Source organism: Actinorectispora metalli, assembly GCF_056323685.1.
Map to the genome: position 1 here is coordinate 3,964,310 of NZ_JBREYE010000001.1, position 57,671 is coordinate 4,021,980.

At 70.0% G+C, this 57,671-nt stretch carries 42 protein-coding genes and 1 pseudogene (1 of these 43 cut by a window edge); 20 read left to right on the plus strand and 23 right to left on the minus strand.

Annotation, left to right across the window (positions count from 1 at the left end; genetic code table 11):
• Positions 1-31: 31 nt before the first annotated feature.
• From ACU6XJ_RS18700 to ACU6XJ_RS18710, 3 genes are all read right to left on the minus strand, one after another.
• The gene (locus tag ACU6XJ_RS18700) at positions 32-1,711 is read right to left on the minus strand and encodes a DEAD/DEAH box helicase (RefSeq protein WP_476313059.1); all 1,680 of its coding nucleotides are present in this window, start codon (positions 1,709-1,711) and stop codon (positions 32-34) included.
• Between the two features lie 223 nt (positions 1,712-1,934).
• Positions 1,935-2,903, minus strand: a complete 969-nt coding sequence (locus ACU6XJ_RS18705) for a serine protein kinase RIO (protein ID WP_476313062.1) — start codon at positions 2,901-2,903, stop codon at positions 1,935-1,937.
• A gap of 267 nt (positions 2,904-3,170) precedes the next feature.
• Positions 3,171-4,313 (minus strand): class I SAM-dependent methyltransferase, encoded by a 1,143-nt coding sequence (locus tag ACU6XJ_RS18710; protein ID WP_476313064.1) that lies wholly within the window; start codon positions 4,311-4,313, stop codon positions 3,171-3,173.
• 381 nt (positions 4,314-4,694) lie between these two features.
• Between ACU6XJ_RS18710 and ACU6XJ_RS18715 the strand changes: the two genes are divergently transcribed.
• From ACU6XJ_RS18715 to ACU6XJ_RS18735, 5 genes are all read left to right on the plus strand, one after another.
• Positions 4,695-7,994 carry a LamG domain-containing protein gene (locus ACU6XJ_RS18715; protein ID WP_476313067.1) on the plus strand — a complete coding sequence of 1,100 codons (3,300 nt, stop codon included), beginning with the start codon at positions 4,695-4,697 and terminating at the stop codon, positions 7,992-7,994.
• 127 nt (positions 7,995-8,121) lie between these two features.
• Positions 8,122-14,673 (plus strand): polymorphic toxin-type HINT domain-containing protein, encoded by a 6,552-nt coding sequence (locus tag ACU6XJ_RS18720; protein WP_476313070.1) that lies wholly within the window; start codon positions 8,122-8,124, stop codon positions 14,671-14,673.
• A 4-nt stretch (positions 14,674-14,677) separates the two neighbouring features.
• Entirely contained in the window at positions 14,678-15,085 is a 408-nt protein-coding gene (locus ACU6XJ_RS18725; protein ID WP_476313073.1) for a barstar family protein, read from the plus strand.
• Between the two features lie 27 nt (positions 15,086-15,112).
• On the plus strand, positions 15,113-15,610 hold the full coding sequence (locus tag ACU6XJ_RS18730) for an SUKH-3 domain-containing protein (protein ID WP_476313076.1): 498 nt from the start codon (positions 15,113-15,115) through the stop codon (positions 15,608-15,610).
• Between the two features lie 211 nt (positions 15,611-15,821).
• Complete coding sequence (locus ACU6XJ_RS18735; protein WP_476313079.1) at positions 15,822-16,154, plus strand: FHA domain-containing protein; 333 nt, start codon at positions 15,822-15,824, stop codon at positions 16,152-16,154.
• Here the strand turns inward: ACU6XJ_RS18735 and yaaA are convergent.
• Entirely contained in the window at positions 16,145-16,891 is a 747-nt protein-coding gene (yaaA, locus tag ACU6XJ_RS18740) for a peroxide stress protein YaaA (RefSeq protein WP_476313082.1), read from the minus strand. The two genes, ACU6XJ_RS18735 and yaaA, sit on opposite strands and share 10 nt — an antisense overlap.
• A 105-nt stretch (positions 16,892-16,996) precedes the next feature.
• On the opposite strand from yaaA, the gene ACU6XJ_RS18745 reads away from it, so the two are divergent.
• Positions 16,997-17,956, plus strand: a complete 960-nt coding sequence (locus ACU6XJ_RS18745) for a phosphotransferase family protein (RefSeq protein ID WP_476313085.1) — start codon at positions 16,997-16,999, stop codon at positions 17,954-17,956.
• Between the two features lie 4 nt (positions 17,957-17,960).
• On the opposite strand, the gene ACU6XJ_RS18750 is transcribed toward ACU6XJ_RS18745, so the two are convergent.
• On the minus strand, positions 17,961-18,347 hold the full coding sequence (locus ACU6XJ_RS18750; RefSeq protein ID WP_476313087.1) for a VOC family protein: 387 nt from the start codon (positions 18,345-18,347) through the stop codon (positions 17,961-17,963).
• A 178-nt stretch (positions 18,348-18,525) separates the two neighbouring features.
• On the opposite strand from ACU6XJ_RS18750, the gene ACU6XJ_RS18755 reads away from it, so the two are divergent.
• The gene (locus ACU6XJ_RS18755; protein WP_476313089.1) at positions 18,526-20,274 is read left to right on the plus strand and encodes a proline--tRNA ligase; all 1,749 of its coding nucleotides are present in this window, start codon (positions 18,526-18,528) and stop codon (positions 20,272-20,274) included.
• 195 nt (positions 20,275-20,469) lie between these two features.
• Here the strand turns inward: ACU6XJ_RS18755 and ACU6XJ_RS18760 are convergent.
• The 4 genes and pseudogenes from ACU6XJ_RS18760 to ACU6XJ_RS18775 all read right to left on the minus strand — a co-directional run bounded on the left by ACU6XJ_RS18760 (position 20,470) and on the right by ACU6XJ_RS18775 (position 24,268).
• Positions 20,470-21,478: pseudogene (locus tag ACU6XJ_RS18760) on the minus strand (TerC/Alx family metal homeostasis membrane protein).
• Between the two features lie 267 nt (positions 21,479-21,745).
• Complete coding sequence (locus ACU6XJ_RS18765; protein WP_476313091.1) at positions 21,746-22,972, minus strand: RNA polymerase sigma factor; 1,227 nt, start codon at positions 22,970-22,972, stop codon at positions 21,746-21,748.
• A gap of 54 nt (positions 22,973-23,026) precedes the next feature.
• The gene (locus ACU6XJ_RS18770) at positions 23,027-23,464 is read right to left on the minus strand and encodes a YciI family protein (protein WP_476313093.1); all 438 of its coding nucleotides are present in this window, start codon (positions 23,462-23,464) and stop codon (positions 23,027-23,029) included.
• 114 nt (positions 23,465-23,578) lie between these two features.
• Complete coding sequence (locus ACU6XJ_RS18775) at positions 23,579-24,268, minus strand: HAD family hydrolase (RefSeq protein WP_476313095.1); 690 nt, start codon at positions 24,266-24,268, stop codon at positions 23,579-23,581.
• 123 nt (positions 24,269-24,391) lie between these two features.
• Between ACU6XJ_RS18775 and ACU6XJ_RS18780 the strand changes: the two genes are divergently transcribed.
• From ACU6XJ_RS18780 to ACU6XJ_RS18790, 3 genes are all read left to right on the plus strand, one after another.
• The gene (locus tag ACU6XJ_RS18780; protein ID WP_476313097.1) at positions 24,392-24,898 is read left to right on the plus strand and encodes a hemerythrin domain-containing protein; all 507 of its coding nucleotides are present in this window, start codon (positions 24,392-24,394) and stop codon (positions 24,896-24,898) included.
• Positions 24,899-25,019: 121 nt separating this feature from the next.
• Complete coding sequence (locus ACU6XJ_RS18785; RefSeq protein ID WP_476313099.1) at positions 25,020-26,381, plus strand: type I glutamate--ammonia ligase; 1,362 nt, start codon at positions 25,020-25,022, stop codon at positions 26,379-26,381.
• Positions 26,381-27,472: an amidohydrolase family protein gene (locus ACU6XJ_RS18790; protein WP_476313102.1), complete on the plus strand. Its 1,092-nt coding sequence runs from the start codon at positions 26,381-26,383 to the stop codon at positions 27,470-27,472. The genes ACU6XJ_RS18785 and ACU6XJ_RS18790 overlap by 1 nt, the downstream gene beginning before the upstream one ends.
• 9 nt (positions 27,473-27,481) lie before the next feature.
• Here ACU6XJ_RS18790 and ACU6XJ_RS18795 read toward each other — a convergent pair whose 3' ends face one another.
• Genes ACU6XJ_RS18795 through ACU6XJ_RS18810 form a run of 4 tightly spaced genes read right to left on the minus strand, consistent with a single transcriptional unit; the run spans position 27,482 to position 36,185 of the window.
• Positions 27,482-28,321 carry a DUF8017 domain-containing protein gene (locus tag ACU6XJ_RS18795; RefSeq protein ID WP_476313104.1) on the minus strand — a complete coding sequence of 280 codons (840 nt, stop codon included), beginning with the start codon at positions 28,319-28,321 and terminating at the stop codon, positions 27,482-27,484.
• 43 nt (positions 28,322-28,364) lie between these two features.
• Positions 28,365-29,186 carry a DUF8017 domain-containing protein gene (locus tag ACU6XJ_RS18800; protein WP_476313107.1) on the minus strand — a complete coding sequence of 274 codons (822 nt, stop codon included), beginning with the start codon at positions 29,184-29,186 and terminating at the stop codon, positions 28,365-28,367.
• Between the two features lie 19 nt (positions 29,187-29,205).
• Positions 29,206-30,459 carry an MFS transporter gene (locus ACU6XJ_RS18805; RefSeq protein WP_476313110.1) on the minus strand — a complete coding sequence of 418 codons (1,254 nt, stop codon included), beginning with the start codon at positions 30,457-30,459 and terminating at the stop codon, positions 29,206-29,208.
• A gap of 17 nt (positions 30,460-30,476) precedes the next feature.
• The gene (locus tag ACU6XJ_RS18810) at positions 30,477-36,185 is read right to left on the minus strand and encodes a WD40 domain-containing protein (protein ID WP_476313112.1); all 5,709 of its coding nucleotides are present in this window, start codon (positions 36,183-36,185) and stop codon (positions 30,477-30,479) included.
• Between the two features lie 90 nt (positions 36,186-36,275).
• Here ACU6XJ_RS18810 and ACU6XJ_RS18815 point away from each other — a divergent pair, with 90 nt between their 5' ends.
• Positions 36,276-37,496, plus strand: coding sequence for an ArsB/NhaD family transporter (locus tag ACU6XJ_RS18815; protein WP_476313115.1), 1,221 nt, complete (start codon positions 36,276-36,278; stop codon positions 37,494-37,496).
• Here ACU6XJ_RS18815 and ACU6XJ_RS18820 read toward each other — a convergent pair.
• The 8 genes from ACU6XJ_RS18820 to ACU6XJ_RS18855 form a co-directional block, all read right to left on the minus strand.
• Positions 37,493-38,458: an RDD family protein gene (locus ACU6XJ_RS18820; RefSeq protein WP_476313118.1), complete on the minus strand. Its 966-nt coding sequence runs from the start codon at positions 38,456-38,458 to the stop codon at positions 37,493-37,495. The two genes, ACU6XJ_RS18815 and ACU6XJ_RS18820, sit on opposite strands and share 4 nt — an antisense overlap.
• A 135-nt stretch (positions 38,459-38,593) precedes the next feature.
• Positions 38,594-40,684 (minus strand): hypothetical protein, encoded by a 2,091-nt coding sequence (locus ACU6XJ_RS18825; RefSeq protein WP_476313121.1) that lies wholly within the window; start codon positions 40,682-40,684, stop codon positions 38,594-38,596.
• Positions 40,685-40,865: 181 nt separating this feature from the next.
• Positions 40,866-41,711 (minus strand): inositol monophosphatase family protein, encoded by an 846-nt coding sequence (locus ACU6XJ_RS18830; protein WP_476313123.1) that lies wholly within the window; start codon positions 41,709-41,711, stop codon positions 40,866-40,868.
• Between the two features lie 11 nt (positions 41,712-41,722).
• Positions 41,723-42,376, minus strand: a complete 654-nt coding sequence (locus ACU6XJ_RS18835) for a hypothetical protein (RefSeq protein ID WP_476313126.1) — start codon at positions 42,374-42,376, stop codon at positions 41,723-41,725.
• Between the two features lies 1 nt (position 42,377).
• Positions 42,378-43,274 carry a hypothetical protein gene (locus ACU6XJ_RS18840; RefSeq protein ID WP_476313128.1) on the minus strand — a complete coding sequence of 299 codons (897 nt, stop codon included), beginning with the start codon at positions 43,272-43,274 and terminating at the stop codon, positions 42,378-42,380.
• 71 nt (positions 43,275-43,345) lie between these two features.
• On the minus strand, positions 43,346-43,885 hold the full coding sequence (locus ACU6XJ_RS18845; protein ID WP_476313130.1) for a hypothetical protein: 540 nt from the start codon (positions 43,883-43,885) through the stop codon (positions 43,346-43,348).
• Positions 43,878-45,707 (minus strand): hypothetical protein, encoded by a 1,830-nt coding sequence (locus ACU6XJ_RS18850; RefSeq protein ID WP_476313133.1) that lies wholly within the window; start codon positions 45,705-45,707, stop codon positions 43,878-43,880. The genes ACU6XJ_RS18845 and ACU6XJ_RS18850 overlap by 8 nt, the downstream gene beginning before the upstream one ends.
• Positions 45,708-45,782: 75 nt before the next feature.
• Complete coding sequence (locus ACU6XJ_RS18855; RefSeq protein WP_476313136.1) at positions 45,783-46,190, minus strand: secondary thiamine-phosphate synthase enzyme YjbQ; 408 nt, start codon at positions 46,188-46,190, stop codon at positions 45,783-45,785.
• 136 nt (positions 46,191-46,326) lie between these two features.
• Here ACU6XJ_RS18855 and ACU6XJ_RS18860 point away from each other — a divergent pair, with 136 nt between their 5' ends.
• On the plus strand, positions 46,327-47,004 hold the full coding sequence (locus ACU6XJ_RS18860; RefSeq protein WP_476313138.1) for a hypothetical protein: 678 nt from the start codon (positions 46,327-46,329) through the stop codon (positions 47,002-47,004).
• A 567-nt stretch (positions 47,005-47,571) separates the two neighbouring features.
• Here the strand turns inward: ACU6XJ_RS18860 and ACU6XJ_RS18865 are convergent.
• A complete protein-coding gene (locus ACU6XJ_RS18865) occupies positions 47,572-48,030 on the minus strand; it encodes a ferritin-like domain-containing protein (protein WP_476313140.1) in 459 nt (152 codons plus the stop codon).
• Positions 48,027-48,503, minus strand: a complete 477-nt coding sequence (locus tag ACU6XJ_RS18870) for a hypothetical protein (protein ID WP_476313143.1) — start codon at positions 48,501-48,503, stop codon at positions 48,027-48,029. The genes ACU6XJ_RS18865 and ACU6XJ_RS18870 overlap by 4 nt, the downstream gene beginning before the upstream one ends.
• A 187-nt stretch (positions 48,504-48,690) precedes the next feature.
• Between ACU6XJ_RS18870 and rimP the strand changes: the two genes are divergently transcribed.
• The 8 genes from rimP to ACU6XJ_RS18910 form a co-directional block, all read left to right on the plus strand.
• The gene (gene rimP / locus ACU6XJ_RS18875) at positions 48,691-49,251 is read left to right on the plus strand and encodes a ribosome maturation factor RimP (RefSeq protein WP_476314088.1); all 561 of its coding nucleotides are present in this window, start codon (positions 48,691-48,693) and stop codon (positions 49,249-49,251) included.
• Complete coding sequence (nusA, locus tag ACU6XJ_RS18880) at positions 49,248-50,276, plus strand: transcription termination factor NusA (protein ID WP_476313145.1); 1,029 nt, start codon at positions 49,248-49,250, stop codon at positions 50,274-50,276. The genes rimP and nusA overlap by 4 nt, the downstream gene beginning before the upstream one ends.
• A 126-nt stretch (positions 50,277-50,402) precedes the next feature.
• A complete protein-coding gene (locus tag ACU6XJ_RS18885; protein WP_476314090.1) occupies positions 50,403-50,657 on the plus strand; it encodes a DUF448 domain-containing protein in 255 nt (84 codons plus the stop codon).
• A 79-nt stretch (positions 50,658-50,736) separates the two neighbouring features.
• Positions 50,737-53,781, plus strand: coding sequence for a translation initiation factor IF-2 (gene infB / locus ACU6XJ_RS18890; RefSeq protein WP_476313148.1), 3,045 nt, complete (start codon positions 50,737-50,739; stop codon positions 53,779-53,781).
• An 89-nt stretch (positions 53,782-53,870) separates the two neighbouring features.
• The gene (locus ACU6XJ_RS18895) at positions 53,871-54,167 is read left to right on the plus strand and encodes a DUF503 domain-containing protein (protein WP_476313151.1); all 297 of its coding nucleotides are present in this window, start codon (positions 53,871-53,873) and stop codon (positions 54,165-54,167) included.
• Between the two features lie 87 nt (positions 54,168-54,254).
• Positions 54,255-54,692: a 30S ribosome-binding factor RbfA gene (gene rbfA, locus ACU6XJ_RS18900; RefSeq protein ID WP_476313154.1), complete on the plus strand. Its 438-nt coding sequence runs from the start codon at positions 54,255-54,257 to the stop codon at positions 54,690-54,692.
• Positions 54,693-54,783: 91 nt separating this feature from the next.
• Complete coding sequence (locus tag ACU6XJ_RS18905; RefSeq protein WP_476313156.1) at positions 54,784-55,797, plus strand: DHH family phosphoesterase; 1,014 nt, start codon at positions 54,784-54,786, stop codon at positions 55,795-55,797.
• Between the two features lie 319 nt (positions 55,798-56,116).
• Positions 56,117-57,671 carry the 5' portion of a M28 family peptidase gene (locus ACU6XJ_RS18910; RefSeq protein WP_476313158.1) on the plus strand. It continues 608 nt past the right edge of the window, so the window shows 1,555 of its 2,163 coding nt (coding positions 1-1,555); the start codon lies at positions 56,117-56,119; its stop codon lies beyond the right edge, outside the window.

Below are 57,671 nucleotides of genomic sequence, written 5' to 3' on the forward strand. Positions count from 1 at the left end.
GTTGGCCTCACCGCGTTGGTACAAGGATTCGTCAGCGGCTCGTGCTGCGGCCGAAGCGGCTTTGGGTCCGGTTGCCGCCGCCGGTGCGGGTCGGGCGTCCCGCGCGCTGGTCGCCGAAGGACTGCTCGCCGCGGCGGCGCTGGCCACCCTCCCCGGTGCGGGGCTGGTAGCGGCGCTCGCCGTCGCGCTGCGGTGCGTCCTGCCTGCGGCCGCGGCCCGCGTACTCCGGTGCCCGCTCGGACCGGCCGAACTCGCCGGAACGCTCGGTCCGGCCGCGGTCGGCGGACTCGGGCGCCCGGCCGCGGCGCTCGCCACGGTCCTCGACGCGAGCGTAGGAGCCCTCCCGCCTGGCACCGCCTGTGCGACCCTGCCGGACGTTCTCCTCGGCCCGGCGCTCGGAGCGGTTCCCACCGCGCGGAGCGGCGTCACGACGGCGCTCGGGACGGGCGCCCCGGTCGCGGCCACCGCCGCGCGGGCCGCGCCGTTCCGGTCGGTCGACCGGCGGAGCCGCGGGAGTCAGCGTGAGCGGGGTCAGCTCGCCGATCAGCTGCGTCAGGTGCTCATCGCCCGGCTTGACCTGCTTCACGTAGGGCTCGATGCCCGCCAGTTCGGTCAGCTTCCGCACCGACTTGCGCTGATCGGGCAGCACCAGCGTGAACACGGTGCCCTTCTCGCCCGCTCGCGCGGTGCGGCCCGCGCGGTGCAGGTAAGCCTTGTGGTCGGCGGGCGGGTCGACGTGCACGACGAGCCCGACATCGTCGACGTGGATGCCGCGGGCCGCGACGTCGGTGGCCACCAGGACCGGCACCCGCCCGTCCCGGAAGTCGGCCAGCGTGCGGTTGCGCGCGCCCTGGGTCTTGTCGCCGTGCAGCGAGCCCGCGGGCACACCTGCGTCGGCAAGCCGCCCGGCGAGGCGGTCCGCACCGCGCTTGGTGCGGACGAACATGATGGTGCGGGCCGCGCGGTTGCCGATCTCGTTGAGCACCGCGAACTTGGTGCCGCCGGAGACGTACAGCAGGTGGTGCTCCATCGTGGACACCCCGGCCGAGTCCGGCACCACCGAGTGCGTCACCGGGTTGTGCAGGTACTGCCGCACGACCGCGTCCACGTCGCCGTCCAGCGTCGCGGAGAACAGCAGCCGCTGCCCGTCGGCGGGCGTGACATCGAGCAGTTCGCGGACCTGCGGCAGGAAGCCCATATCGGCCATCTGGTCGGCCTCGTCCAACGCGGTGATCATGACGTCGCCCAGCGAGCAGGTGCGCGACCGGAGGTGGTCGATCAGCCTGCCGGGCGTGGCGATGACGATGTCCACGCCGCGCTTGAGCTCGGCGATCTGCCGCGACATGGAGGTGCCGCCCACGATGGGCCGAACCCGCAGGCCGATGGCCTGCGCGTAGGGCCGCATCACGTCGCTGACCTGCATGGCCAGCTCGCGGGTCGGTACCAGGATGAGGCCAAGGGGCATGTTCGCCGCGGCGCGCTCGTCACGCAGCCGGGTGAGCATGGCCAGCCCGAAGGCCAGCGTCTTGCCGGAGCCGGTCTGGGCGCGGCCGAGGACGTCCCGGCCCTTGATCGCATCCGGCAGCGTGGCCGCCTGGATCGGGAAGGGCGCGGCGATCCCCGCGCGAGTGAGGGCGCCGGTCAGCGCCCTGGGCAGGCCGAGCTCGTGAAAAGAAGGCAGCGTGGACTCTGCGGAAATGTCTGAAGACACGTAAAAACAAACCTCTCGGACGTGGCACGTCGCGAGGAGGTGACCGCAGAAGCCTGCGGCAGTGTCACAAGGACGGGCCCGGCGCGGGGTTGCGCCGTGGATGCTGAACGTCGTTACCGGGCGGGCGCCCGGCTCGGTTTGCCGGGCGCACCGGACTCTGGAGAGGCCCGGCACTCGAACGAGTCTACATCGTTCAGGTGTTCGAGCCCGACCGGCCTGTCCGTTACGTCAGCCCCGCCTCCTCCCGGAGCTGCTCCACCAACTCCACCGGATCACCTGTTTTCGCAGGTAGACCCCGTGCCGCGAACCAGCCTGCGATGTTGCGCACATCGCGCGTGAGGAACTGCGCGCCCTGCGGGTTGGCCACCAGATCCACCACCTGTGGGAGGTCGATCAACACGATACGGCCGCGGTGCACCAACAGGTTGAACGCGGAGAGATCACCGTGGGTGAGCCCGTTGCGGGCCAGCAGCATCAACGCGTCCACCACCTGCCCCCACAGCTCCGCCACCTCATCGGGTTCGGGCCGAAGCTGCGCCAGCCGAGGCGCGGCCTGCCCGTCGGCGTCGCCGACGAACTCCAGCAGCAACTCGGTGCCCACCCGCTGGGCCGGATACGGCACCGGAGCCCCCAGCGCCCACAGCCGCCCGAGCGCGCCGAACTCGGCGATCGCCCATTGCTCGGCGAGCAGGTTGCGCCCGAAGGCGGTCCGCCCCGCCATGGCCCGCATCTCCCGGGACCGCCGCACCCGGCGCCCCTCCAGATACCCGGCGTCCCGGTGGAACATCCGGTGATCACCGCTGCGATACCGCTTGGCCGCCAGCAGACAGGACCGGTCGGTGCCGGGCAGCAGCCGCCGCACAAGGTGCACATCGGCCTCCTTGCCCGTCTTGACCACCCCCAACTCCTCGTCGACGGCGGCCAACTCGGTGATCAGCCACGACGGCCGCGGCCGCGGCCCCTGATCTCCATCGCCCCAGTTGGTCCACCGATCACCGATCTCGGGCGTGTCCGAGGAGTGCAGCGTGTCTTCACGCCGCAGCGCCAACAGCCTGCGCTCCTCCTCGGTCAACCGCCCCCGCCGCGCGGGCTCATCGTCAAATCGCTGCCGACGCCGACGGCCTCCGCCGCCGCGCTTGCTGCCGAAGTCGTTAAAAGCCTGGTCATCCCAGGAAAAGTCGTGCTCGCGCACTGTTGGGGTTCTCCTTGCAGAGTGGCTGGAAGCCCCACACAGCCGCACCACGAAGCGCCGCGCCTGATCAGCGCGGTGAAGAAAGCGAAGTTCGCGTCAGCGGCGAGCGAGTGAGGCTGCGGGACGGGCGCACACCACGCCCCGGACAACGGGCTTGTACATGTCCCACCTCCCCACTCCGCCGACCCAAAGGCCGACGAGCTGATCGTCGCGCCTACTCTCCCGACCGTCGCGAATCGCGGCAACCTATTTTTCGCCCGCGGCGGGTCAGCCGCCCACGCGGACGATGTAGGTGTAGCTGATCCACTCCGGGCCCGCGAGCTGGTCTTCATCCGCGCGCACGATCTCGGCACCGCAGTGCTGGAACAGCGAGCGGACCAGGTCGGTGTGCAGCCCGTACATGTTGATCAGCTCGGCGCTGTCCACCTGAGCGGGTGCGCCTTCCTCCGCCGGGGTCGGCTCTGCGTCGGCGCTCTCCTCCGAGACGACGACCCCGACGACCGGCTCGGAGGCGTGCTCATCGGTCGACCGCTCGGTCACCTCGACGGTGGTTTTGCTTGTCCGGCTGCCCTGCTGGGCGAACCAGGTGACCAACTCGTGCACCAAGTCCAGCTCCAGCTGATAGCGCCCTGCCGCGGCGGGCGCGGTGACGGCCAGTTCCAGCTCGACCGAGGCGCCAGGCGCCAGTTCCGGCAACTCGGTGCGGCCGTCGTCGTTGATCTCGATCCGGCCGTCGCGGCACCAGTGGTTGCCCAGCTTCACCGTGGGCCCCGTGGGCCAGGCGTGCCTGCTGCGGTTGGTGACCCGCACTCGGATCGTGGCGTTCTCCCCGGCGGTGAGGGCATTGAGCGGGGTGAGCAGGTCCAGCCGGGCGCGGTAGGCCTTCTTCGGCAGCTCCTCGGCGGGACGCAGGTGGCTTGGCACCTGGAAGTACAGGATGCCGCCGGGCCGCACCACCCGCTGCAATTCCAGCAGGCAGCGCAGCGAGATCGCGGGCGGCGCGTGCTGCAACACGATCAGGCTGACCGCGCTGTCGAAGGAGTCGTCGGGGAAGGGCAGCGTGCTGCCGTCGTAGGCGACGAAGCTCGCCCGGTCGGGGTTGTGGTTGAGCCGGTCCGCCTGCTCGATCATGGACTCGGCGATGTCCACGCCCACCACCTCGGTGGCGTGCTCGGCCAGGCCCTGGGTCAGGCGGCCGACGCCGCAACCGAAGTCCAGTACCCGCTCGCCCAGCGCGGACCCGGCGCTGTCCAGGTGGGCGACCACCCTGGCGATCTCGGTCCGGCCGGTGGCGAAGAACTCGTCCAAGTCCCAGCGGCCGTCCTTGCGGCTCGGATCGCTCAGGATCGCCCAGAGCGGATCTTGCTTGCCGAGTTGGTCCCAGTTCGAGACCAGGTTGTCCAGACGCACGGGGTCCCCACCTGCCTGCCTGCAGCTCCACTTTGGGGCGTCAATCTCGCATACCGCCGAGCGGCCGGGACAGCCGGGGTGGATAGCGTCCCGCGGAAAGAAAACTGGCGAAGATCCGCAAGCGCCGCTAATCTGGAAATGCGATTACGTGCAATGCTATCAATTTATGAAATTGCGAATCGCGACCATTGTCTATCTGCTGGACGCGCATTTCCGTTAACTCCAGATTCGTGTGATCTGTATCACCTTGTCCTGCTATTGAGCTGCGAGAATCGGTCAGCGACGCTTACGCCCGGTTACCGCTATGACGCCTGGTCGAGGGCCCAGTGCGCAGGGTGATCCACTGACGAAAGTCAGTCGAGGGGCTTTGGGGATTTCTTGATGCGATGGCGCATGTCCGCGGCATGCCTGCTGGTGACCGCGATCTGCATGACTTCCACCGTGCCGCTCGGCGCGCGGCAGGCCGAGCCTGCCGCTCCCGCCGAACTCGCCGACCAGAGCGCGGCTTCGGCGGCGGCGCGCAAACACCAGCGACCGGTGCGAGTCGGCTCACTCACCACCGAGACCTCCGAGGTGCACGCCAACCCGGATGGCACTTTCACCCTGACCCAGGGCCTGCTGCCGCAACGCGTCCGCCGAGACGGTGGCTGGCGGCCTGTCGACCTGACCCTGCGCAAGCGGCCCGACGGGGCGATCGCCCCGGCCGCGGGGCCGGTCGATCTGCGGCTGTCCACCGGCGGCAGCGGCCCCTTCGCAGTGCTGGCCATGGATGGCAAGGAAGCGGGCCTGACCTGGCCGGGCAGGCTTCCCGAGCCGGTGCTCGACGGCGACTCGGCGACCTACCACGAGGTGCTCCCGGAGGTCGACCTGGTGGTGCGGGCGACGCCGCGCGGCTTCAGCGAGGTGCTCGTCGTCAAGAGCAAACGGGCCGCCAGCAACCCCGCGCTCGCCAAGGTGGCCTTCGGCACCCACGCCAAGGGCGCGAAGATCGAGCAGGACGCCGACCGCAACTGGCGGATCACCGACGCCGCGGGCAAGGTCATGATCACCCCGGTGGCCACCAGGATGTGGGACTCCGCCGACGGCGGCACCGCCGCTCGGCCCGGGGAACGCAGCCGCCGCGCCGAGATGGGCGTCGAGGCGACAGACCGCGCCGTGGCCGTGACCCCGGACGCCCGGTTCCTCGCCGACCCGGCCACCACCTTCCCGGTCTACCTCGATCCCGAGTATCCGACGAACAGCGGCCGCAACCACCACGTCGTGGTGCAGAACGGATTCCCGGGCGCGGCCAACTACGACCAGACCGCGGGCGACCTCGGTGACCTGAAGGCCGGGCTGACCAACGCGGACTCTTCCGGCGTTTCCAGGTCCTTCGTGGAAATGCTGATCACTGGCTTGGCGGGCAAATACGTGCACAGCGCGACCATGCGCTCCAAGGTGATCCACTCGCACTCCTGCGGTGGCGGTGCCACCCAGCTCTGGCGCACGGGCGGCATCGGACCCGGCACCAAGTGGAACGCCCAGCCCGCCTGGCTGTCCCACCTCGGCGACATCTCGAAGTCCAACAACGCCAGGCACTGCCCGTCCGACGGCGGTGCCGACGTGGTCATCACCAACGCGGTCCGGGACGCGGTGAACGCCGGACAGCCCGCCATGACCTTCGGCTACCGCGCCGCCAACGAGACCGTCTTGGACCAGTGGCGCCGCTTCGACCTCAACCCGATCATGGAAGCCACCTACAACTCGGTGCCCAACGCGCCGACGGAACTGGGCATGCAGGGCGGCCTGGTGTCGTGCGTCAACGGCCCCGACCGACCGGTGATCCCCACTCGCACGCCGCGGTTGCGCGGTCGGGTGTCCGACCCCGACGGCGGCCACCTGGGCTTCGCCGACTTCTCCCTGGTGCGCAAGCACGACAACGGCAGCACCACGCCGATCAAGCAGTACCAGGTGCGCGACGTGCCGTCCGGCTCGATGGCCGAGACGACCGTGCCCGGCGGCGACATCACCGACGACGGCCTGCACGAGTGGTCGCTGTCGGCCAGTGACGGCCAACTGCGCTCGCCCTGGGTCGGCAACTGCGAGTTCACCATCGACACCACCGTGCCCGGTGTGCCCGCGGTGTCGTCGGCGGAATACCCGCACGACACCCCCGCGGGCGGTCTCGGCCAGACCGGCACGTTCGAGTTCAAGGCCAACGGCACCTCGGACGTGGCGTACTACCTGTACTCCTTCACCCAGGACGAGACCGACGACCCGCAGCACCGAGTGGACGCGGGCGGCATCGGCGGCAACGCCACCGTGCGGTGGACCCCGCACCTGGAGGGCCCGCAGACACTGTTCCTGCGCTCCGTGGACCGGGCGGGCAACCGCTCGCCGATCCACCGGCACCGCGCTTTCGTCAAAGCCGGACCGTCCGGGCCGATCGCGCACTGGAAGCTCAACGGCGACCTCATCGACGCCAGCGGCAACGGCAGGCACCTGACGCCGTACTCCGGGTCAAGCCAGATCGTGTTCGGCGACGGCTACCAGGGCGGGGCGGCGGTGCTCGACGGCATCGACGACGGGCCCGCCCGCGACCCGCTGCTGGACACGTCGGCGAGCTTCTCGATCGCGGCGTGGGTGAAGCTGGACCGCAAGAACGGCCGGTTCACCGCGCTGAGCCAGGACGGGCACCGCAACAGCGGCTTCTACCTCCGGTACTCCCACCAGGACGACCGCTGGTCGTTCGCGATGACGGCCGCCGACACCGACAACGCCGCGGTGACCAGGGTTTTGTCGCAGCAGGCGCCCGCGGCGGGCGTGTGGGCGCATCTCACCGGCACCTACGACGCCGCGAGCCAGAAGTTGGCGCTGTACGTCAACGGCGCCAAGCAGGGTGAGGCCTCGATCCGGAACTGGAAGGCCCCCGGCCATTTCGTGATCGGCCGGGCTCGCTGGAATGGTGCCTTCACCGACTTCTTCCCCGGTGCCGTGGACGAGGTCCGCTCCTACAGCCGGGTTCTCGTCGACAAGGAGGTCGCCGCCATCGCCACCACGGCGGACCGGCGCGCCGACTACCGGTTCGAGGAAGGCGCCGGGACAGCCGCGGCCGACCTGGTGACCGGGCGCGGCGCCGCGCTGAAGCCGGGGGTGACCTGGCTGGAGGAGGACTCCCGCTCGGTGCGCCTGCCCGGTGCGGCCAACGCCACCGAGGGCTTCGTCTCGGCGCCCGCACCGGCGATCCGCACCGACCAGTCGTACACGGTGGCCGCCTGGGTCCGCCACGATCAACTGGACGCCTACACCAGGGCCGCGGTGAGCCTGGGGCACGAGAGGTTCGCCCCGTTCGCCCTCGGCTACCGGGCGTCGGATCGGAAGTGGGAGATGCTCGTCTCCTGTTCGCCGACCGAGCCCTGCATCAAAGCCGCCTTGAGCACGGAGGAGGCCGTCGCCGGTGAATGGGTGCACCTGACCGGTGTGCACAACGCGGCGACCCGCGAAATCCGGCTCTACGTCAACGGAAGGCTTTCCGGAAAAGCCGAGGGCGTCACCGGATGGCACAGCGGTGGCGAACTGCTCATCGGGAAGAAGATCTGGGAAGGCAACCACTGGAACCCCTGGCACGGCGCGATTGACGACGTGCGGGTGTATTCCGGGGTGCTGGCGGATGCGGATATTCGCACTATCGCGACTCGCTGATCGGTAGTGGCCTGCCCGGCGGGGTGCCGGGCAGGCGAATCTCTGTCGTTACTTGTCTGGTTTTCCCGCACCCGAGGGGGTCGCGATGCGAGGGCGTCGCAGAGTTGTCAGAACGCTGGGTTTTGCGATGGTGGCGGCGGTTGCCGTTTCGATGGTGCAGGCGGGAGCGGCGCCTGCCGCCACCGGTGTGCGGGCTCAGCTTCCGGAGATCCAGAAGGCCAAGTCCGTGCCGGGCGGGAAGGTGCCGGTTCGGGGACTGCCGCCCAATGAGGCCGCGGAGCGGGCGCTGAAGGGCGCTCCGCAGGTCGCGCCGGTGCGGGCGGGTTCCGCGGAGGCTGAACTGTCCCGCGACACCCGCAAGGTGGGCGAGTTGCCGGTCGCCGTCGGCGACGCCGAAGGCAGGCCGGGCGCGAAGGTCCGGGTGGAGACCTTCGACCGGGCCGCGGCCGAGAAGGCGGGGGTGGCCGGGTTGGTCCGGCTGACCGACCTCGGGGGCGCCGCGGACCGGACGGTGTCGGTGCGGCTGGACGCGGCGGCGCTGGGCGTCGCGGACGCCTCCCGGGTGCGGTTCGTGCAGCTGCCATCCTGCGCGGTGTCCACTCCGGACAGCTCATGGTGCCGGGTGGCCAAGTCGGTGCCGGGTGACGGCAACACCGCGCGGGTGGCTATGACGGCGCCGACGCGCAGCGCGCGGTCGATCGGCGGCCAGTCCGTGGTGCTCGCGGCGGTGGCGGACGGGTCGGGCTCCGGCGGCAGCTACAAGGAGACGCCGCTGGCGCCGACCGGGTCCTGGGCGGGCGGCGGCTCCAGCGGGGCGTTCGGCTACACCTACTCCTTGCGCACCCCGCCCTCCCTGGGCGGGCCCGCGCCCGTGCTGTCACTGGGCTACTCCTCGTCCAACGTGGACGGACGCACCAGTGCGACCAACAACCAGGCCTCGGTGGTCGGCGACGGCTGGGACCTGGCGGGGACCGGCTTCCTGGAGCGGCGGTACAAGCCGTGCGCCGAGGACCTCGGCGGCAACCAGGGACAGACCAAGACCGGTGACCTGTGCTGGGCGACCGACAACGCGACGCTGTCGCTGGCGGGCGTGTCCACCGAACTCGTCCGGGACACCGCGACCGGCGTGTGGCGGCCCAAGAACGACGACGGCTCCCGCATCGAGAAGCTGACCGGCGCGGCCAACGGCGACGACAACGGCGAGCACTGGAAGGTCACCCGCACCGACGGCACCCAGTTCTTCCTCGGCCTCAACCGCCTCCCGGGCTGGGCCGACGGCAAGCCGGTCACCAACTCCACTTGGACGGCCCCGGTCTTCGGCAACCACGGCGGCGAGCCCTGCAACAGGGCCGAATACGCTGCCTCGTGGTGCCAGCAGGCCTGGCGGTGGAACCTTGACTACGTCGTGGACCCGCGCGGCAACGTCACCACCTACTACTACGGCACCGAGACCAACCACTACGGCCGCAACGTCACCGCCTCGGCGGGCACGCCGTATGTCCGCGGCGGGTTCCTCCAGCGCGTCGAGTACGGGCTGCGCTCCGACGCCGTGTTCGCCGCGGCACCCGCCCGGGTGCGGTTCGACCAGGCCGAGCGCTGCGTGCCCGGCGGCACGATCACCTGCGACCCGGCGCAGCTGAACAAGGACACCGCGGGCTCGTGGCCGGATGTGCCGCAGGACCAGATCTGCAACGCGGGCGAGCAGTGCACCAACCGGTTCTCCCCGACCTTCTTCACCCGCAAGCGCCTGGCCAAGGTCACCACCGACGTACGCAAGGACGACAACACCGGCTGGCGCGACGTCGACTCCTGGACGCTGCGGCACCAGTTCCCGGCCACCGGCGACGGGCTGCCCGCCCCACTGTGGCTGGCGGGCATCACCCACACCGGTCACGTCGGCGGCACCGCGAGCACGCCGGAGATCACCTTCGCGGGCACCTCCAAGCCCAACCGGGTGGACGCGGCCGAGGGCATCGCGCCGATCAACCGGTACCGGATCACCGCGATCACCAACGAGAGCGGCGGCGTGACCACCGTCGAGTACTCCGGCGCCGATTGCAGGCGCGCGGACCGGATGCCCGCGAACGCCGAGTCCAACACCTACCGCTGCTACCCGACGTGGTGGACGCCGGAGGGCGCCACGGCCCCGATCCTGGACTGGTTCCACAAGTACGTGGTCACCCTGGTCACCGACGACGACCGCACCGGCGGGTCCGAACTGGTGCAGACGCGGTACGAGTACGGGCCCGACGCTGCCTGGCACTTCGACGACAACGAACTCGCCAAGCCCGAGCACCGAACCTGGTCGGAATGGCGCGGCTACGGCAAGGTCCGCACGCTGGTCGGCGCGATCGGCAAGACCCGCACCGTGACCGACACCGTCTACCTGCGCGGTATGGACGGCGACAAGCTGCCCAGCGGCACCCGCGACGTGTGGGTCACCGACAACGACGGCGGCCGGATCGAGGACCACGAGGCGTTGCAGGGCTACGTCCGCGAAACCGTGCGGTTCAACGCCGGGATCATGGCCGAGGCCGCGGTGAACGAGCCGTGGGTCCATGGCCCCACCGCCACCGAGGGCGAGGACCGCGCGTTCATCACCAACACCGCCAAGGCATCCGGCCGGACCCGGCTGGAGGACAAGACCTGGCGGCGCACCCAGGCCGTGACCAGCTTCAACGCCCAGGGCCTCGCCGAGCGGCTTGACGACGCGGGCGACCTCGCGGTGACCGGCGACGAGAAGTGCACCAGGACCCACTACGCCCGCAACGAGGGCGCCTGGATGCTCAGCCACGCCTCCCGCGTGCACACCGTCGCGCTGCCCTGCGCCGCGGGGGAGGGCAAGCCGGAAGACCTGATCAGCGACGTGTACTCCTCCTACGACAACCAGGAGCACGGCGCCGCGCCCACCCGCGGCCTGATCACCAAGGTCGAGCGCGGCACCGGTTCGGCCAGGCAGCCCGTCTCGAAGACGGTCTACGACGCCTACGGCCGACCGACCGAGCAGTACGACGCCGCCGACGCCAAGTCCACCATCGCCTACACCCCGGCCGCGGGCCTGCCGGTGCGCGAGGTCGTCGCCACCAACCCGCTGGGCCACACCGTGACCAAGGCAGTCGACCCCGCGTGGGCGGCCACGACCGCCGAGGTCGGCCCCAACGGCGAGCGCACCGAGGTCGCCTACGACCCACTCGGCCGCACGCAGAAGGTGTGGGCGCCGGGCCGCGTCGGCAAGTCACCCAACGCCGAATACTCGTACCAGTACCGCACCGACGCGCCGTCGGTGGTGACCGCGAAGTCGTTGCGCGAGGACGGCCAATACCACACCAGCCACACCTTCTACGACGGCCTGCTCCGCAAACGCCAGACCCAGACCCCCACCGTCGGCGGCAGGCTGGTCACCGACACCGTCTACGACCACCGCGGCCTGGCCGCCAAGGTCAACGGCGCGCTTTTCAACAATCAGCAACCCGGCACCACGCTGTTCGGCGCGCTGGACGACGCGGTGCCCAACCAGACCGTGACCGAGTTCGACGGCCTCCAGCGCCCCACCGCGGTGATCTACCGCAAGCTCGCGGTGGAACAGTGGCGGACCACCTCGGCCTACGGCGGCGACCGCACCCACGTCACCCCGCCCGCGGGCGGCACCGCGGTCACCACGGTGACCAACGCCCAAGGCCAGAGCACCGAGCTACGGCAGTATCACGGCCCCACCCCGACCGGCGGCTACGACACCACCGCCTACGGCTACGACCGCGCGGGCAGGCTCGCCTCGGTGACCGACCCAGCAGGCAACGCCTGGACGTACCGCTACGACACGCTGGGCCGCAAGGTCCGCACCGAGGACCCCGACCGCGGCGCCACCACCTTCACCTACGACAACCTGGACCGCTTGGCGTCCACAACGGACTCCCGCGGCAAGGTGATCGCGTACTCCTACGACGTGCTGAGCCGCAAGACCGGCTCGTTCGAGGGTTCCACCACGGGCACCAAGTTGTCCGAGTGGACCTACGACACGACGAAGAAGGGCCTGCCGCACACCAAAACCAGGTTCGCAGGCGGCAACGCCTACGGCGAGAAGTACTACTACGACACGCTGAGCCGCCCGTCGGCGACGGACTACATCATCCCCGTGGCCGAGGGCAAGCTGGCGGGCACCTACAAGTTCCGCACCGAGTACAGCCTCAACATCGGCCTGGTCACCAAGACCACGATGGCCGCGGGCGGCGACCTGGAGATCGAAGGCCTCTACCACGAGTACAACGAGTTCGGGCAGCCCACCAAGACCCAGGGCTGGCAGGACTACGCCCAGGAGCACAAGTACTCCCCGTACGGCGAGACCAACTTCCTGACACTCGGCCAGGACGCCGAGAAGTCGTGGATCAACAACTACTACGAGGAAGGCACCCGGCGACTGCAGCAAACGGTGCTGGACCGCAACACCACCACCAGCCACCGCATCGCCGACCGCACCTACAGCTACGACCCGGCGGGCAACATCACCAAGATCGCCGACCTCCCCAAGGACGGCCCGGCCGATGTGCAGTGCTTCGCCTACGACCACCTGCGCCGCCTGACCAAGGCGTTCACCTCGCTGGCCAACGATTGCGGCGTCGCACCGACCAAGGACAACCTGGGCGGCACAGCGCCGTACTGGCAGGAGTTCGGCTACGACAAGACCGGCAACCGCACCTCGGAGATCCGGCACACCCCGCAGGGCGACACCACCCGCACCTACACCTACCCCGCGGCCAAGACGCCCCAACCCCACACCCTGCTGAACGTCACCCAGTCCGGCCCGTCGGGCACCTCGAAGGACGAGTTCACCTACGACCCCACCGGCAACACCGCCACCCGCAAGGTCGCAGGCTCCACCCAGATTCTGGAATGGGACACCGAGGGCCGCACATCGAAGGTGACGGAGGCGGACGGCAAGTCCTCGTCGTACATCTACGACGCCGAGGGCAACCGCCTGCTCAAAAAGGAACCGCAGGCCCACACCCTGTATCTACCGGGTCAGGAACTGGTGCTGGACAAGACCCGCGACACGGTCACCGGCCGCCGGTACTACGCGCACGCCGGGGAGGTCGTGGCGCTGCGCACGGCAGGCGCGGTGTACTTCCAGTTCGACAACCACCAGGGCACCAGCACCGCCCAGGTGAAGGCGGACGTCAACCTGGAGATCACCCGCCGCTACTTCGACCCCTTCGGCAACCCCCGCGGACAAGCGGCACCGTGGCCGGATGAGAAGACGTTCGTCGGCGGCACCGCGGACAAGACTGGCCTGACTCACGTCGGCGCCCGCGAGTACGACCCGGTGACCGGTCGGTTCGCCTCGGTGGACCCGATCATGGACCTGGCCGACCCGCAGGCGATGAACGGCTTCTCCTACGCCAACGGCAGCCCGGTCACCTTCAGCGACTCGACCGGCCTGTGGATTCCCGCGGACGCGAACGGCACGTGGGGCGTCCGCCCCGGCCCGGGCGGCGACGCCCCCGTCGGGAATGTGCCGATGAGCCAGCGCAAGCACTTCCCCAACCATTACAACGCCGACGGCAGCTCGAAGACCGGCAAGCCGACATCCAGCCGCGGCGGCGGTCAGGACCGGCGTAACAGCAAGCAGTACCAGGACGCGAAGGCGAAGGCGCAGAAGACGAACTTCCAGATCATTGTCGAGGTCGGCGCCGACTTCCTCTACGAGCTGACGGTCGCCGACATCGACAACTGCTTCTCCAAAGGCGACGTCTGGGCATGCGTCTCCCTGGCCACCAGCGTCCTTCCACTAGGCAAGGTGCTCAGCCTCGGCAAAACGATCTTCAAAACCTTCATGAAGGCGATGAAGATCTTCGACGAGGTCAAAAGCGCGAAGGCTCTGGTCAGACAGATGGACGACGAAGCCGCTGCCGCGTGCAAGCTCAACAGCTTCGTCCCGGGAACCAAGGTCTTGATGGCCGACGGCTCCAGAAAGCCAATCGAACAGATCAAGATCGGCGACAAGGTAGCCGCCCACGACCCCGAAACCGGCCGACAAGGCCCCCGCGAAGTCATCGCCACCATCATCGGCAACGGCGAGAAACAGCTCATCGACCTGAGGATCAAAACTGCCGCCGGCTCGCTGGCGACCGTCACCGCCACGGACGGCCACCCGTTCTGGGTGGACAACGAAGGCCGCTGGGTTGAGGCAGGCGGTCTTGGCATTGGCGACAGGCTCCGCACTGCGGACGGTACCGAAGCAACGGTGGCATTTAGCGTTACCCGTACGCAGGCACGCCAGGTCCACAACCTCACCGTCGACGGCATCCACACTTACTATGTTGCCGTCGAAGACCGGGATGTGCTCACCCACAACTGCGGCGGCGAAGTGCCCTGGGTTACCGGGAAGCTGCCCGCGGCCGAGGAGAAGGCGCTCAACAACACCATTGCAAATATCGATGCCGGAACGGCCCCAGTCGGGCCGACCGCCAAGAAATGGGGAACTCCGTTCAGAAACCGGGACGGGGATCTTCCCGGTGCGCAGGGTGCCGATTCTCCTTATCTGGAGTACCGTGTCGCGCCGCCTCCCGGCACGAAGGGCGCCGGTCCGCTCCGAGTCGTTCGTAACAGCGATTCGGGAGAGATGTACTATACGTGGACTCATTATGGAGACAGCGGCGATCCAGCATTTGTACGGATTAGGTGATCGAGTGGAACTCATCCCAGGTCTCAGCACGGCTTCGACCTCAACGATCGGTGATCTGAGTGCGCATGCGCGTCGATGCGATGTACCTGTATTCGTGCTGACTACCGGAGATCCAGGCGGAAGAGAGGAGTTTTTCTGCAGCGTGCGCGACGTGCTTCCGCTTGATCCGCCGCTGCAGAGCACATGTAGCTGGGAAGCTCTGAACGACTCGATCTGGGGCGGACTCGATGCCTTCGAGGCGGAGAGCGTCCTCATACTGTGGCCTGACGCTCCCGCAATGAAAGCGAATTTCGCAGAGGACTACGCCATTGCTGTCTCTATCTTGGAGCAGGTGGCTAACTCGTTGAAAGATGCGTCGGCGACAGCGGGGTTTCCGACTAAGGTGAGCATCGTCGTTGGTGCGGAGGAATAACCGTAAGACTGATTACGTCTCGGAGCCATGTTTGATTCTGTTCACCCGGATGTGCTGGCAGCACTTGGCGCATCCGGGTGGCACCCTGGCCGGCGCGTAGACGCGACTCAGTGGTTGGTCCTGTTGGCCGGTGAAGGTTATCGCGTCAGTTCGCTCGCAGAGGATGTGTTGTCTGTCTTCGGTGGGCTGGTGGTGGTCCCTGTGAATCAGGACGGCCCGAACTTCAGTAATGATGAGCCGTTCAACTTCGATCCCATGTCCGCAGGCTCCGGGCAACGTGAGCTTGCTGAGGAGATCGAAGCAGCCGTGGGGGGAAACTTTTTCCCTATAGGTGAATGGTTGAGCTATTCGAGCGTCTTCCTCGAAGGAAACGGGCGGATGGTTGTCGCTGGGATGGGCTGGATCTGGGAGCTTGGCCGATCCTTCGCGGAGGGAATGGAATTGGTCATTCGGGCGGACCGGCCGTTGATTTGCCTGCACGCCGATCCCGGCCTCGATCCCTGGCCGCCCACGGCTGCCGGCTGACTTCATCGTGGGTTTGCGTTCTGCTAGAGCCGGTGGGGGCTCGGCCATGACGGGTGTTGCGTTTTCCGAGTGTGGTTGGGCTGCGTTTTTGGCGGGGGTTGCGTGACTGGCCGGCCACGGTGGGATTGGTTGTGCCGAGTGTCGCGTTTGCCCTTGAGGCTGGGGCTGGAAGGGCTAGGCTCGGCGGACGGCCTGGTGAGAAAGCCACAGTGTGGAGCAGGTGATGGGGCAGCATTCGCGAGATGATCTGGGGTCGCGGCAGTTGACGGCTGTTGTGCAGGTGGATGACGGGCGGGTGTTTCGGCTGCGGGAGGGCAGCAATGTCGTCGGGCGGGGGTGGTCGGCGGACATCCAGCTTGTGGACACGGCCATCAGCAGTCGGCATATCGAGATCAGCTGGGATGGGCGGCGGGCTCAGCTGGCTGACATCGGGTCCACCAATGGGACCGGGGTGAACGGGCAGGTTGTGCAGGCCTGGGCCTTGTCCGAGGGGGACGTGATCAGCATTGGGCGGTCGCAGCTGACCTATCGGACTCACGGCTGAGGGACGATCAGGTCCAGCGTTCGGGGAGCGGACTGTTCGACGGCCATGCCCGTTGCGGCGGCTATGCGGGCCACGTCGGTGATGGTGGCGGGGTCCTTGCGGGTTGCCAGCAGGGCTCGGGCGAGCCTGCCTTTGTGGGCTTTGTTGAAGTGGCTGATGACCTTGCGGGTGCCCGCGGCGTCCTCGGACAGGACGCGTACGGTGATGGCGCCGGGGACCTTGGCAAGGGCGGCGTAGGTGCCTGAGCGGAGGTCCACCACCAGGTCTTCGCGGGCCTTCAGGATCGGCTCCAGTTCGGGGCGCCAGAGGGTGCGCAGGGTCGGCAGGCCGGGTAGGGCGCTGTCGCCGGACAGGCGGTAGGCCGGGATGTGGTCACCGGCCATGACCAGGCCGAACAGGGCCGAAGCCACGGCCATTCGCTCGTGGGCTCGGCGGCGCATCGCCGGGGTCAGGCTCGGGGTGTCCAGGGCGTCGTAGAGGACACCGGTGTAGCGGTCCAGGGCAGGCATGGTGGGAGAGGTCAGCAGCTCAGCGTTGCGGGCCACCTCGTCGGCCTGGCGGTCGGACAGGTCGAGGGCTTGCAGGCTGGCGGGCACGTCTCCGGACAGGTGCACCAAGGCGTCGGCCAGCTTGGCTCGCAGCGGGGTGAGCTGCGGGAAGCTCAGAGCGTCCAGGTCCAGCGCGGGGGAGGTGCCGCCTGCGGCCTTGGTCTCGGAGGGTGGGAGTAGTACCAGCACCTGAACAGCGTAGACGCGCGGTGGTAACGGCTCCTGTTGCCTTGTCCGTCAAGGACAATCCGGCGCTACCATGATCAAGTAGGCAGGGATGGGGAGGCTTTCGGCGTGACGACACTGGCGGATGGGGTCTTTGATCCGGCGGTGGAGCGGCCCAACTGGGGGCAGGTGCCCGTCACGGTGCGGCGGGCCGTCGAGCGGCGGCTGGGGGCGCCCGCGGTGCGGGTCCTGCGCCACCCGCCCCGCTTCACCCACGGCCTGGCCTGCCTGTTGACGTTGGCGGACGGGCGGGAGGTGTTCGTCAAGGGGGTTTCGGCGGGGCACTCGCGGGCCGGGCGGATTCGGCGGGAGGCCGAGGTGTGCGCCCAACTGCCGGAGCAGGCGCCCGTGCCGAAACTGCTGTCGCTGGTGGATGGCGAGTGGGTGGTGCTGGTCTTCGAGGCGGTGGACGGGAATCGGCCGGTGATGCGGCCAGGTTCACCGGATCTGGCGGCCGCGTTATCCCTTTTGGGTGGTCTGCACCGGACGGTCACGCCCTGCCCTGTTTCGCATGCTCCGGACGTGGTCGAGCACTTCGGCAACCGAACCGGGTGGGCGGGCCTGCAGGCCGCGCCGCCCACCGATCTGGACGCGTGGGTTCGGCGGAACCTGGACGCGTTGACCACGGTGGAGACCGCGTGGCATCCGTGGGCCGACGGGGACACGTTGCTGCACAACGACATCCGGCCCGAGAATATGGTGCGGCGGGCCGGTGACGGGCGGGTGCTGCTCGTGGACTGGTCGACCGCGGTGCGAGGCGCGGCCTGGCTGGACGTGGTCGCATTGGTGCCGCACCTCATCCTGGCGGGGCACCGGCCGGGCCGCGCCGAGAAGCTGGTGGCGTCGCGGCCCGCGATGGCGGGCATCCCGGCTTGGGCGGTCACCGGGTACGCGGTGGCGCTGGCGGGCTACCTCGAGGCCAGTTGGCGGCTTCCGGAACTGGCCGGGTACAGCGGCCAGCGCGAGTACCAGCTACAGGTCGCGACCGCGGCCAGACAGTGGGTGCAGCACCGCACCAGATGGCCGTGACGGGTTAGAGGGCGGCGACATCCGCTGTTTCGGACAGGTCCCCCGGGGCGCGGATCATGTCGCCTGGGCCCTCCGCCACGCAGAACTCGTTGCCTTCCGGATCGCACATCACCATCCAGGTGAAGCTGCCGACGATGAACTCGCCGACGGCTTTCGCGCCGATGCTGGTCAGGCGCTCCACCTCCAGCGGCAGGCTTTCGGTGGATAAGTCGATGTGCGTTCTGTTCTTGGTGGTCTTCGGCTCCGACACGCGCTGTAGGCCGATGGGCGGGATGCCGGGGATCGGCTTGAGCAGGACGAAATCGTCGTACTCGTGTCCCACGGTCGTCCCCAAGGCGGCCGACCAGAACACGGCGAGGTCCTTCGGGTTCCGGCAATCCATGACGATCATTCCCAAACGGCTGGACATGGTGAGGGATTGGCCGGAACAGGGGGGCTGAAACGGGCCGTTCGGCCTAATCCGGCTGCGCTGTCAACAACCCGTTGGAAGATCTGGTGGGGCGTTCACTACGCTGCCGACCTGTGAGTTGTGCGGCCAGGTGCCGGACCGGCAACGAGGAGTAATCACCGTGATCACCAGGATGTCGTCGTTGTTCCTTCGCACGCTGCGTGAGGACCCGGCGGACGCCGAGGTGCCCAGCCACAAGCTGCTGGTGCGCGCGGGCTACGTCCGCCGCGTATCCCCGGGTGGTTACTCCTGGCTGCCGCTGGGTCTGCGGGTGCTGCGCAACATCGAGCGGATCGTGCGCGAAGAGATGGACGCCATGGGCGCCCAGGAGATCCAGTTCCCCGCGCTGCTGCCCCGCGAACCCTACGAGGCCACCAACCGCTGGACCGAGTACGGCGACAGTCTGTTCCGGCTCAAGGACCGCAAGGGCGGCGACTACCTGCTCGGGCCCACGCACGAGGAGTTGTTCGCGCTCACCGTGAAGGGCGAGTACAACTCGTACAAGGACTATCCGGTCACGCTGTACCAGATCCAGACCAAGTACCGGGACGAGGCGCGGCCCCGCGCGGGCATTCTGCGTGGGCGCGAGTTCCTGATGAAGGACTCATACTCCTTCGACCTGGACGACGCGGGCCTGGAACGCTCCTACCAGCAGCACCGCGAGACCTACATTCGGATCTTCGAGCGCCTCGGCGTCGAGTACGTGATCGTCAAGGCCACCTCGGGCGCGATGGGCGGCTCGGCGTCGGAGGAGTTCCTGGCGGTCGCGCCGACCGGTGAGGACACCTTCGTGCGGAGCACGGAGTCCGGCTACGCGGCCAACGTGGAGGCGGTCGTCACGCCCGCGCCGCCCGCGCGGTCGGTCGAGGACCTGCCCGCGGCGGTCGTGCATCACACGCCGAACACCCCGACCATCGAGACGCTGGTCGACTTCCTCAACACCGCGGGCCTCGGGCGCACGTTCACCGGGGCGGACACGTTGAAGACCCTGATGGTCAAGGTGCGCGCGCCCGGTGAGAAGGACTGGACGCTGCTGGGCATCGGCGTGCCCGGCGACCGCGAGGTGGACTTCAAGCGGCTGGAGGCGTCGCTGGAGCCCGCCGAGGTCGCGATCCTGGAGGCCCCGGACTTCGCGGCCAATCCCTGGATGACCAAGGGTTATCTCGGTCCGAAGGCGTTGCAGGCCAACGGGGTCCGGTTCCTCGTGGACCCGAGGGTGGTCACCGGCACCGCCTGGGTGACGGGCGCGGACAAGGTGGACCACCACGTGGTCGACCTGGTGTGCGGCCGGGACTTCACCCCGGACGGCACCGTGGAGGCCGCCGAGGTCCGCGAGGGCGACGCCTCGCCCGACGGCGCGGGCACGCTGGTCGCCGCTCGCGGCATCGAGATCGGCCACATCTTCCAGCTTGGCCGCAAGTACGCGGACGCGTTCTCGCTCGACGCGCTGGACGAGAAGAACAAGCCGATCCGGATCACCATGGGCTCCTACGGCATCGGGGTGTCTCGGCTGGTCGCGGTGATCGCCGAGCAGCAGCACGACCAGTACGGCCTGGTGTGGCCGCGTGCGGTGGCGCCCGCCGACGTGCAGGTGGTCATCGCGGGCAAGGACCCCGCCCAGCGCGAGGCAGGCGAGAAGCTGGCCGCCGAGTTGGACGAGGCAGGCCTGCAGGTCATCCTGGACGACCGCAACGCCTCGCCGGGCGTGAAGTTCAAGGACGCCGAGTTGATCGGGGTGCCCACCATCCTGGTGGTCGGCCGCGGCCTCGCCGACGGCAACGTCGAGATCAAGGACCGCCTCACCGGCGAGCGCTCCGAGGTGCCCGTCGACAAGGCCGTCGCCCACCTGGTCGACCTCATCCGCGGCTGACCAGCAGACTCATCTCGTCATCGTCCTGGGGTGACTGTTGATCAAGGCGTCCAGCGGACACGCCACGCCCAGCCGAGCGTCAGGTGCGAGGTCCCCGCGGCGGACGAGCCGACAGCAACACCCCGCAACTGATCACCAAAGCCACGACGACCAGCACGGTGGCCAGGAACTCGATGATGAGAGCGATCAACATGGCTACTGTCCCGATCTGACGGGCTCTTTGGCGTGTTGACGAGCCCGGAAGCTGGTAAACGTGATGATCCCCAGAATGAGCACGATGACCACCAGGGAAGCGGGTGTGGGCACCTCCGGCACCATGGGCCAGATTTCGTGGGCCCAGTGCAGCACGAGTTTCGCGCCGATGAATGCCAGGATGATGGCGAGTCCGTGGTTGAGGTGCACCAGCTTGCCCATCGCCGTGTGCAGGACGAAGTACAGCGCACGGAGACCGAGCAGCGCGAAGGCGTTGGTGGCGAACACGAGGTAGGGGTCCTCGGTGATGCCGTAGACAGCGGGCACCGAGTCGACGGCGAACACCACATCGGTGGCGAAGATCGCGACCACGACGACAGCCAGCGGCGTGAGCGCTCGGCGCCCGGCATGACGAACCGTGAACTTGGTGCCCTCGTATTCGTCGGTGACCGGCAGCAACTTTCGCAACAGCCGGACGGACCGCAGCTGGGAAACGTCTCGGTCGAAGGCCGCGCCGGTGATCGCGTCACGCAGGATCTTGAGGGCTGAGACGAGCAGGATCACGCCGAAAACCAGGAACGCCCACGTACCTGCCCGCAGCATTGCGGCGCCTATCGCGATGAAGACACCACGCAGTACTAGAGCCCCGACAATGCCGAACAGCAGCACCCGTTGTTGTATCGCCACGGGCACGGCGAAACCCGAGAGCAGCAGCATGAACACGAACAGGTTGTCCACCGACAGCGACTTCTCCACGACGAATCCGGTGATGAACTCCATCGCCTGGCCGTCGCCGAAGGCCCACCACAGCCAGAGGCCGAACACCAGCGGCAACGCCAGGTAGAAGGCCGACCATCCGACGGCCTCACGCGTGAACACCTCGTGCGGCCTGCGTGTCACCAAAAAAATTCGCCATCAGCAGGCCCGCCAGGACGGCGACGCTGATAGCCCACAACCACGGCGAGCCGATGGAGTCCGGTCCGGCGGCGAGTACGGCTGATTCGGCAGACAAGACGGGTCTCGTCGAACATCATCGTTCGAGGTCTCCTTCACCCGCTGTGGGCGGTCTCCCGAGGACATCGTCGGGATGTCCGTCCTGACCGGAAAAGACCCTAGGGAAGTACTCCCCTCGGTAACCATCCAGTGTCGACACAATCCCGCGCGTTCGCAAACGGCTCAACACAGTTACGGCCGCTTGGGCGGCGGAGACATCCCGATCCGGGGACGATCCGGTTACGCACTGCTCGCTCAGCGCAGTCCGCTCATCGGCCTGAGTGGCTCAGGCGCCGCGGCCATCGGCGCGGGCCAGCAAGATGGCGCGTTCGCGGTCGTTGCGGGTCATCGAGGCGGCGCGTTCGAACTCGGCGCGGGCCTCGTCGTGGCGACCCAGCCGCGACAGCAGGTCGCCGCGGACGCTGGGGAGCAGGTGGTAGCCGGGGAGCCGGTCGGCGATGCCGTCCACGATCTCCAGTGCCTCCTCCGGAGCGCCCGCCATGCTGACCGCGACCGCGCGGTTGAGTTCGACCACCGGGGACGGGACCAGCCTCGCCAGCACCTGGTACAGCGTGACGATCCGCTCCCAGTCGGTGTCCTCGGCGACCGTGGCGCGGGCGTGGCAGGCGGCGATGGCGGCCTGCAGGCCGTACGGGCCCAGCCCGCCGACCTCCTGCGCCCGGTCCAGGGCGGCCAGTCCGCGGCGGATGAGCAGCCGGTCCCAGCGGGCGCGGTCCTGGTCGAGCAGCAGGATCGGCTCACCGGACGGGCCGGTCCGGGCCCGCAGCCGCGACGCCTGGATCTCCAGCAGCGCCACCAAGCCGTGCACCTCGGGCTCCTTGGGCATCAACTCGGCCAGCACCCGGCCCAGCCGCAACGCGTCCTCGCACAGCGCCGGACGGATCCAGTCCTCACCGGCGGTGGCGGAGTAGCCCTCGTTGAAGATCAGGTAGATGACCTCCAGCACCGAGGCCAGCCTGCCCGCCAGTTCGTCGGGCGCGGGCACCTCGAAGGGGACGTCGGCCTCGGCGAGGGTCCGCTTGGCGCGGCTGATGCGCTGCCCCACGGTGGGTTCGGGCACCAGGAACGCGCGGGCGATCTCGCGGGTGGTCAGGCCGCCCAGCAGCCGCAGGGTCAGCGCTACCCGTGACTCGGTGGACAGCACCGGGTGGCAGGCGGTGAACACCAGCCGCAGCAGGTCGTCCTCGATGTGCTCGAAATCCGGCGCCGATTCCTCTTCTCGCAGGTCACGGCCGATTTCGACGATCTTGCGCTCGAGCCGCTCGCGGCGGCGCAGCGAGTCGATGGCGCGGTGTTTGGCGGTGGCCATGAGCCAGGCGCCCGGGTTGTCCGGGACGCCCGACTCCGGCCACTGCTCCAGCGCGGCGACCAGCGCGTCTTGCGCGAGTTCCTCCGCGAGGCCCACATCGCGCACCAGGCGCGCCAGGCCCGCGATCACCCGCGCCGACTCGATCCGCCATACCGCGTCGATCGCGCGCCGCACATCCGTCACAGCGACACATCAGAGCAGCCGCGGCGGGGCTGGGCAAGCGCCCGGCCACGCGCGCTACCGCTGGTTGGCCTCGATCTGCTCACGCAGCCGGGTCTCCTGCTCCCTGAGGCCCGGCGTCAGCTCCTCGCCGAAGTCCTCCGCCTCGAAGACCTGGCGGATCTCGATGTTGGTCTCGCCCGTGTTCGGGTCGGGGTGCGGAACCCGCTTCATCCACTCCACGGCCTCCTCCAGCGACTTGACCTGGATCAGCCAGAAGCCCGCGATGAGCTCCTTGGTCTCGGTGAACGGCCCGTCCACCACGGTCCGCGACCCGTCGTCGTTGAACACCAGGCGGGCGCCCTTGGAACTGGGGTGCAGGCCTTCGCCCGCCAGCAGGACACCGGCCTTCACCAGTTCCTCGTTGAACTTGCCCATCTCGGTGAGGATCCGCTCGGAGGGCATCTCGCCCGACTCGGACGCCGGGGTCGCCTTGACGATCACCATGAAACGCATCGGATGTCTCCTTCTTCCGTTCTCGCGCAACTTAGCCTCTACCTACGCGTCGAACGGGAGTCGGCTACTTCGACACGGCAGCCGAAACTTTTCTGAGATTTCTGTTCACACTGGTCAGCGGCCCGCGATGACGTCGACCGCGGTGCTGTCGGACAGGTCGTCGAACGCGGCGTGCGCGCCCGCGGCCAACAGTTCCTCGCGGCTGCACCGCCCGGTGGCCACCCCGATCGCGGTGGCTCCGCAGGCCAGGGCCCCGGCCACGTCGTGCTCGGTGTCGCCGATGACGACCACCGAGGCGGGCTCGAACGAGCCGTGCTTGTCGGCGGCGCGGCGCATCGCGGCGGCGACCAGGTCGGCGCGGTCCACCGACTCGGAGCCGTAGCCGCCGATCTCGTAGTCGATGTGGGTGTCCAGGTCCAGCGCCCCCAGCTTGACCTCGGCCAATTCGCGCAGGTTGCCGGTGACCACGCTCTGCACCACGCCGGGTAACGCGGCCAGCGCGGTGAGCACGGCGTGCGCCCCGGGCAGCGCGTGGCCCCGCTCGGACACCTCGGCCCGCCGGCGGACGGCGACCCCGGCGAGCGCGGCCCACAGGGCGGGCAGGTGCCGTTCCGGCTCCGGCACGCCGTGGGTGTGCAGCAGTTCGAGGCTGATCGCGCGTTCGGTGCGGCCCGCCATCGGGGGCGTGCGCAGCAGCTTGGCGCCCAGGACCTCCTCCAGCGCGGCGGCGTACCACTCGGCACCCACCCGCAGGGTATGCAGCAGGGTCTGGTCGATGTCCCACAACACCAGGCGCCTCGTCACCCGCCCATCCTGCCCCTCGGTCAGGGGAATTCCGAGCCACCCGCGCCTCGCTCGGGATGTGGAATCGGTCACCACGCGGTAGGCACGAATGCGGCCATCCCCACATTTGACCAGGGAGTACACGTGTCCACCGACGCCGTCACGCTGATCACCGCCGACCACCGCGAGTTGGAGAACCTGTTCGACAGGCTGCGCAGCAACAAGAGAGGCCGCAGGCAGCTGCTGGCGAGCATGGGTTCGCTGCTCGTCGCGCACTCCAGGGCGGAGGAGGACCACGTCTACCCGGCGGTGGCCAAGGCCGCGCCGGACGAGCGGGAGCAGGTCAAGCACTCCAAGGAGGAGCACGAGGAGGCCGAGCGGCTGCTGCACCAGCTTGAGCGCTGCGAACCGGAGTCCAAGCAGTTCGACCAGGTGCTGGGCAAGCTGATCGACGCGGTGCGCCACCACATCCGGGAGGAAGAGGAGAACGTGCTGCCCGCTCTCCAGGAGGCCGTGGACGCCCAGGAGCTGATCAAACTGGGCGAGGCGTTCCAGGAGCGCAAGAACGCCGAACTCGCCGAGCACGGCGTGCCGTCGCAGGCCGTCAAGCAGCCCAGCCCGGCCGAGTTCGCCGCCAGACGCAGGGGCTGACCTCGCGGGCGGACGGGGCGGGCGGCGCGACGCCCGCTTCGTCCGTTCGAGTGCACTGGTTAACGCCTTGGCTCCCGGCAGGAGTAGGACTGCGAGCAGGACCGGCGAAAGGGATCACCGCGTGCGCGAGCAGGACTCCGACCGGGTGGCAGCCGGACTGGCCGAACGCGATGTGGCACTCATCGCGCTGACCTTCGTCGACAACGCCGGGATCACCCGGGTCAAGGCCGTCCCGCTGAACCGGCTCGGCGAGGTCGCCGAGTACGGGGTGGGCGTCTCGCCGTGCTTCGAGACCTTCGGCTTCGACGACGCCATGGACATCGGCCGCTTCCTCGGCGGCCCCGACGGCGACCTGCGGCTGCGCCCCGACCTGTCCAGGCTGGTGCCGCTGGCCTGCCAACGCGGCTGGGCGTGGGCGCCGGGCGACAAGTACACCCAGGACGGCGAGCCGTTCCCCGCCTGCCAGCGCACCTTCGCCAAGGCGCAGGTCGACGCGGCCGCCGCACGCGGACTGACCCTGCGGATGGCGTTCGAGCACGAGTGGGTGCTCGGCCGCTTCACCGACGAGCCCGACGTCTTCGACGCCGCCATCACCGGACCCGCCTATGGTCTGGCGCGGCTGGGGCAGCTGTCCGACTACGCCAGGATGCTGGTCGACACGCTCACCGAGCAGGGTCTGACGGTGCTGCAGTTCCACCCCGAGTACGCGCCCGGCCAGGTGGAGCTGTCCGTCGCCGAACAGGACCCGCTCACCGCGGCCGACGACGCGGTGCTGGTGCGGCACACGATCAAGCAGGCCACCGCCGACTACGGCTGGCAGGCCAGCTTCGCGCCCAGCGTCAACCCCGACGGCGCGGGCTCCGGCGCCCACCTGCACCTGTCCGTGCACGACGGCGACGGCAACCTCTTCGCGGGCGGCGACGGCCCGCACGGCATGCGGGAGGCGGGCCGCTGCTTCCTGGCCGGTGTGCTGCGGGAACTGCCCGCGCTGGTGGCGGTCGGCGCGGGCAATCCCGCCAGCTTCCTGCGCGCCGTGCCCTCCCGCTGGGCGGGCGTCTGGCGGTGCTGGGGCCACGAGACGCGGGAGGCGGCGCTGCGGTTCATCACCGGCAACTCGGGCACCGAGCAGCGCGCCGCCAACGCCGAGGTCAAATGCTTCGACGCGACCGCCAACCCGTACCTGGTGGTGGGCGCGGTGATCGCGGCGGGCCTGGCGGGCATCGCCGAAGGCCTGTCGCTGCCCGCGGAGATCCGCGGTGACCCCGCGACCTGGACCGAGGAGCAGCGGGCGGAGGCGGGCGTGACCCGGCTGCCCACCTCCCCGGAGGAAGCGGCGGACGCCTTCGCCGGCTCGCGGGTGCTGCAGGCGGCTATGGGTGAGGAGCTGCACGACGCGGTGCTCACGGTGCGGCGCGGCGAGGCCCGCCGTCACGCCGACAGCACCCCCGGGCGGCTCGCCGCACTGACCCGCTGGCTGTTCTGATGATCGACCACCACTGCCACGGCGTGGTCCGCGAGGACCTGGAGCGGCCCCGCTTCGAGGAACTGCTCGCGGAGTCGCCGCGGCGGCGGGAGGGCACCACCCGGTTCGACTCCATGCTGGGCTTGGCCGTGCGCCGCTGGTGCGCCCCGGTGCTCGACCTCGACCAGGGCAGCGAACCCGAGCACTACCTGGCGCGGCGTGCCGAGCTGGGCTGGCGGGAGACCACCTCGCGGCTGTTGCAGTCCAGCGGCGTCGAAACCTGGCTGGTGGACACCGGCTACGACGCCGCGGCGCTCACCCCGCCCGCCGAGTTCGCCGAACTGGGCGGCGGGCAGGTCAAGGAGGTGCTGCGGCTGGAGGCCGTCGCCGAGGAGGTCGCCGCGGCCGATGTGCCCGCGGGGGCGCTCACCGAGACGGTGGAGGAGGAACTGCGCGGCAGGCTGTACACCGCGGTCGGCATGAAAAGCATCATCGGCTACCGGTGGGGGCTGGAGGTGCCGCCCGATCCGCCGTCGGACGCCGAGGTGTCCTCGGCCGTGGACGGCTGGCGGCGCCACGGCGGCAGGCTCGCCGACCCGGTGCTGCTGTGCTGGCTGCTGCACCTCGGCGCGCGGCTGTCCGCGGAGTACCGGCTGCCGCTGCAACTGCACACCGGCTTCGGCGACCCCGACCTGCGGCTGCACCGTTGCGATCCGCTGCTGCTACAGGACTTCGCCGCCGCCACCGTGGACACCGGCGCCCGGCTGATGCTGCTGCACTGCTGGCCGTTCCACCGCAACGCGGGCTACCTGGCGCAGGTGTACCCGCACGTCTACGTCGACGTCGGGCTGGCGATCCCACACGTCGGCGGTCGCGCCGACGCGGTGCTGGCGGAACTGCTGGAACTGGCGCCGTTCGCCTCGGTGTGCTTCTCCTCCGACGGCTACGGCCTGCCCGAACTGCACTACCTCGGCGCCCGGCTGTGGCGGCGCGGCCTGCACCACCTGCTCGGCAACTGGCGCGAGCAGGGCCTGCTCGGCTGGTCCGATGTGGACCGCATCGAGAACGGCATCCTCGCCGAGAACGCCCGCCGCCTCTACCCGATCAGCTGAGCCCGGCGCTCACTTGAGCGGTCGGAGACTGCCGACGATCTGCTTGAGCTGCTCGGCGGCGACCGCGTCCGGCACGTTCTGATCGGCCAGCACCACCAACACCACGGTGCCGGTGCTGCCCGCCACCGCGACGGTGTGCACGACGGCGGTATCCGGCGAGCAGCGGTCCTCCAGCACCGGCGTGACGGTGGCGCTGCTCTGCATGCCCTGGATGCCGTTGGCGGCGAACGGCGTCGGCTCGGCGACCTTCACGCTCGGCCGCTCGTCACGTGTGGTCAGGTAGCCCGACACCGCCCACGCCTCCGCCAGGTCGCGGGCGGCCTTGGCCAGGTCGGTCTCCTTGGCGCCGCCGATGCCGGTCATCGCCCGCTGTCCGGTCGGCCGCTTGCCGGGCCGCTCGCAGAAGTCCTCTTTCCACGTGGCCGTGCCGCCCATGCCGACCAGCGGCTTGCCCTCGGCGCTCTCGAAGCCGCGGATCGTGCCTGCGGAGTCGACCTGCCAACCGGGCGGCACGTCGTAGGCCATGCCCCGCTTGGCGACGGCGACGCCCTGCCAGCCCGGGACCACCGGCGCGGTGGTCGGCGGCGGGGTGGGTGCGGTCGTGGTCCTGGCCTGCCGCGTGGTGGTGGTCGTGGTGGGTGCCGCGGCGGTGGTGTCGGTCGGCTCGCGGTCGCCGCCGAGCGTGACCCACGCGAAGATCCCGAACACCACCAGCGCCACCACGGCGGCGGCGATCACGATCAGGCCGCCCTTGACGGTGCGGGGCTTCTCCGGCTCCTTGTCGCCGTAGATGCCGAGCCCGCCGTAGGGGGTCGAGGGTGGGGTGTTGTCGCTGCCCTGCCACGTCACGCGGTCACCGTAGCCGACGCCCTGGACGCGGGTGTGGCGAATCCTAGATCTTGCCGACGCTGTCCACGATGGACTCCAGTTCGGCCTCGCCCGCCGGGGACGGCTCGGCGGGGCCGCCCAAGGTGTCGCCGTTGACCACCACAAGCTGGTAGCCGTCGACCACCTCGAAGGCCAGCGCGATGACCTTGCCCTCGGTCGCCGCGCAGGGCCCGCCCGCGGTGGTCGCGACCGTGTCGACCCGCGCGGCCGGGCGCCCGCCGACGGTGACCTTCCGCGGCGCGGCCGTGCTGCCGGGGACGCCGTAGGCGCGTTGGGCGAACGCGGCGGAGAAATCCGCGGCGGCCCGCGCCGGGTCGTTGAGCTTGGCGATGCGGATGCTGCCCACCCAGCCGCGCAGGTACTCCCGGCCCTCGCACGCATAGGGGCTGCGGGCGGCGACACCGCGCAGCGCGATGCCCGGCAGCGTGTCGGCCGTCAGCGTCTGCTGCGGTTCCTCGCGCCAGTTCTCGGGCACCTGGTAGTGCAGCCCGGCCTGCTCGTTGAGCACCATCCGGAAACCAGGCTTCGCGGTGGGACCGCTCGCGGGCGGCGGGGCCACCGTCTGCGGTTCGGCGCCCGGCCTGCTCATCAGCACCGCGGTCACCACGATCGCGATGATCAGCAGCAGGCCGAACCCGCTGAGCCACAGCGCCAGCATGCGCTTCTTCCCCGGTGGGGACGGCGGCGGTGCGGACGGCTGGAACTGCTGCGGCGCCTCGTACACGCCCAGCCCCGAGTAGGAGCTGTACTGCGACTGGTCCTCGCCGCCCTGCGGCCCGAAGGCACCCGGTCGCCTGCCCTGTTCGTCACCAGCCTGCCCCGTCACGGCACAAACCGTACCGGTTTCACCTCAGCGCGCTGCGGCGTGTCTCCGGGGCGCTCGCCATGCCGATCACCGTCAGCAGCAGGCACCCGCCGAGCAGCGCGGTCAGGATGGTCACCGACCCCGTCCGCCGCAGCAGCTCGGTACCGACCAGCGGCGCCGCCGCGCCCGCGAGCACCGTCGCCGCCTGGTAGCCCAGCGATACCCCCGAGTACCGCACGCTGGTGTCGAACAGCTCCGCGTAGAACGCCGCCTGCGCCCCGGTCAGCACACCGTGCAGGCTCAGGCCCACCGCCAGCGCCACCAGCTGCTGCCCGTCGGCGACCAGCGGGAAGAACGCCCATGCCCATGCGGCGCAGCCGAGCGCGGCGGCGATGGCGATCGGTCGGCGGCCCAGCCGGTCCGACAGCGCGCCGCCCGCGAGCATGCCGCCGACCTGTAGCACAGAGGCGATCGCCACCGCCTGCGCGGCGTCGGAGCGGCTCAGGCCGACGGTGCTCGCGTACACCAGCAGGAAGATGGTGAAGACGTAGAAGGTGGCGTTCTCCCCGACCCGGGCGGCGAACACGCTGAACAGCGCCCTCGGCTGCCGCAGCGCGTCCAGCAGCGGCGCCCGCCGCCGGTCGGACACCTCGGTGAACAGCGGCGATTCGGCGACCCGCAGCCGCACCCAGAGCCCGACCGCCACCAGCACGATCGAGGCCAGGAACGGCACCCGCCAGCCCCACTCCAGGTACTGGGCGCTCGTCGTGGTGGCCGCCATCAGGGCCAGCGCACCGGTCGCCAGCAGGTTACCGATCGGCCCACCGGTCTGCGGCCAGGACGTCCAGAACCCCCGGCGCTCCGCCGGGCCGTGCTCGGCCACCAGCAGGACGGCCCCGCCGAACTCGCCGCCGAGCGCGAAGCCCTGCACGATCCGCAGCAGCACCAGCAGGATCGGCGCGGCCACCCCGATCTGGTCGTAGCCGGGCAGCAGCCCGATCAGGACGGAGGCGCCGCCCATCATCAGCAGGCTGACCACCAGCAGCTTCTTGCGCCCAACCCGGTCGCCGTAGTGCCCGAACACCAGCCCGCCCAGTGGCCGGGCGGCGAACCCCACGGCGTAGGTCGCCAGCGCGGCCAGCACGCCCAGCAGCCCCTCCGCGTTGGGGAAGAACACCTTCCCGAACACCAGTGCCGCCGCCGCGCCGTAGAGGAAGAAGTCGTAGAACTCGACCGCGGTCCCCACCACACCCGCGCCGACAACCCGCCCCAGCCTGCTCCGATCCCCAGTCATGGCGGCATCCTAAGTGCCTAGAACTCCAGGTCCATCGGCAGTTGGCGGACGTCCTCCAGGTACGGGTCGAGTTCGCCGATCTCGAAGCGGCACATGCCGATGGCGTGCCAGAACTGGCCCCCGACGTCGCCTTCGAACTTGTACTTGCCCTCGTCGTTGACCGCGCCCCAGCCCTCGGGGAGGCCGATCAGCGTCATGCGCGGGGTCGCCGCGCCGTCCTCGATTCGCCAGACCCGGGAGGTGCCGTCGTCGCTGCCGCTGGCGAGCATGGTGCCGTCGGGGGAGAAGGCCAGCGACCAGATGCTGCGGCTGTGGCCGGTCAGGGTCTGTAGCCGCCTGCCGGACTGGGTGTCCCACAGGCGGACCACCAGGTCGTCGCCCGCGGTGGCGAGCAGGCGGCCGTCGGGGTGGAAGGCCAGCGTCCACAGCCGCTGCGAGTGCCTGGTGAGTTCGTGCAGGGTGTGGCCGGTCTCGGCGTCCCAGATGCGGACCGTGCTGTCCCAGGACGCGCTGGCCAGCACGCCGTCCCCGAACGCCACCGCGTAGACGCGGTCGGTGTGGCCGCGCAGGGTCCGCAGCAGCTTGCCGCTCGCCGCGTCGAAGAGCCGCACCGCCGAGTCGTCGCAGCCGGTCGCGATCACCGAGCCGTCGGGGACGAAGGCGATGGAGCGGACCCGGCCCCGGTGCTCGCCCAGCACGTGCACCTGCCTGCCGGTGGAGCGGTACCAGATCCGGACGGTGTCGTCGTCGTTGGCGGTGGCGATCTCCTCGCCCGACGGGCTGAACGCCAGCGCCCAGATCGGGGAGGACTCCACGTTGAGGTGCCGTTCGTACAGGCCGGTGGTCACGTCGAGCAGGTTCACCCTGCCGTCGTTGCTGACCGTGGCCAGCCGGGTGCCGACCGGGGAGAACAGCGCCGCCTCCTGGGCCAGCAGGCGGTCGTCGGCGCCCGCGAGCGCCTGGATCTGCTTGCCGGTCCTGGGGTTCCACAGCCGGACGACGCCGTCGTTGCCGCTGGTGGCGAGCATGCTGCTGTCGGCGGAGAACGCGACCTGGGTGACCTGTCTGCCGTGACCGGTCAGCACGGTGGTGCACTGACCGGTCTGCGGGTCCCACAGGCGGGTGGAGAACTGGTCGTCGGAGATCGCCAGCTGCTTGCCGTCGGGGCGGAAGGCGAAGGGCCACACCGAACCGGTGTGGCCGGACAGCGCGTGCAGCAGGGCACCCGAGTCGACGTCCCACAGCTGCACGAGGCCCGCGCTGTCGCCGGAGGCGAGCACCGTGCCCTCCGGGTTGAAGGCCACCCAGTAGATCGCGGCGCGGTGACCGCGCAGGACGTTGCGCACGGTGTGCGACTCGGTGTCCCAGATCTGCACGCCGCCGTCGGTGTCGCCGCTGGCCAGGATCGGCTTGCTGGGATGGAACGCCACCGTGTAGACGCGACCGCTGTGGCCGGGGAGGTCGGCAAGCTGGTCGCCGGTGGCGGCGTCCCACAGCCGCAGCGCGCCCGCCCGGCCGCCGGAGGCCAGCACAGTGCCCGCGGAGTTCACCGCGACCCGGTACACCGCTCCCGGCGCGCCCCGCAGCTCGCCGGTCAGGGCACCGGTGTCGGCGTTCCACAGCAGCACACTGCCGTCGGCGTAGGTGGCCGCGAGCCTGCTGCCGTAGGTGACCACGCTGTAGACCAGGCCGCGGTCGGCGGTCATCGTGCGGCGCAATTCGCCGCCGGGCAGGTCCCACTGTCGCAGCACGCCCTCGGCGTCACCGGTGATCAGCATGTTCTTGGCGCGGTCGATGTGCAGCGGCCACGGCCATCGGGCGTGCTGGCCGAGGATGGCGAGTTCCCGGCCCGAACTGGCGTCCCAGATCCGCGCGTTGCCGTCGGAGGAACCGGTGACCAGCACGTCTTCGGCGAAGGCGACGGCGAACACGCGGCCGCGGTGGCCCTGGAGGGTCCGCAGCGGCCTGCCGGTCGCCACATCGCAGACCAGCACGCCGCCGTCGTCGCTGCCGATCGCGATCGTGCCGCCGTCGGGGCTGTAGTCCAGCACCTGGGGCAGCCTGCCCATCTCGGCGTGGAAGCCGTGCCGCACGCCGATGGCGGCGGGGGAGAACTCGGTGTCCACCGGCCTGCCGGGGGCGATGGCCGCGGTGCGCAGCTCGGTGGCTTCGGGCAGCCCGGACGGGTCGATCACCGCGGCCCGCGCCCAGCGGCTGCCCTCGAGGCGGGCGCCCGCGAGGTCCACCCTGGCGAGTTTCGCCCCGGTCAGGTCCGCGCCGCGCAGGTCGGCGCCTCGCAGCGTGGCCTGGTCGAGGCGGGCCCCCGCCAGGCGGGTCTCGCGCAGCACCGCGCCGCTGAGGTTCGTGCCGATCAACCGCGCACCGGTCAGATCCGCCCTGGTGAGGTCCACATTGGACAGGTCGCGGAAGGAGAGGTCCTCGCCCTTGAGCACCGCCTCCCGCAGATCCACCCAGCTGGGGATGCGCAGTCGGGTGCTGACCTTGATCGCGTTGCCGCGGGAGGTGTCGTCGGCCTCGGGATCGGTCAGCACCCGCTCCGTCCACGCCTGCGCGGCCTTGGCCTCGGCCAGGTCGCACAGGAAGTCCACGGTCAGCTGCGACAGCGGACGCTGCTGCAACTCGGGTGGCATCGACACACCCGAGTTGAGCTGGTCCGCGATCACCTCGGCGACCAGCCACTCCGCCACCGAGGAGTGGATGAAGCCGAACAGGCCGTCCTCGTTGCGCACCAGCAGACTGCCCGCGCCCACCGCGTAGGTGGTCTGCTCCGCCGACAGCCTGCCCTCGGTCAGGCCTGACAGGACATCGCCGACCTCGCTGAGCTGGCCAAGGTCGAGATAGGCCTCGCCGGTCTCCCACAGGTGCAGTGCCAGCGTGCTCACCGAGTTCCACAATTCGTCGAGGGTGAGCATCATCGGTGTGCCGGGCCTGCTGCGGGTGCGTTCGGCCTCGAAGTTCAGCCAGGACGACAGGATCTCCCGGTACAGCGCCGCCGCGCTGATCGTGTTGCGGCCCTGCGCCGCGGCGCGAAGCTGGTCGGCGTCCAGGGCGGCGATGAAGCTCAGCATCCGCGGGTTGCGGGACAGGCCGAGCAGGTCCTGGATGTCCTTGATCAGCCGGAACCGCTCCTCGGCCTGTTCCTCGTTGCCCTCGTACAGGTTGACCAGGTACGCCCGGATCTGGTCCGGCGTGAAGTCCTCCACGCCCAGCACCCGCCGCTGCGGCAGCAGCCCCACCCGGTCGCCGAGCGCCGTGGAGACCTGCTTGTTGGACTTGAAGTGCTGGGTGCGGCTCGCGACGATGATCTTGGCTTTGTCGGTGGCGGCCTGCACCAGGGTCTCCAGGTGCGCCGCCGCGCGGTCGTAGGTCAGCCGCGTGACCAGCTCGTCGAAGCCGTCGAAGAGCAACACGATCCGGCCTTCGCGCAGCATGTAGTGGAACGAGCGGAGGTTGATCAGCTCCTCGCCGTGGTTGGCCAGGTGCGCGGCGACCAGACCGGGCACCGAGTGCGCCTTGTCCAAGGCCCGCAGCTCGATCAGGATCGGGATCAGGTGCGGGTGGGACTCGGTGATGCGGCGGGTCGCCTCCCGCAGCACGAACGTCTTGCCGCGCCCGAAGTCGCCGAGCACCAACACGAAGCGCCCGTGGTCGGAGGTGGCCTCGCGGACCAGTTCGGCCGCCAGGTCCTCCCCGAGCGGGCCCTCCGCCCGCACCAGGTCGCGGAACCGCTGCGGCACATACAGATCCGGCGAGTAGCGCGGGTCGTTGCGCAGCCGCATGGTCTGCCAGCCCACGTAGTCCGACAGGTCCAGCAGGCCCTGGAAGTCGGCGAAGCTGCGTACCCGCACCCCGCGCCGCAGCGCCTCCTCCCGCAGCTCACGGCTGGGCGCGGGCCCCTGGTACACCAGTTCCGAGCCGTGGTCGGGCTCGTACCGCAGGAACTCCTCCAGCGCCTCCGCGGTGAGCTCGCCGACGCACACCGCGATCCGCCACTGCGGGTTGAAGCCCTCCTCCTGCTTGGTGATCAGCAGATGCGCCGGATCGGCCTCCACCTTGCGGATCTTGACCTGGTCGTACCGCGTGCGGCACACCTCGGCCACCCGCTCCAGCAGCAGGCTATGCGGGTCGACCATGCGGGTCTGCGCGGGCCCGTCCAGGGCCTGCCGGTCCGCCGTCGGCACCGCCTTGTCCTCGGGTGCGGCGAAGGTGCCGGTGAGCTTGCCGAGGTCATGCTGGATGTTCTCGACCACCGGGTCGCCGCGGTGCGCGTTGTAGCGCTGGATGCCGTCCGGTCCGATCACGATCAGCTCGTCGCGGGCCGGGCCCAGTGCGGGCAGCACCGGCAGTCCCGAACCCAGCACCGCGGCGTGCTCACCGCCGCTGCCCGGCCCGTGCAGCAGCAGGTTCAGCCGGGCGCCCAGCAGCCGGTCGAGGGTGGCGGAGTCCCGCAGCAGCGTCTCGTCGGCGTCGGCGGGCCGCCCGCCGGGCACCGGGTCGTGCCGCAGCACCCCCATCCGCAGCCAGCCCAGCCGCTCGAAGGACCGCAGCCGCTCGGCGAACCACGCGGCCTGCGCGTCGCCCAGCCAGCCGTAGTCGTCGTCGCGGCGGTGCGTCATGGCCATGGTGGAGTTCATGCCCGCCACCACGATCCGCAGGTCCGGCACCGCGAACAGCGTCCAGGGCTGGGCGACGTCGAACACCGGCTCGTCCAGGCCCTGGTAGAGCTCCTCGAACAGCTTCGCGTAGTGCTCCAGCTTCGGGAAGTAGGGCTCCTGCGGCTCCAGGTCGTGTGCCTCGCAGCGCGCGAAGTAGGCCACAGAGGACGGCTTGGACACGTCGTGCCGCCCCGGCACCACGATCAGCCGGTGCGGCTCCAGCCCGAGCAGCACCCGCAGACCGGTGAGGAACCGCAGCGCCTCGTCCAGTTCCCTCGGCTTCGCCGACTCCATCAGGTCACCGGAGACCACCATCAGGTCCGGCTTCGGCGCGCCCGCGTCCACCAGCCGCGTCACGTTGGCCCAGATCCGGGACTGGAGTTCCTTGGCGGTGTAGGGACCGTCCTCGCCCAGCGTGCGCCCGAACCGCGGCCCCGGCACGTGCAGCACCGAGATCGACTCGCGTTTGCCGCCCGCGCTCGCCGCGGGCGGGAACTGCGGCTCCGCCACCGGGGTGCGCCGGGTCCTGGCCGGTTCCCGCGAGGTCCGCTCGCGCGGCATGGGGTCGGGGTCGGCGGGGTCGGTGGGGAAACCGGGGGCGATCGAGGGCTTGGCGCGGCCCGCCAGCGCCTGCCGCATCCGGAACAGCAGGGTCTGCGCTGCCTCGTCCGGGTCGGCGATGTCCAGCAGGTCCAGCCACGTGATGGTGGCCAGCAGCCCCTCCAGCGGCGCGTCCCCGACCCGGACGGTGATCAGCTTGCCCGGGTCGGTGCGCAGCGTCGCCTGCCACTCCATGGTGCCGTAGCGGGAGTTCAGGTAGTTGTGCGTCAGCACCGCCACCACCACCCGCGACTCGCGGACCCCGCGGTCCATGAAGTCGATGAAGTCGGTGCCCGGCACGAAGTCCCACGCCTGGATCAGCGTGCGGTAGCCCGCCGCCTCCAACTGCCACGCCACCCACGTCGCCCAGCGCTCATCGGCGGGCGAATAGCTGATGAAGAAATCGATGGGTGTGCCGTTACCCCGCTGCTGGTCCCCTCGCCACGTCACACCGCACAGTATTCCGGGTGGAGCAACCTGCGGTAACCGTATAACCACCAGTTGTTGCCTGGTCGGGATTGGCATTGAGATCATGCGCGGGTGCCCAGTCCCGCTCTCGCCCGCCGACGCTTGCCCCGGCCCGCTCCGCTGGACTGGATTCGGTTCGGTCTGCTCGCCGCCGGTCTGCTGTTCGTCGCGACCGGTCTGCTGCCCGCGGCGGAGGCCGAGGACAACCTGCGCCGCATCGCCCCGCTGCTGCTGTTCCTGGGCAGCGTGATCGTGCTGGCGCAACTGGCCAAGCAGGCGAAGGTCTTCGATGTGATCGCCACCCGGCTGGCGATCATCGGCGGCGGCAACTACGTGGCGCTGTTCCTGCTGTGCGTGTTGTTCGCCTCCGTCACCACGATATTTCTGAATCTTGACACCACCGCGGTGCTGATCACGCCGGTCCTGTTGGCGTTGGCCCCCCGCGCGGGCATCGCCGCGGTGCCGCTGGCGATGTGCACGATCTGGCTGGCCAACACCGCGAGCCTGCTGCTCCCGGTGTCCAACCTGACCAACCTGCTGGCCGCCGACCGCGTCGCGTTGGCGGCGTCCTCGTTCGCGTACCGCATGCTGCTGCCCCAGCTGGGCGCCATCGCCGCGACCATGCTGTTCCTGTGGATCTTCTACTGGCGTCGCGCCGAACGCGGGCGGGACCGCTACGACCCGCCCGCCCCGCTGAAGCTGACCGATCCCGGCGAGCGCACCCTGTTCTGGGTGGCGGGCGCGGCCTGCCTGCTGTTCATCGCCGCGATCCCGGTGGTGGGCGAGGCCATCGGCTACGCCGCCCTGATCGCGGCCGCGGTGGTGGTGCTCGCCTTCGCCGTGGTGGACCGCTCCCACCTGCGCCTGAGTCTGATCCCGTGGCAGCTTCTGGTGCTGGTCACCGGGCTGTTCCTGGTGGTGCCCACGCTCAGCCGCTTCGGGCTGTCCGAGGTGATGACCGCGTTGGTCGGCACCGACAACGGCGTGGTCGGCTCCTATCGGGCCGCCGTCGCGGGCGCGGGCCTGTCCAACGCGGTGAACAACCTGCCCGCCTACACCGCGGGCGAGTCGGTGATCCCCGCCGAGAACCGGGTCCAACTGCTGGCGCTGCTCATCGGCACCAACGTCGGCCCCATCGTCACCCCGTGGGCGTCACTGGCCACCCTGCTGTGCCTGGAGTCCTGCCGCCACCACGGCGTGGTCATCGGCCTGCGCAAGTTCATGCTCACCGGCCTGGGCCTCGCCGTGGTCGCGCTCGCCGCCTCCGTCGGTCTTCTGCTGTTGCAGTACTAGCCTGCGGGCGGCCCGCCGGGACCAACAGGCGGGACGGGCGGCACCGGCGGTTGGTTCGCGGTTTGGGGATTCGTGGGGTCGGGTTTGCGCAGCGCGCCCCGGACGCGGGTTTCCATGTTCTGCGCCCACGGGGTCGAGCGGGCCTGATCGACCATCTTCCGGCCGGAGTCGAGCGCACGGGCGGTCCGCTCGGATTCCATGACCCGCTGCGTCGCGGACCTCAGTTGGCCCGCCGTCCGCTGGGCCAGCACCATCGCCTGCTGCGATGCCTGCCGTAGCTGCTCGAGCAGGCTCCGCGGCACCACCTCGGTGTTGGTCCACCGGTCATGCCAGCAGGACTTGCCGTAGGGCGTCTGTCGGTGCGGGATGCAGGCGATCAACGAGAGGACGAGCAGCGCGAAACTGAGCAGGAACAGCAGGACGTCCAGGTGCAGGATCGCCGCGATGAAGAAGACCCAGGCGAACCCGGGGACCAGCACCGTCAGGAAGGTCCGGCCCGCCGCCTGGCCGAACCGGAGCCGCGGCTTCTGCGGGTCGCGTGGTGTGGCGGGCACGACGGCCAGCGACAGCATCGTCTTGCCCAGGGTGCGCCCCACCAACAGGTTCAGCGTCAGGTCGTACACCGCCACCAGCAGCACCTGGACCGCCACCGTGCCCGCCGTGAACAGCACGATCGTGCCCCACAGGGCGCCTGCTTCGTCCCCCGCGCCTTCCGCGATCCCTTCCCAGCCACCGAACAGCAGGCTGGAGAAGCTGTCTCCCGCGAAGAACGCGGTGTGTTTGACCGACGCGTGCTTCGCTTGCACAGCGGTCAGAAACCACAGGGGTGCGCTGGCCGCTATGACGATTCCCCAGTCGATCAGGCGGGCCAGCCATCGGCTGCCGCCGCCTGCCTGTTCGGTCTGAATGGGACCTGCATTCGGAAAGACCGCCGGGCCGTTTCCATAGCCGGGATAGGACAAGACCGCGCCCCTCTCGCTCCCTCAATCCGCCTCACAGCAGCCCAGATAAGTCCAAGGTCGGATTTGTCTGCTTCGAGGCCCCCTGTCCAGGGAAGCTACCAGTACCGGAACGCGCCGGGGGCTTCTCGCCGTGTTTCACTCGATCGGATCGCCCGCAGGCTCGAATGATCGTCGCGGTCGCGCATTCGTGATCCATTTCTGGAGGTCGCGGTGGCGGAACTGCACGGCGATACCCGAGAGCCTGATCAGCCCGGCGGCATAGGCCCAGTCCAAGAATTCCGCGGGATCGCGGGGCAGTCGGTTGTCGCGAGCCGCCAAACGCACCGTCAGGGCATATCGCGGCCACGGCGAGTCCGCCCGAATGAACAGCCCGCCCGCCAACCCGCCCGGCAGCCCGAGCACGAGTGCGGCCTTGAGGCCGACCACCGGGTCGCCCCAGGTGGTGGTCCACAGTCCGATCATCGTCGCGGTGAGCACGACGCAGGCGGAGACGACCGCCCGGTCGTAGACGAAAACCTCGCGGATCACCCGGCTCGGGCGGTCCGTCACCACCGGCCTGCCCGCCTGCATGACCAGGAAGATGAACCCGAGGTAGCAGACGATGAAGGTGATGACCCCGACCACCGCCCCGGCTTCCAGGCCGAAGATGACCGCCGCGAACAGCGCCCCGACCAGACCCGCCTTGACCTCCCTGCGGCGAAACCCCACGCGGATCTGTTGAAGCTCCAGGCGCAGCAGCCTCGACCGCGTCCGCAGTCCAAAGGCGAAGGCCGCGAGACCGAAGCCTCCCCCGATGGCGACGAGGACCCAGACGAACGGCCAGCCGACCTCTGGTGAGGCGGCGCGATAGGTCAGCAGGTAGAGCACGGCCACCCCGAGCAGCGGGAGTGCGGTGAGCGTGCTGTAGATCCCGGCGGTGACGAAGCGGAGGAAGCCCGCGCGTGGCGCGCTTCGCCACAGCTCGTGCAGGTGCAGGTCGACGGGGGAGGAGCCGTGCGCACCCATCCATCGGAGATGCTCGCCCAAGGTGACCAGCCAGCGGGAGACGTCCTCCGGCTGGTAGTGGCTGCCGTCCGGTCTGCCGTGGTGGGCGGTGACGGCGGGGATGAACCGGGAGAACAGGCGCTCCTCCAGCTCGTCCGCGGAGAGGTCCAGCAGCTCATCGGGTTGCGGCCCGTCGGGATCGCGGTAGCTGTTGACCGCGAGATAAAGCCGCAGTGGGGAGGTGAGGCAGGTCGCCAGTGGTCCGGTCGGGTCGTCCTCGATCGCCCTGATGACTCCGGCCCAGCGCAGCGGATGACCCTGGTCCGTGGTTTGGCCCCGGAAGCGGTGCACCAGCCACCCGGTGGCCTGGTCCACGGTCAGCGGTTGGGTGATCACCGCGGTGGCGTCCTCCAGCACCCCGGTGGTCGGGGACGGGCCGTCCCGCAGCTCCCAGTACCGCGCCGTCCGGGCGACCAGCACCAGCGGGGGCAGCACCCCGCCGCCAGGGAGGTTGAGGGCGGCCAGCAGCGCACGAGCACGGTGCGGCACGACTTCGTGTCCCCCCTGCCGGTTCCTGTCCGGTTCCGGGTCCATCTCGTCCAGACCGTCGAGGATGGGCAGTACCCACCCCCGCTCGACCAGCGTGCGAGCCACCGGGCGCGCGACTCCGTACACGGTGGCCAACTGGTCGGCGATCCACCGCTGAAGCTGGGCCCTGACGGCCTTGGGCGGACCCCAGCCGGGCAGGAACGCGGGCAGGCTCAGCCGCACCGGAATCCGACCCACCCCGCCCCGGTCCCTGTCCGCGGCGTCCACTTCGGTGTCCACGTCTTTGACCAGGTCCAGCAGTAGCTGGATGGCCAGGATCGTCTTTCCCGACCCCGGTTCGCCGAGCAGGACCAACCGGCCGCGCTCCAAACCGCGGTAGTACTCGGCGATGCGGGTCAGCGTCCCTTCGCCGGGCCCGCCGTCGGTTCGCCACCGCAGGTCCGCCGCGTCCGGTTGGGCGAAGCCGACATCAGCGGGCCGCGGGTCGCCGCTGTCCCCCAGAAGCTGCTGCCGTGCGACGGACTCCGCCTCGGCGACGTCGAGGGCCAGTTTCAGGGCGGCCGTGCGCAGGGACTTCGACCGCGCTCGGCGCCTGGCGGCGAGGGGTCGGACCACCGTGATCCACGCCACGAGGATGCCGAACAGTGCGCCGACAATCGAGGCGATCTGGTCGCCCTCGTCCAACCAGCCCATGCTTCTGACCATCCCAGAATCGCCAATCGAATGACGTCGGCAGCGGAAAACCAGAAGCTCGACCGTCCGGGCCAATCATGTCGATTCGATGGCCGCGACAAAGCCGACACCGCTCTCGGTTGCCGGAAGACAACCCTAACGGCGCACAGGTGATTTCCTGTTCAAATACTTTGTGGACGAGTCACAGGCCGGTGACGTGGATGGCGCCCGCGGAGCGCACCGCGGCGAGCAGGTCGTCGATCACCTCGGGGCGGCCCGCGACGTAATTGCGCTCGGCGTCGGTGAGGTCGAGGTTGCCGTCGAAGGGGTTGCCGTCGAAGTCGCGCACCTCGATGCCTGCCTCCACCGCCAGCAGCAGGCCCGCGGGCAGGTCGACGCCCTCGGCGCGGTAGCCGACGAAGCCGTCGATGTCGCCGCGCGCCAACAGCACCCAGGACAGCAGCGGCGCCCACAGTTGCAGCAGCCGCCGCGAGCGGGACTCCAGCGCCACCCGCAGTCCCAGCGCGGTCTTCGCCGCCTCGGGGTCGCCGATCACCGCATGGCCCTGCGTCCAGGCCAGCACCGGCGGCCGGGTGCCCGCGGAGCGGCGCCGCAGCGGACCCCGGGTGCCCTGGCCGCGCACCGCCGACCAGGTCTGACCGGCCACCGGGTCGTGCACCACCCCGACCACCGGCAGCCCGCCGTCGCACAGCGCGATGCCGACGACGTAGGTGTTCAGGCCGATCGCGACGTTGTTGGTGCCATCCAGCGGGTCGACCAGCCACGTCCATTCGGCGTCCGCGCCCGCCCGCACGCCGGACTCCTCGGCGATGATGCGATGCTCGGGGTATTCGGCGCCCAGCCGCGCCACGATCAGTTCCTCGGCGGCCACGTCCAGCTTGGTGACCAGATCACCGTTGCTGCCCTTGCTGCGGATGCCGAGGTCGGCGTCCGCACCGGCGCGGAGCAGCAGCCCCGCCTCCTCCGCGGCCCGGACCGCCAGCCCGCGAGCCCTGTCGAGATCCACCGCTGTCTTCTGGGCCCGCATAACGTCGCTCCCTATCTCGCGCCAACACCCGCGAGCCGCCGGGTGGCCACCCTGGCAGCGTAGGCGGTTTCCGCCGGTGTGCAGCGCTGTCGCCGCACCCGGTGGCTTTTGGTGGTGTGCGGGTTCCCCAGCGACAGGTCCAGGATGCCTGGCCTGCCCACCCCGAGTGCCACGGTCGCGGCCTCGCCCCGCACGTCGGTGGCGTGGAAAATCCCGGCGGGCAGCGAGTACACCTCGCCCGAGTCGACCTGCTCCGACTCGGCGAGCACGCAGTTCACCAGCCGCGGCGTGCTCCGCAACTCGTCCACGTCGCCGACGCTGTGCACCTCGAAAAGCCGGTACGGGGCGTCGGGCGCGTCCGTCACGTGCAGCAGATCGTTGCGCAACTGTCCATAGAGGACATAACTGATCAGGTCCCAGCTGTGTGCGTGCACCGTCGAGGTGGTGGGCGTCGCGGTGTGCAACTCCTCGCTCCACACGTGCACGCACAGCCCGGTGTCCTCGGTGCGCTCCACCGGCAGGCAGATGAAGCCCAGCGGGTGCCGCAGCGCGGTCAGGGTGGTTTCGCCCCTGCCGACCTCGGTCAGCGTGCGATTGGCCCAGTGCGGGATCTCATCGGAGGCCCTGCCCTCGGCGATGGCGTGCTGGATGAGGTCGTAGTCCATGTCAGTACGGGTTCTTCGCTTTGAGCGCCTTGCGGATCACGTCGCCGACATCGCGGTCGGTGAACGCCCGGGGCAGGTCCACGCCGAGCCCGGTGAACAGCGCACGCACCTCGTCCACCGTCGGCTCGTCGGACAGCGGCAGGTCCCGCACCTTGTCCACCTGCACCGGCCGGGCCTGGTGGAAGCTCGCGACCAATTCGCGGCTGTAGGCGCGGTAGAACGGCCTGCCCTTCTCGAACATCAGCGCCGGGCCGGAGGGGTCCTCCTGCGTCATGATCAGGCGCTGCGAGGACATGTCCCAGCGGAAAGTGGTCATCGTGGCGGACAGGCCGACCTCGATGGACAGGAACGTGAAGCGCTGTCGGTACCAGCAGGCGGCCAGCACGGTGGCATAGGCCTCCTTGCGGGTGCGCTCCGGGGTCCACGTCTCGCCGGTGCCGTCGGGCCCTGGCGTGAGCGAATGCCGGAACTGGGCGTACTCCGCGCAGAGCGCGGCGTTGGTGGGATCGATGATCTCCAGTTGCATGCGCAGCGGACGCCGTTCCCGCCGTGCGTTTTCGACGCATTCACGAAGCGTCACCGCTCTAAGGTAGGTGCCGGTGCCGCCCTTGAACACCCACTGATCGGTCTCCCGGCGTGCCTCCGCATGTTCCTGTCCCACTTCGACACCGGAAAGCACTCGAACGGCGGCAGCGTCCGCCAGTGCTTTGGCCGCCTGCTTGCGGTCCCGCAGCAGGGTGGCCGCCAGCAGCGCGAGGACCAGCAGGATCGCCGAGCTCAGCGTCTGGTCGTTGACGCCCTTGACTTCCAGCACCGCGAGGAGGCCGACCGTCACGGCGACCGTGAGCGCCAAGACGACCTCGGCGTTCCCCCGCAGCCAGCGCACAAACCGTGTCATTGGCCGATCTCCTTACCGAGTGCGACCGATCGTATCCACCCCGGTCGTTTTGCCTGGTCGATTTTCGGTAACTAGCCGAGGCTGCCCAGGAACAGCGGATTGCGATCGCTGTGCGGGCCGATCAGCAGTTCCTCGTGCGGGTCACAGGGAATGAGCCCTTCGGCCTCCCACGCCGTGCGCACCTCGGCGGGCGGCTCGCCGATCCACAGCCCGTCCGGCGCGGTGATCGGCGCGGGCTGCCCTGCGCGCGGCAGGATCACCAGCCGCGCCAGGTAGTTCTGCCGGTCGGATGGGCGCAGGCTCTCACTGGCGGCGTCCACAGCGGACAGTTGTCGGCGCAGCCTGGCCAACCAGGCCTGGTGGTCGATCATCGCGCGCCGATACTCGGCCTGGGTCGGCCCGAGGTCGCTGGGGAGGTCGTAGAGCAGCATCCGCCGGAACACGTGCGGCTCGCCCAGCAGCACGGTGCGGAACAACGCGGTGTCGATCTCGTCGCGCAGTCGCTGCCACTCCGGGTCGGTGCACCAGCGGGTGGTGAGCTGCACCAGCCACACCCGTTCGGCGCCCGCCGCCTCGGTCGCACGCTCCCGCCAGGCCGCCAGGTCAGACATCGGCCATCACCTCCCCGACGATGTCGAGCAGTTCGTGTTCCTGCGCCTTGCGCGGGCCGAGCACGGTGGGCCCGCCGGTGTTGCGGGACAACACCACCGCCTCCCCGCTGCCGCGGTCGGACAGTGCGAACCGCGCCTGCTGCAACGCGCCCGCGAGCAACGCGTCCGGCAGTCGCGTCACCAGCAGCTTCGCCTGGTCGGGGTGATTGAGCAGCAGCCGCACCACGCAGGCCAGCGCGACCGAACCGGGACGCTCGGACAGCGAGTACAGCGGCAGGCCCCCGGTGTCGGTGTAGCGCGCGAACGCCGCCATGGTCACATTGCCCAGGCTTGGCATGGTCGGCGCCGCCGTCAGCGCCTCGGCCATCCAGTGCAGAGCCGACTCGGCATCGGGCAGGCAGTCGTGGGTGGCGAACATGGACAGCCTGGTGCGCAGCCTGCGCCGCGACACCGCGTAGTCGGGGTGCTTCTCGAAGCCCTCCGGCGGAACGAATCGGCGGTTGCGCAGCCCCGCGATGACCGTCGCCGCCAGTTCCATGCTGACCGAGGTGAGGCCGCCGCACTCGGCCATCAGCGGGCTGTCGCCGATGCGGCGCTCGATGGTGCTCAGCACGCAGTCACCGTGCCAGTAGTTGCCGTAGAACTTCTCGCCGGTGACCACCTCGCACAGGATGTAGAGGCCGTTGCCGACGTGGCTGCTGCCGAACTCGCACATGGCATACATCCACACCAGCGCCGCCTTGGGGTCGCTGAACCCGTAGGGCCAGGGGTCCTGCGGGGTGCGGAAGAACCCGGGCGGGTCGGGGTCGACGAAGCGCACGATGCGGTGCCGACCCTGGTACAGCGCGCCGATCAGCTGGAGCATGCTGCTGTCGTCGGGGTGGCGCTGGAGCTTTTCGTGCGCGCACTGCTGTTCCCAGGCGATCACCCGGCAGATCTGCCCCAGCGCCACCGCCGCGGGCAGTTCGTCGCGGCGCCGGTCCGGGAAGGTCAGCGACGCTAGCCGCCAACTGGCGTGTAAAGACCCTTGCAGCAGCGGGGGAACGGCGGAGCGCACGGCATCGCCCGCCAGGTTCTCGAACAGCACCGAGCGGCCAACCCGGTTGAGCAGGTGGGTGAGCAGCGCCAGCCGCCAGCGCGCCTGGTCGGCGGTGCGGTCCTGCTCGTGGCCCGCCACGACCTCCGAGATCCTGGCCACCAACTCGGCGACGTCGTTGCGGTCGATGCAGTACTCGATCTCGTCCTGCAGGTCGGTCAGCGGACCCAGCGCCGCCAGGTCGGGCCGGTCACCGGATTTCGCCGCCCGCTGCAGCCGCTTGGTCGCCAGCCTGCGCAACAGGGCCGCCCGCCCCGCCGCGGTGCGCAGCCGCATCAGCACCACCAGCGTGTCGATGCCGAACCCCAGTTGCAGCACACACAGCATCGCGCCCAGCGAGGTGGCGGGCGCGCTGTCCAGCACATCCCCGACCGCGGCCAACAGGATGCCGCTGACGGCGGCGGCCAGCCAGGATGTCGCCGCGATCGCCGCGATCAGGTCGCCGAAGGAGGGCCAGCGCGTCTGCTGCGAGGTGGTGACGGCGAAGACGATGGTCAAGGCGGTGATCAACGCGGCGAACAGGCCAAGCCCGACGTCCCACACCACATCGGCCTTGCCCGGGTCGACGGCGTGCTCGGAGCGCCCCAGCACGATGCCGCCCGCCACTGCCAGCAGGATCAACACGATCCTGGCCATCTGCCGCGGGTTCAGGCTCAGGTAGCGCCGTCGCGTCGACTCGGACTCGGTGGTTTCCCCCGGCTCGGTCTCCGGCAGCCCGTTGCGCACGGACTCGGACGATAGTCGATCAACCCGCGGGCGAGTCCGGACGCGCCTACATGCGGATTCGCCCACGGTGGCCGGTCAGTCCCGCAGCAGGCTCAGCCGCACCTTGCGCACCGGGTTGTCCACGTTGGTGTCGACCAGGCAGATCGACTGCCAGGTGCCCAGCATGAGCCTGCCGCCGATTACCGGGACCGTGGCGAACGGCGGGATCAGCGCGGGCAGCACATGGTCCCGGCCGTGCCCGGGGGAGCCGTGCCGGTGCCGCCACCGGTCGTCCGAGGGCAGCAGGTCCCGCAACGCGGCCAGCAGATCGTCGTCGCTGCCCGCCCCGGTCTCCAGGATCGCCAACCCAGCCGTGGCATGCGGCACGAACACATGCAGCAGCCCGTCGCCGCCCGCGGACCCGACAAAGCGTTCACATTCGGCGGTCAGATCGTGGACGACCTCACGCGCGCCGGTGTGGATCTCCAATTCCCGACTCAACACAGGCACCACCGTACAAACAACGGAAGGCTCGATTCGTGCGGCGCGGAACTACCCGATAAGGTGACAAGTCGTGTCGGATCGGCAAGTTCCACCTGATCACACGGTACGCGATCACCCGACGGTACCGGTGCAGGACGTGCGGCCCAATCACACGGCGCTCCTGCCGCATGTGAGCCCCGAGCACGCGCACCCCTTCGAGGTCCGCAGGCCACCCCAGCTACCGGCCTACCACCACGCGCCGCCGCGCCAAACGCGCCGCACGGGCGGTTGGGTCAGCTACCTGCTCTACGCCCTCGGCCTGTTCCTGGTCGCCGTCATCGCGGGCCTGATCTGGCTGATCGCGGGCTCCGAGCAACACGCGGGCGAGCCGATCCCCAAGCCCGCCGCCAAGGACTTCGCCAAGGTCGACAAGCAGCAAACGGCCAACTGCGCCGCCAACGCCTACGACGACGTGGCCAGGTTCTTCCAGCAGCACCCCTGCACCGACCTCACCCGTGCCCTCTACACCACGCAGACCGAGGACGGCACCCAGATCGTGGTCAGCGTCGCGATCGTGACGATGCACACCGAAGACGAGGCCAAACAACTCCGCACCCTGGCCGACACCGACAACACCGGCAACGTCAACGACCTGCTGAGGGAAGGCAGGCGAGTACCCGGCGGACCCGACCGCCTCACCGACGCGGGCTACGCGTCCAAACACGACGGAACAAAGGTCACCATCGTGGAGTCGGACTTCTTCGACGACCGCCACAAGGACCCCAGCCTGCTCAGGCGAATCAGCAACGACGCCCTGAACGCGAACCTCGGCTGACATCATCCCGTCGGTGCGACATTCCTGTCTGCTCGTCAGGTCCGTTCAACTGTTCGCCATCAAATGAAGTAGCCGCCGGCGGGCTTCCCAAAGTGGTGCTGTCGTACGGACCCTCGAAGCCATCCGCCGGCACACCAACCCCGCACGCCAAACGCCGCCCGTAACCCCGGGCAGGTCAAACGCGGCCCGCAACCTCGGCAGGCCAAACGCGGCAAACCAACCCCGCACGCCGAACACGGCACGCAACCTCGGCACACCAACACCCACACGCCAAACGCGGCACACAACGCCGGCAGGTCAAACGCGGAACGCAACCCCGCCAGGCCAAGCGCGGTCCGCAGACCTCCGCACGCCAACGCGGCCCGCAAACCCCTGCCCGCCAGGCCCGGCAGGCCAACCCGGCACGCCGACATTGAGCAATCCCCGAAGCCGCCCACCTCGGTGGCTAGGCTGAATTCGGGGGCGCCTGCGCCCGAAAACGCCCTGCGTCGACATCATGCGCCCCCGGGGGAACATCATGATCGCGCGGGGCGACATCATGCGGCCTCGGGGAGAGGGCCCTGCCGCTCAGGTGGGGGATTTTCCGGGGAATGGCACCGTCGAGGGATTGATGCCCGCGTTCGCGCGCCAGCGGGTCGCGCGGACCGCACTCGAGGTGAGGGCGTCCAGCGCCGTCGTGCGCAGGCCCGCGTCGTCGGTGTGCTCCAGCACCGAGCGCCACGCCGCGGCGGTGTCCGACTCCGCCGTGACCAGCAGCTCCAGCGCCGACGCCCGGTCGGTCACCGGTTTGGGCGGCTGGTACGAGGGCTGCGCCGACACCGGCGTGGCGCCCGCGTCCCGCAGCAGCCGGTCCGCCGCGTCCCGGCGCGCCCGGTGCGCGGCCAGTCCGGCCGCCACCGCCGCGTCCGAGGACGCGGGCAGGAACGCGCTCGCCAGCCCGTACGCCCAGTCCGCCGCGTGCTCCGCGCCCAGCGCCACCTGCATGGCGGGCACCGCGTCCGAGGGCACCGAGACGGCCGAGGTCACGACACCACCTCCTGCAACGAGGCGCAGCCCGCCGCGATCGAGCCGACCAACGCCGCGCGGTGCCGGGGCAGCCCAGGCACCAGCTTCGCCGCGGCCTGCTCCGAGGACCGCAACGCCGCGGTAAGCGCGCTCACCGCCGCCCGCTGGCCGCTCGGCCGCGGCGGCGCCGACGGCGCGGGCGCGGGACTTTCCGACCGCCGCGGCGCCACCCGGACCAACTCCGCCGACAGCGCGTCGGCATGCGCCTTGCGGTCGCGGGCCACCTGATCCGCGCGGCCCGCCAGATCCGCGAAACCGCCCGCGATCGTCTCCGCCAGCGCGGCGTCGGACAACGCCGCGGAGTGCAGCGCCTCCAACGGGTCGGGCGGCTCGGGCGCGTTGTCGAACAGACCGCAGCCTGCCAAGGGCAGCGCGGCCGCCAGCGCCGCGGCACCGGCCAGCACGGTGCGCCGGTTTGCACGAGTCGGGGTCACAGGGAGTCATCTTGCCGGCCGCTGAGCGCAGAAGTTGCGCCGCCGACACCTCACGGATGCGATCAATGGCGTACCGGTGCCCTCGGGAGGAGATACTCTGGGCGACCACGACCGGCGGGGCGCAACGCCGGTCGTCGTCGTGCCGTCCCCCAACGACGGCACCGGGTCGACAGCTAGGGAGAGCAAGATCATGTCCAGCGAAGCCGCCGAGCTGACCAAGCGGCTGGAGCCGACCGTGTCCAAGGCCGTCGAGGACGCGGGCTTCGACCTGGACCAGCTCGAAGTCACCCTGGCCGGCCGCAAGCGACGGATCAAGGTCGTTGTCGACGCCGACGACGGAATCGGCCTGGACGAGGTGGCCGAAGCCAGTAGGGCCGTCTCGACCGCGCTGGACAACTGCGATGATCTACTCGGCGGTCCGTACACCCTGGAGGTCACCTCCCCGGGTGTGGACCGCCCGCTGACCAAGCTGGGCCACTGGCGGCGCGCCAGGCTCCGGCTGGTCAAGGTTCGCCGCACCGACGGTTCCGAGTTGCTCGGAAGGGTCGGCGACGCGGATGCTGACGGCGTGGTGTTGCTCGTGGACGGGTCACTGCGTCGGCTGGCCTTCACCGAGGTCGCCAACGCCATGGTGGAGGTGGAGTTCCGACAGCCGCCGGTGGCCGACCTGAAGCTGCTCGGCAGCGGAACGAACCAGAGCACCAACCCCGTCCAGAGTGGACGCGAAGCGAAGGAGGAGTCGAAATGAACGTGGACATCGCCGCGCTTCGTGCAATCGAGCGGGACAAGGACATCCCCTTCGACACCGTGCTGGAGGCCATCGAGACCGCGCTGCTCACGGCCTACAAGCACACCGAGGGCCACTACCCGCACGCCAGGGTCGAGGTGGACCGCAAGTCCGGCTACGTGCGGGTGCTCGCCCAGGAGATCGGCCAGGACGGCAACGTCGAGCAGGAGTGGGACGACACCCCGGAGGGCTTCGGCCGCATCGCGGCCACCACCGCCCGCCAGGTCATCCTGCAACGGCTTCGGGACGCCGAGCACGAGCGCACCTTCGGCGAGTTCTCCGCCAAAGAGGGCGAGATCATCGCCGGTGTCGTGCAGCGTGACGCCCGCGCCAACTCGCGCGGCATGGTGATCGTCAAGGTCGGCGACACCGAGGGCGTGCTGCCGCCCGCCGAGCAGGTGCCGGGGGAGAACTACAACCACGGCGAGCGGATCAAGTGCTACGTGGTCGGCGTGTCCCGCGGCGCCCGCGGGCCGCAGATCACCCTCTCGCGCACCCACCCCAACCTGGTGCGCAGGCTGTTCGCGCTGGAGGTGCCGGAGATCGCCGACGGCACCGTGGAGATCGCCGCGGTGGCCCGCGAGGCAGGCCACCGGTCCAAGATCGCGGTGCGGTCGACGGTCTCCGGGGTCAACCCCAAGGGCGCCTGCATCGGGCCGATGGGGGCCAGGGTGCGCAACGTCATGAGCGAACTGTCCGGCGAGAAGATCGACATCATCGACTTCTCCGAGGACCCGGCCACCTTCGTCGGGAATGCGCTCTCGCCCGCGAAGGTTGTATCGGTACGGGTGGTCGACGAGCGCGCGAAGACCGCACGGGTGATCGTGCCGGACTTCCAGCTGTCGCTGGCCATCGGCAAGGAAGGCCAGAACGCACGGCTCGCCGCCAGGCTCACCGGCTGGCGGATCGACATCCGCAGCGATGCCGATCCGGTCCCCGCCGCGGGTGCATCGGAAGGCGGAGCACCCGTGAGTTCGGCTGAGTGAACCGAACGCGTTAGACTTTCAGTGGCGGAACGTAAGGCAACGGTGTCGGCACGTCGAAGTCCCATCAGGACATGCGTCGGATGCCGGGGTCGGGCGTCCGCCTCTGAGCTGCTGCGCGTGGTGATCGTGGATGCGTTACTCGTCCCCGATCCCCGACGCAGGCATCCCGGGCGGGGAGCATGGATCCACCCTGAGCTGGAGTGTCTGCACGCGGCGCAGCGGCGGCGAGCGTTTCCCCGAGCCTTCCGGGTACCGGGTCCGCTCGATGCCGCGGCCGTGCGGGAGCACCTCGAAGCGCAGCCGGAGCACACGTCCGGTGCGGGAAAGTCCCGCGCCAGGCAAACCAAGGAAGCAGGTCGACCCGTCATGAGTCAGCCGTGAAGCTGAAGACATGAACGCGCGACATTAGACGAGGTCGACGGGCCAAGCAGCCTGGCGGCCTCATCAGATGAGGAGTGCAGTGCCAGGTAAGGCCCGCGTGCACGAGCTCGCCAAAGAGCTCGGTGTCACGAGTAAGGAAGTACTTCAAAAGCTCGCCGATCAGGGCGAATACGTAAAGTCCGCGTCCTCCACCGTCGAGGCACCCGTCGCGCGGCGGCTTCGCGACGCCTACACCAAGGGCTCTCCGGCCAAGGGTGGCGGCGCTCCGAAGCCCGGTTCCGCGAAGCCGGGTCCGCCCGCGGTCAAGCCAGGGCCGCCGAAGAAGGCACCCGCGCCTGCTCCCGCAGCCGCCGCGGAGCCCGCTCCGGCCCCGGCGCCCGCTCCCGCGAAGCCGGTGGAGAAGACCGAGGACAGGCAGGCTCAGCAGCCTGCGCGGCCGAAGGTGGAGAACCCGGTGTTCAAGCCGGGCCCCCGTACGCCCGCTCCCAAGCCCGCGGGTGAGCGCCAGATCGAGAAGCCCGCGGCGGCCGCCGCGGACGCCTCGGCTCCGGCCAAGCCCCAGGGCGGCTCCAAGCCGCACGGTGCCAAGCCGCAGGGCCCCCGGCCCGGCGGATCTGCTGTCGTGCCACCCAAGCCGCAGGGCCCCAAGCCCGGTCCGCGTGGACCGCGCGTGGGCAACAACCCCTTCGGTGTCGGTGGCGGCGCCCCGGCGGGTCGTCCGTCGGGTCCGCGTCCCGGCCCCGGTGAGCGGCCGCCGCGCGGTGACCGCCCGGACCGTCCCGAGCGGGCGGACCGCGGTGACCGTCCCGACCGCGGACCTCGCGGTGACCGGCAGGCAGGACCCCGTCCCGGCGGCGACCGCGCGGACCGCGGGCCCCGTCCCGGTCCTGGCTCGATGCCGCCGAGGCCCAACCCCGGCATGATGCCGCCCCGGCCGCAGCCCAGCGGTCGTCCCGGCGGTGGCCCGGGTGGCGGCGGTGGCGGTCGCGGCCCAGGTGGTGGCGGCGGTGGCCGTCCCGGTGGCGGTGGCGGTGGTTTCCGCGGCGGCGGTGGCGGTGGCGGCGGCTTCCGCCCAGGTGGCGGTGGCGGCGGCGGTGGCTTCCGTCCCGGTGGCGGTGGCGGAGCGCCCGGTGGCGCCCCCGGCGGCGGTTTCCGGCCTGGTGGCGGCGGTGGCCGTCCCGGTTCCGGCGGTGGCCGTGGCGGTGCCGCGGGTGCCTTCGGCCGTCCGGGCGGACCGTCCCGCAAGGGCCGCAAGTCCAAGCGCCAGAAGCGCCAGGAATTCGACAACATGCAGGCGCCGTCGGTCGGCGGCGTCCGGCTGCCCCGCGGCAACGGCGAGAGCATCCGCCTGCCGCGCGGCGCCTCGCTGACCGACTTCGCCGACAAGATCAACGCCAACCCGGCAGCACTGGTGCAGGCGTTGTTCCACCTCGGCGAGATGGTCACGGCCACCCAGTCGGTCTCGGACGAGATCCTGGAGCTGCTCGGCTCGGAGATGAACTACAACGTCCTGGTCGTCAGCCCCGAGGACGAGGACCGCGAGCTGCTGGAGAGCTTCGACATCACCTACGGCGAGAACGCCGGTGGCGAGGAGGAACTCGCCTCCCGGCCGCCGGTGGTGACCGTCATGGGTCACGTCGACCACGGTAAGACCCGACTGCTGGACACGATCCGCAACGCCAACGTGCACGAGCGCGAGGCGGGCGGCATCACCCAGCACATCGGCGCCTACCAGGTGGAGACCTCGCTGGACGGCAACGAGCGGCTGATCACCTTCATCGACACCCCGGGTCACGAGGCGTTCACCGCCATGCGTGCCCGCGGTGCCAAGTCGACCGACATCGCGGTGCTGGTCGTCGCGGCCGACGACGGCGTGATGCCGCAGACGGTCGAGGCGATCAACCACGCCCAGGCGGCGAGCGTGCCGATCGTGGTCGCGGTGAACAAGATCGACAAGGAGGGGGCCAACCCCGCCAAGATCCGCCAGCAGCTCACCGAGTACAACCTCATCGCCGAGGAGTACGGCGGCGACACGATGTTCGTTGACATCTCCGCTCGGGAGAACATCAACATCGAGGCGCTGCTGGAGGCGATCCTGCTGACCGCGGACGCCGCATTGGACCTGCGGGCGAACCCGGCCATGGAGGCGCAGGGTGTGGCCATCGAGGCGCACCTGGACCGCGGCCGTGGCCCGGTGGCGACCGTGCTGGTGCAGCGCGGCACGCTGCGGGTCGGCGACTCGGTGGTCGCGGGCGATGCCTACGGCCGCGTGCGCCGCATGGTGGACGAGCACGGCGAGGACGTCATCGAGGCGTTCCCGTCGCGGCCCGTGCAGGTCATCGGCTTCACGTCGGTGCCGGGTGCGGGTGACACCTTCCTGGTCGTCGACGAGGACCGGGTGGCACGGCAGATCGCCGACCGCCGCCGGGCCCGCGAGCGCAACGCCGAACTGGCCTCGCGCCGCAAGCGCGTCAGCTTGGAGGACCTGGACTCCGCGCTGAAGGAGACCAGCCAGCTCGCGCTGATCATCAAGGGTGACAACTCCGGTACCGTCGAGGCACTGGAAGACGCCCTGATGAAGCTCGACGTCGGCGAAGAGGTCGAGCTGCGCGTGATCCACCGCGGCGTCGGTGGCATCACCGAGGGCGACATCAACCTCGCCATCGCGGACAACACCCTGGTCCTGGGCTTCAACGTCCGGGCAGAGGGCAAGGCGACCGAACTCGCCAACCGCGAAGGCGTCGAGGTGCGCTACTACTCGGTGATCTACCAGGCCATCGAGGAGATCGAGCAGGCGCTCAAGGGCATGCTCAAGCCGGAGTTCGAGGAGGTCGCCCTCGGCCGCGCCGAGATCCGCGACGTGTTCAAGTCCTCGAAGGTCGGCACCATCGCCGGTTGCCTGGTGATGAGCGGCGAGATCAAGCGGAACTCCAAGGCTCGCCTGCTGCGCGACAACGTCGTGGTGGCGGAGAACCTGACGGTGGGCACGCTGCGCCGCTTCAAGGACGACGTGACCGAGGTCCGCGAGGGCTTCGAATGCGGTCTGACCTTGGGCAACTACGGCGACCTCAAGGTGGACGACGTCATCGAGACCTACGAGATGCGGGAGAAGCCCCGCAACTAGCGGTCCGAGCTTCCCGGGGAGCCGCAACGGCTCCCCGGGAAGCCGCACGTCCCCACCAGGTGGCCCTTCCCGAATGATCCGGTGATGCTGTGTATGTGGGTGCGCTCGAACTGGACGTGCTCCTAGGCGACGTCCATTCGCTGAAGCAGAAGCGGTCCGTGGTGCGGCCGGTGATCGCCGAGTTGCGCCGCCGCTTCGAGGTGGCGGTCGCCGAGGCGGGTCACCTGGACCTGCACCGCAGAGCGCTGATCGGCGTCGCGGCGGTCGCCGCCGACGCCCGCCACGTCCGCGAGGTCCTGGAGGCCTGCGAACGCCTGGTGGCGGGCCGCCCGGAGCTGGAACTCCTCTCCGCTTACCACCGCCTACTGGGCCCCGACGACGAATAATCCCCGATCTAGTGTCCTAAACAGGTGCATAACGCCGTTATCTCCGGGTTTTAGGACGCTAAGCGGGAGGAGTAGAAGGAGAATGCCGTGGCTGATCCGGCCCGCGCGAAGAGGTTGGCCAAGCGGATCGCCAAGATCGTGGCGTCCACGCTGGAGTTCGAGGTCAAGGACCCTCGGCTGGCGATGGTGACGATCACCGACGCGAAGTTGACCGCCGACCTTCGGGACGCCACCGTGTACTACACCGTGTTCGGCGGCGACGCCGACCAAGCGGGCACCGCCGCGGCGCTGGAGAGCGCCAAGGGGGTGCTGCGGTCCAAGGTCGGGCAGCACACCGGGATCAAGTTCACCCCGACGCTGACCTTCATCACCGACACGGTGCCCGACAACGCCCGGCAGTTGGACGAGTTGCTGGCCAAGGCGCGGCAGTCCGATGCCGAGGTGGCTCGGCTCGCGGCGGGCGCCAAGCACGCCGGGGACGCCGATCCGTACCGCCAGGACAAGGATGACGACGAGGCGGAATAGCGGCGGTCCTGCTATGTGCTTCCGCTAACAGTGCTGCCCAAAGGGTGGCCCTTCTGCGACTCTTGTACCGGATCGAGTGGTGGAGGTATGCGTGCACGCGACGGCTGATACCGACCTCGATCAGGCGGCGGCGCTGTTGGCCGCGGCCGAGGACGTCACGCTGATCGCTCACGTCAACCCCGATGCCGACGCCCTGGGCAGCGCGCTGGCGCTGGGCATCGCGCTCCAGCGCCGCGGCGCCTCGGTGCGGGTGTCCTCCGGCGGCCCCGGCGCGCCCGCGGACTCGCTGCGGGAGCTGGATTCCACCGGCCTGCTGGTGCTTCCCGAACAGGTGCCGTCCGCGCCTCGGATGCTGGTCGCACTGGACACCGCGAGCCAGGCCCGGCTCGGCGTGCTCGCCGACCGGGTGCCTGCCACGGTCGCGGCGGGGGGCAAGGTGCTGGTGGTGGACCACCATGTGTCCAACACCCGCTTCGGCACGCACAACCTGCTCGACACCGCCGCCGAGGCCACCGCGGTGATCGTGCTGCGGCTGCTGGACACCCTCGGCGCAACCGTCGACGAGGTGATCGCCCGCTGCCTCTACGCCGGGCTGCTCACCGACACCTGCTCGTTCCGCTTCGCCCAGCCCTCCACCCACCTGCTGGCCGCGCGTCTGCTCGGCCTGGGTGTCGACGCGGCCTCGGAGTCCCGCTCGCTGATGAACAGCAGGCCGTTCGGCTGGCTGGGGATGCTGTCGCGGGTGCTGGGCCGGGCCCGGCTTGAGCCCGCCGCGGCGCAGGGCTGCGGCCTGGTGTTCACCGCCATCCACACCGAGGACACGGCCGATGTGCGCAGCGAGGACTTGGAGAGCGTGATCGACGTGGTGCGCACGACCGCCGAGGCCGATGTGGCCGCGGTGCTCAAACAGGCGGGACCGGACCGCTGGGCGGTGTCGCTGCGCTCGGCGGGCCGGGTGGACGTCGGCCGCGCCGCCGCCCAACTCGGCGGCGGCGGGCACCGCCTCGCCGCGGGTTTCACCTACGACGGCCCCGAGGCCGCGGTCGTGGCCGATCTGCGCCGAGCCCTCGCCACGGCGCCGCTCATTCCGCACGAGGGGCTTTAGCGACCGGAGTTCGGAGCACCACCGGACTGCTCTTGGTGGCGAACCCGTCGACGTCTCCGAGGGTTCCAGCCCGATCGTTCAGCGAGCAGGACTTCGCCACTCTGGGCGGTTTAGGCCGCTAAACATTGGTGCGCCACCGCCGGGCGGATATAAACAGAATTCAGGCCATTGAGAGTAATTCGGGCGGAAAACGCATATAAAACCTGCCCATAGCACGGGGAACAAGGGATTTCCCGCCTTATATGCGAGGGTGCGCATTGCTACGGTACGACAACACCAGTTTGACCCTGCCCATGGTGTTTTGCCTACGGAGTAGCCCATGAGGAACGCGATTTCCCTGGTCGCAGCCCTGGGGCTGGTAGCGGGAACGGTGGCTGCCATTGGCACCACCGCCGGCGCCGACCCCCAATCCGATTCGATCACCAGAGCCATCTCCTCGGCCGACCGCGTGGCCGCCGAGCGCGGTACCGCATTGGCGGCGACCCAGTCGCGTTATATTCGCGACGAGGTCCGCAGCGGTGACCGCGGCCTGCGCTACGTCTCCTATCACCGGGAGTACGCGGGCCTGCCGGTGCTCGGCGCCGACCTGGTCGTCGTGACCGACGCCGACGGCGGCGTCCGGCACGTCAACACCGCCAACGAGCAGCCCTTCACCATCCAGACCATCCAGCCCGACGTGCAGTCCGACCAGGCCAAGGCGACCGCCGCGAAGGTCACCGGCGGCAAGGCCGACACCGCGCGACTCGTGGTGCAGGCACCGGGCGCGGCCCGGCTGGCCTGGGAGGTCGGCGGCCAGCGCCGCGTGCTGGTGGACGCGCTGACCGGCGGGGTGCTCTCCGACGGCACCACCGAGGCAGCGGGCGACCGCACGAAGATCGGCATCGAGAAGCTGGGCATCGACCGCGCCAAGGCCACCGAGGTCTGGCGCAACGCGCTGCTCCGCAAGGCGGGGGAGACCTGGGACGACGTCGAGGCCCGTCGCAACACCCTGCAGGCGGCGCGTGACCTGTTCACCGGCTGCGCCGAGTTCGACGCCATCCGCGACGCGTGGAACGCCTCCGGCGTGCCCGCCGCCGACAGCGAGGTCACCTGCACCTTCGGCCGCGCCGACTTCTCGCTGTCGGTGCCGAAGGCCTTCGACGCGCAGAACTCCGCCACCACGGTGGCCGCGGGCCAGTCGGTGACCGTCCCGGTGACGGTCGCGGGCAGCGGAGAGAAGATCACCCTCACCGCCGCGGGCCTGCCCACCGGCGCGAAGGCCGTCTTCTCCCCGGCCACGGTCAAGGCCGGTGACACCGCGCGGCTCACCATCAGCACCGACCGCGCCACGCCATCGGGTGCCTACACGGTGACCGTCGCAGGTTCCGGCGAGCAGGTCCGCACCGCGCCGATGACCTTCGGCGTGACCGGCAGCCAGGCCGACCGGCCGACGATCTCGGTGGACAAGGTCAAGGCGCACCTCGCCGAGTTGCAGCGCATCGCGACCAACAACGGCGGCAACCGCCTCACCGCCACCGGCGGCCACAACCAGTCGGTGGACTACATCGAGGCCAAGCTCAAGGCCGCGGGCTACACCGTGCGCCGCCAGGACTGCACCTCCTGCTCGCGGCGGCCCACCGCGAACCTGATCGCGGACTGGCCGGGCGGCGACGAGAACGAGACCTACATGTTCGGCGCGCACCTGGACAGCGTCCAGGCGGGCCCCGGCATCAACGACAACGGTTCCGGCTCGGCGTCGATCCTGGAGGCCGCGCTGGCACTCGCCGCGGCCAAGCCCACCATGTCCAAGCACGTCCGCTTCGGCTGGTGGACCAACGAGGAGCAGGGCCTGATCGGCTCCAAGCACTACGTGCAGAACCTGCCCGCGACGGAGA

Bases quoted from the DNA above. Each gene is read 5' to 3' on its own strand.
- ACU6XJ_RS18720 (WP_476313070.1), top strand. From the start codon at position 8,122: ATGGTGGCGGCGGTTGCCGTTTCGATGGTGCAGGCGGGAGCGGCGCCT.
- ACU6XJ_RS18715 (WP_476313067.1), top strand. From the start codon at position 4,695: ATGCGATGGCGCATGTCCGCGGCATGCCTGCTGGTGACCGCGATCTGC.
- ACU6XJ_RS18730 (WP_476313076.1), top strand. From the start codon at position 15,113: ATGTTTGATTCTGTTCACCCGGATGTGCTGGCAGCACTTGGCGCATCC.
- ACU6XJ_RS18790 (WP_476313102.1), top strand. From the start codon at position 26,381: ATGATCGACCACCACTGCCACGGCGTGGTCCGCGAGGACCTGGAGCGG.
- ACU6XJ_RS18835 (WP_476313126.1), bottom strand. From the start codon at position 42,376: ATGGACTACGACCTCATCCAGCACGCCATCGCCGAGGGCAGGGCCTCC.
- ACU6XJ_RS18750 (WP_476313087.1), bottom strand. From the start codon at position 18,347: ATGATCGTCATGGATTGCCGGAACCCGAAGGACCTCGCCGTGTTCTGG.
- ACU6XJ_RS18805 (WP_476313110.1), bottom strand. From the start codon at position 30,459: ATGACTGGGGATCGGAGCAGGCTGGGGCGGGTTGTCGGCGCGGGTGTG.
- ACU6XJ_RS18830 (WP_476313123.1), bottom strand. From the start codon at position 41,711: ATGCGGGCCCAGAAGACAGCGGTGGATCTCGACAGGGCTCGCGGGCTG.
- ACU6XJ_RS18845 (WP_476313130.1), bottom strand. From the start codon at position 43,885: ATGTCTGACCTGGCGGCCTGGCGGGAGCGTGCGACCGAGGCGGCGGGC.
- ACU6XJ_RS18770 (WP_476313093.1), bottom strand. From the start codon at position 23,464: ATGCGTTTCATGGTGATCGTCAAGGCGACCCCGGCGTCCGAGTCGGGC.
- ACU6XJ_RS18840 (WP_476313128.1), bottom strand. From the start codon at position 43,274: ATGACACGGTTTGTGCGCTGGCTGCGGGGGAACGCCGAGGTCGTCTTG.
- nusA (WP_476313145.1), top strand. From the start codon at position 49,248: ATGAACGTGGACATCGCCGCGCTTCGTGCAATCGAGCGGGACAAGGAC.
- ACU6XJ_RS18825 (WP_476313121.1), bottom strand. From the start codon at position 40,684: ATGGGCTGGTTGGACGAGGGCGACCAGATCGCCTCGATTGTCGGCGCA.